Annotated in this window: 45 protein-coding genes and 2 tRNA genes (1 of these 47 running past the window's edge); 19 read left to right on the top strand and 28 right to left on the bottom strand. The window is 70.6% G+C overall.

Annotated elements, in window-relative coordinates; all coding sequences use genetic code 11:
- Both DN771_RS15890 and DN771_RS15885 read left to right on the top strand, forming a co-directional pair.
- Positions 1-1,012, top strand: partial view of an NAD-dependent epimerase/dehydratase family protein gene (locus DN771_RS15890; protein WP_162942015.1) — the 3' portion only. It extends 32 nt beyond the left edge of the window; 1,012 of the gene's 1,044 nt are visible here — the last part of the coding sequence; its start codon lies off the left edge, out of view; it ends in the stop codon at positions 1,010-1,012.
- A complete protein-coding gene (locus tag DN771_RS15885; RefSeq protein ID WP_116998527.1) occupies positions 1,009-5,301 on the top strand; it encodes an alpha-(1->3)-arabinofuranosyltransferase domain-containing protein in 4,293 nt (1,430 codons plus the stop codon). Before DN771_RS15890 ends, DN771_RS15885 begins: the two co-directional genes overlap by 4 nt.
- Here the strand turns inward: DN771_RS15885 and DN771_RS15880 are convergent.
- Both DN771_RS15880 and DN771_RS15875 read right to left on the bottom strand, forming a co-directional pair.
- Positions 5,225-6,145, bottom strand: a complete 921-nt coding sequence (locus DN771_RS15880) for a GNAT family N-acetyltransferase (RefSeq protein WP_162942014.1) — start codon at positions 6,143-6,145, stop codon at positions 5,225-5,227. The genes DN771_RS15885 and DN771_RS15880 overlap by 77 nt on opposite strands.
- Positions 6,146-6,233: 88 nt before the next feature.
- Entirely contained in the window at positions 6,234-6,854 is a 621-nt protein-coding gene (locus tag DN771_RS15875) for a TetR/AcrR family transcriptional regulator (protein ID WP_162942013.1), read from the bottom strand.
- A gap of 73 nt (positions 6,855-6,927) precedes the next feature.
- Here DN771_RS15875 and DN771_RS15870 point away from each other — a divergent pair, with 73 nt between their 5' ends.
- From DN771_RS15870 to DN771_RS15860, 3 genes are read left to right on the top strand one after another with little or no spacing between them, the layout of a single operon-like run.
- Entirely contained in the window at positions 6,928-7,788 is an 861-nt protein-coding gene (locus DN771_RS15870) for a metal-dependent hydrolase (protein WP_227462370.1), read from the top strand.
- Positions 7,785-9,302, top strand: a complete 1,518-nt coding sequence (locus DN771_RS15865; RefSeq protein WP_116998524.1) for a flavin-containing monooxygenase — start codon at positions 7,785-7,787, stop codon at positions 9,300-9,302. The genes DN771_RS15870 and DN771_RS15865 overlap by 4 nt, the downstream gene beginning before the upstream one ends.
- A 19-nt stretch (positions 9,303-9,321) precedes the next feature.
- Positions 9,322-10,155 carry an SDR family NAD(P)-dependent oxidoreductase gene (locus DN771_RS15860; RefSeq protein ID WP_116998523.1) on the top strand — a complete coding sequence of 278 codons (834 nt, stop codon included), beginning with the start codon at positions 9,322-9,324 and terminating at the stop codon, positions 10,153-10,155.
- A 51-nt stretch (positions 10,156-10,206) separates the two neighbouring features.
- Here the strand turns inward: DN771_RS15860 and DN771_RS15855 are convergent, their stop codons facing one another.
- Positions 10,207-11,262 (bottom strand): alpha/beta hydrolase, encoded by a 1,056-nt coding sequence (locus DN771_RS15855; protein ID WP_116998522.1) that lies wholly within the window; start codon positions 11,260-11,262, stop codon positions 10,207-10,209.
- Between the two features lie 94 nt (positions 11,263-11,356).
- Between DN771_RS15855 and DN771_RS15850 the strand changes: the two genes are divergently transcribed.
- Positions 11,357-12,532 carry a VOC family protein gene (locus DN771_RS15850; protein WP_116998605.1) on the top strand — a complete coding sequence of 392 codons (1,176 nt, stop codon included), beginning with the start codon at positions 11,357-11,359 and terminating at the stop codon, positions 12,530-12,532.
- 36 nt (positions 12,533-12,568) lie between these two features.
- Here the strand turns inward: DN771_RS15850 and DN771_RS15845 are convergent, their stop codons facing one another.
- Genes DN771_RS15845 through DN771_RS15835 form a run of 3 tightly spaced genes read right to left on the bottom strand, consistent with a single transcriptional unit; the run spans position 12,569 to position 16,051 of the window.
- Positions 12,569-14,014 (bottom strand): MFS transporter, encoded by a 1,446-nt coding sequence (locus DN771_RS15845; protein WP_116998521.1) that lies wholly within the window; start codon positions 14,012-14,014, stop codon positions 12,569-12,571.
- A 37-nt stretch (positions 14,015-14,051) separates the two neighbouring features.
- Positions 14,052-15,374, bottom strand: coding sequence for a sensor histidine kinase (locus DN771_RS15840; protein WP_116998520.1), 1,323 nt, complete (start codon positions 15,372-15,374; stop codon positions 14,052-14,054).
- Positions 15,371-16,051, bottom strand: coding sequence for a response regulator transcription factor (locus DN771_RS15835; RefSeq protein ID WP_116998519.1), 681 nt, complete (start codon positions 16,049-16,051; stop codon positions 15,371-15,373). The genes DN771_RS15840 and DN771_RS15835 overlap by 4 nt, the downstream gene beginning before the upstream one ends.
- Positions 16,052-16,170: 119 nt before the next feature.
- On the opposite strand from DN771_RS15835, the gene DN771_RS15830 reads away from it, so the two are divergent.
- The 5 genes from DN771_RS15830 (at position 16,171) to DN771_RS15810 (ending at position 24,304) form a co-directional block, all read left to right on the top strand.
- Positions 16,171-16,704 carry a hypothetical protein gene (locus DN771_RS15830; RefSeq protein WP_116998518.1) on the top strand — a complete coding sequence of 178 codons (534 nt, stop codon included), beginning with the start codon at positions 16,171-16,173 and terminating at the stop codon, positions 16,702-16,704.
- Positions 16,705-16,848: 144 nt separating this feature from the next.
- Positions 16,849-18,315, top strand: coding sequence for a wax ester/triacylglycerol synthase domain-containing protein (locus DN771_RS15825; protein ID WP_116998517.1), 1,467 nt, complete (start codon positions 16,849-16,851; stop codon positions 18,313-18,315).
- A gap of 3 nt (positions 18,316-18,318) precedes the next feature.
- On the top strand, positions 18,319-19,755 hold the full coding sequence (locus DN771_RS15820; protein ID WP_116998516.1) for a WS/DGAT/MGAT family O-acyltransferase: 1,437 nt from the start codon (positions 18,319-18,321) through the stop codon (positions 19,753-19,755).
- 59 nt (positions 19,756-19,814) lie between these two features.
- On the top strand, positions 19,815-22,694 hold the full coding sequence (locus DN771_RS15815) for an efflux RND transporter permease subunit (RefSeq protein WP_162942012.1): 2,880 nt from the start codon (positions 19,815-19,817) through the stop codon (positions 22,692-22,694).
- A 41-nt stretch (positions 22,695-22,735) separates the two neighbouring features.
- Complete coding sequence (locus DN771_RS15810; protein ID WP_116998514.1) at positions 22,736-24,304, top strand: AMP-binding protein; 1,569 nt, start codon at positions 22,736-22,738, stop codon at positions 24,302-24,304.
- A 12-nt stretch (positions 24,305-24,316) separates the two neighbouring features.
- On the opposite strand, the gene DN771_RS15805 is transcribed toward DN771_RS15810, so the two are convergent.
- A complete protein-coding gene (locus tag DN771_RS15805; protein WP_116998513.1) occupies positions 24,317-24,991 on the bottom strand; it encodes a hypothetical protein in 675 nt (224 codons plus the stop codon).
- Between the two features lie 136 nt (positions 24,992-25,127).
- Positions 25,128-26,954 carry a 6-pyruvoyl-tetrahydropterin synthase-related protein gene (locus DN771_RS15800; protein WP_116998512.1) on the bottom strand — a complete coding sequence of 609 codons (1,827 nt, stop codon included), beginning with the start codon at positions 26,952-26,954 and terminating at the stop codon, positions 25,128-25,130.
- Positions 26,955-27,025: 71 nt separating this feature from the next.
- Here DN771_RS15800 and DN771_RS15795 point away from each other — a divergent pair, with 71 nt between their 5' ends.
- Positions 27,026-28,798, top strand: a complete 1,773-nt coding sequence (locus DN771_RS15795; RefSeq protein WP_116998511.1) for a hypothetical protein — start codon at positions 27,026-27,028, stop codon at positions 28,796-28,798.
- Positions 28,799-28,857: 59 nt separating this feature from the next.
- Here the strand turns inward: DN771_RS15795 and DN771_RS15790 are convergent, their stop codons facing one another.
- The 6 genes from DN771_RS15790 to DN771_RS15765 all read right to left on the bottom strand — a co-directional run bounded on the left by DN771_RS15790 (position 28,858) and on the right by DN771_RS15765 (position 34,201).
- Positions 28,858-29,616, bottom strand: a complete 759-nt coding sequence (locus tag DN771_RS15790) for a decaprenylphospho-beta-D-erythro-pentofuranosid-2-ulose 2-reductase (protein ID WP_116998510.1) — start codon at positions 29,614-29,616, stop codon at positions 28,858-28,860.
- Positions 29,617-29,648: 32 nt separating this feature from the next.
- Positions 29,649-31,028 (bottom strand): decaprenylphosphoryl-beta-D-ribose oxidase, encoded by a 1,380-nt coding sequence (locus DN771_RS15785; protein ID WP_116998509.1) that lies wholly within the window; start codon positions 31,026-31,028, stop codon positions 29,649-29,651.
- Positions 31,028-31,738, bottom strand: coding sequence for a class I SAM-dependent methyltransferase (locus DN771_RS15780; protein WP_116998508.1), 711 nt, complete (start codon positions 31,736-31,738; stop codon positions 31,028-31,030). The genes DN771_RS15785 and DN771_RS15780 overlap by 1 nt, the downstream gene beginning before the upstream one ends.
- A complete protein-coding gene (locus tag DN771_RS15775) occupies positions 31,735-32,622 on the bottom strand; it encodes a decaprenyl-phosphate phosphoribosyltransferase (protein ID WP_162942011.1) in 888 nt (295 codons plus the stop codon). Before DN771_RS15775 ends, DN771_RS15780 begins: the two co-directional genes overlap by 4 nt.
- A 32-nt stretch (positions 32,623-32,654) precedes the next feature.
- The gene (locus DN771_RS15770; protein WP_162942010.1) at positions 32,655-33,296 is read right to left on the bottom strand and encodes an HAD-IB family hydrolase; all 642 of its coding nucleotides are present in this window, start codon (positions 33,294-33,296) and stop codon (positions 32,655-32,657) included.
- A 68-nt stretch (positions 33,297-33,364) separates the two neighbouring features.
- Complete coding sequence (locus tag DN771_RS15765; protein WP_162942009.1) at positions 33,365-34,201, bottom strand: mechanosensitive ion channel family protein; 837 nt, start codon at positions 34,199-34,201, stop codon at positions 33,365-33,367.
- 85 nt (positions 34,202-34,286) lie between these two features.
- Between DN771_RS15765 and DN771_RS15760 the strand changes: the two genes are divergently transcribed.
- A complete protein-coding gene (locus DN771_RS15760) occupies positions 34,287-35,069 on the top strand; it encodes an arylamine N-acetyltransferase family protein (protein ID WP_116998504.1) in 783 nt (260 codons plus the stop codon).
- Between the two features lie 55 nt (positions 35,070-35,124).
- Complete coding sequence (locus tag DN771_RS15755; protein ID WP_116998604.1) at positions 35,125-35,412, top strand: EthD family reductase; 288 nt, start codon at positions 35,125-35,127, stop codon at positions 35,410-35,412.
- Positions 35,413-35,436: 24 nt separating this feature from the next.
- On the opposite strand, the gene DN771_RS15750 is transcribed toward DN771_RS15755, so the two are convergent.
- From DN771_RS15750 to DN771_RS30085, 3 genes are all read right to left on the bottom strand, one after another.
- Complete coding sequence (locus tag DN771_RS15750; protein ID WP_116998503.1) at positions 35,437-36,108, bottom strand: RNA polymerase sigma factor; 672 nt, start codon at positions 36,106-36,108, stop codon at positions 35,437-35,439.
- A 57-nt stretch (positions 36,109-36,165) separates the two neighbouring features.
- Positions 36,166-39,717: an ATP-binding protein gene (locus DN771_RS15745; protein WP_116998502.1), complete on the bottom strand. Its 3,552-nt coding sequence runs from the start codon at positions 39,715-39,717 to the stop codon at positions 36,166-36,168.
- Positions 39,718-39,816: 99 nt separating this feature from the next.
- On the bottom strand, positions 39,817-41,145 hold the full coding sequence (locus tag DN771_RS30085; protein WP_193615375.1) for a hypothetical protein: 1,329 nt from the start codon (positions 41,143-41,145) through the stop codon (positions 39,817-39,819).
- Between the two features lie 179 nt (positions 41,146-41,324).
- On the opposite strand from DN771_RS30085, the gene DN771_RS15735 reads away from it, so the two are divergent.
- Both DN771_RS15735 and DN771_RS15730 read left to right on the top strand, forming a co-directional pair.
- The gene (locus tag DN771_RS15735; RefSeq protein ID WP_116998501.1) at positions 41,325-43,010 is read left to right on the top strand and encodes an AMP-binding protein; all 1,686 of its coding nucleotides are present in this window, start codon (positions 41,325-41,327) and stop codon (positions 43,008-43,010) included.
- Between the two features lie 114 nt (positions 43,011-43,124).
- On the top strand, positions 43,125-43,844 hold the full coding sequence (locus tag DN771_RS15730) for a hypothetical protein (RefSeq protein WP_116998500.1): 720 nt from the start codon (positions 43,125-43,127) through the stop codon (positions 43,842-43,844).
- Positions 43,845-43,910: 66 nt separating this feature from the next.
- On the opposite strand, the gene DN771_RS15725 is transcribed toward DN771_RS15730, so the two are convergent.
- Both DN771_RS15725 and DN771_RS15720 read right to left on the bottom strand, forming a co-directional pair.
- A tRNA-Ile gene (locus tag DN771_RS15725) sits at positions 43,911-43,983 on the bottom strand.
- Positions 43,984-44,159: 176 nt separating this feature from the next.
- A complete protein-coding gene (locus tag DN771_RS15720; RefSeq protein ID WP_162942008.1) occupies positions 44,160-44,597 on the bottom strand; it encodes a nuclear transport factor 2 family protein in 438 nt (145 codons plus the stop codon).
- Positions 44,598-44,665: 68 nt separating this feature from the next.
- Here DN771_RS15720 and DN771_RS15715 point away from each other — a divergent pair, with 68 nt between their 5' ends.
- Positions 44,666-45,016, top strand: a complete 351-nt coding sequence (locus tag DN771_RS15715) for a hypothetical protein (protein WP_205528616.1) — start codon at positions 44,666-44,668, stop codon at positions 45,014-45,016.
- A gap of 77 nt (positions 45,017-45,093) precedes the next feature.
- Here the strand turns inward: DN771_RS15715 and DN771_RS15710 are convergent.
- Positions 45,094-45,169 (bottom strand) — tRNA-Asn (locus DN771_RS15710).
- A complete protein-coding gene (locus DN771_RS15705) occupies positions 45,160-45,813 on the bottom strand; it encodes a helix-turn-helix domain-containing protein (protein ID WP_116998497.1) in 654 nt (217 codons plus the stop codon). The genes DN771_RS15710 and DN771_RS15705 overlap by 10 nt, the downstream gene beginning before the upstream one ends.
- An 89-nt stretch (positions 45,814-45,902) precedes the next feature.
- Between DN771_RS15705 and DN771_RS15700 the strand changes: the two genes are divergently transcribed.
- Complete coding sequence (locus tag DN771_RS15700) at positions 45,903-46,358, top strand: YdeI/OmpD-associated family protein (RefSeq protein WP_116998496.1); 456 nt, start codon at positions 45,903-45,905, stop codon at positions 46,356-46,358.
- A gap of 12 nt (positions 46,359-46,370) precedes the next feature.
- Here the strand turns inward: DN771_RS15700 and rpoD are convergent, their stop codons facing one another.
- From rpoD to def, 6 genes are all read right to left on the bottom strand, one after another.
- Complete coding sequence (rpoD, locus tag DN771_RS15695; protein WP_321196057.1) at positions 46,371-47,609, bottom strand: RNA polymerase sigma factor RpoD; 1,239 nt, start codon at positions 47,607-47,609, stop codon at positions 46,371-46,373.
- Between the two features lie 43 nt (positions 47,610-47,652).
- The gene (gene dnaG, locus DN771_RS15690; protein ID WP_116998495.1) at positions 47,653-49,416 is read right to left on the bottom strand and encodes a DNA primase; all 1,764 of its coding nucleotides are present in this window, start codon (positions 49,414-49,416) and stop codon (positions 47,653-47,655) included.
- Positions 49,417-49,497: 81 nt separating this feature from the next.
- Complete coding sequence (locus tag DN771_RS15685) at positions 49,498-50,607, bottom strand: TerC family protein (RefSeq protein WP_116998494.1); 1,110 nt, start codon at positions 50,605-50,607, stop codon at positions 49,498-49,500.
- Between the two features lie 39 nt (positions 50,608-50,646).
- Complete coding sequence (ppdK, locus tag DN771_RS15680; RefSeq protein ID WP_116998602.1) at positions 50,647-53,301, bottom strand: pyruvate, phosphate dikinase; 2,655 nt, start codon at positions 53,299-53,301, stop codon at positions 50,647-50,649.
- A 142-nt stretch (positions 53,302-53,443) separates the two neighbouring features.
- Positions 53,444-54,331 (bottom strand): methionyl-tRNA formyltransferase, encoded by an 888-nt coding sequence (locus DN771_RS15675; RefSeq protein ID WP_116998493.1) that lies wholly within the window; start codon positions 54,329-54,331, stop codon positions 53,444-53,446.
- A 7-nt stretch (positions 54,332-54,338) separates the two neighbouring features.
- A complete protein-coding gene (gene def / locus DN771_RS15670; RefSeq protein ID WP_116998492.1) occupies positions 54,339-54,869 on the bottom strand; it encodes a peptide deformylase in 531 nt (176 codons plus the stop codon).
- 84 nt (positions 54,870-54,953) lie between these two features.
- On the opposite strand from def, the gene DN771_RS15665 reads away from it, so the two are divergent.
- Entirely contained in the window at positions 54,954-55,544 is a 591-nt protein-coding gene (locus tag DN771_RS15665; RefSeq protein WP_116998491.1) for a class I SAM-dependent methyltransferase, read from the top strand.
- A gap of 73 nt (positions 55,545-55,617) precedes the next feature.
- Here DN771_RS15665 and DN771_RS15660 read toward each other — a convergent pair whose 3' ends face one another.
- Positions 55,618-57,330 carry a primosomal protein N' family DNA-binding protein gene (locus DN771_RS15660; RefSeq protein WP_162942007.1) on the bottom strand — a complete coding sequence of 571 codons (1,713 nt, stop codon included), beginning with the start codon at positions 57,328-57,330 and terminating at the stop codon, positions 55,618-55,620.
- Positions 57,331-57,671 lie beyond the last annotated feature (341 nt).

Below are 57,671 nucleotides of genomic sequence, written 5' to 3'. Positions count from 1 at the left end.
CTACTTCGGGTCGCTGCTCGTCCGTCACCTGCTCGAGCGCGGTGACTCGGTGCGCGTGTTCGACATCGACTCGACGGGGCATCAGCCCGCCAGTGTGGAGGTGATCGTCGGCGACATTCGCGACCGGTCGAGCATTCGTGAGGCCGTCGACGGCATCGACGTCGTGTACCACAACGTCGCTCAGGTCCCCCTCGCCCGCGATGATCGGCTGCTACGCAGCGTGAACGTCGACGGTACCGATCGCCTGCTCGAGGCAGCGGCCGACGCCGGCGTCGCCAAGGTCGTGCACACGTCGTCGAGCGCGGTGTTCGGCATCCCCGACGTCAACCCCGTCCTGCCCACCACGGTACCGAAACCGGAGGAGGCCTACGGTGCGGCGAAGCTCGCCGCCGAGTGGGCCTGCCTCCGGGCCACCGCCGAAGACAGGCTCGACGTGTCGATCGTGCGGCCGCGCACGATCCTCGGTCACGGCCGCCTCGGCATCTTCGGCATCCTCTTCGACTGGATCGCCGACGGGGCCGACCCCTTCGTGCTCGGCGACGGATCGAATCGCTACCAGTTCGTCCACGCCGACGACCTCGCCGCCCTCTGCGTCGCCGCCGCCGACTCACCAGGTCCCGCCGTGTTCAACGGTGGGACCGACCGCTTCGGCACGATGCGCGAGGCCGTCCAGCACGTCTGCGACCACGCCGGCACAGGAGCCCGGGTGCGGTCACTGCCCGCCCGCCCGGCCGCCGCCGCCATGCGGCTCACGGCCGCAGCAGGTCTCACGCCGTTCGCGCCGTACCACTGGTTGATGTACTCCCGCTCCATGTGGTTCGACATCTCTCACGCCACCGAGCGGCTCGGCTGGGTGCCGCGCTACTCCAACGACGAGATGTTCGCCGACAGCTACGACTGGTTCGTCCAGCACCGTGAGGCGGCCGCCGCTGGCGAGTCGGCGTCACACCACCGCCGGAGCGCGTCGTCACGGCTGCTGTCGGCGCTCAAGGCCGCCGTCAAGGCGCTATGAGCGCGGCGATCACCGTCGCCGCGAGGCCGGACCAGACCCGGTCGACCGCCCATCGCCTCACCGCGCGCCGCCCGCTCTGGCTGATCGGCGCCGCGGTGATGGCCCTGCTCGCCTACGTGCCGTCGCTGATGTCGTCGCCCGGCCGCATGCCGTCCGACACCAAGCTCTACCTGTACCTCGACCCCGGGCGGCTGCTGTCGGACTCGATCTGGAGCTTCGATGCCCGCCAGTTCGCCGGCTGGGTCCCCCACCAGATCATCGCCTACCTCTGGCCGACCGGCCCGTGGTACACGGTCGCCCAGGCTGTCGGGCTGCCCGACTGGGTCGCACATCGGCTCTGGATCGGCACGATCATGTTCGCCGCCGGCGCGGGCGTCGCCTGGGCGGCTCGGCGGCTCGGCCTCTCGCTCGTCGCCGCGGTGGCCGCCGGTCTGCTCTACCAGCTGTCGCCCTACCTCGTGCCGTACATCTCCCGGACGTCGTCGATGCTGCTCCCCTGGGCCGGCCTCGGCTGGATCATCGGCCTCACCGTCGGCGCCGCGACGCGATCGAAGTGGCGCGACGCCGCTCTGTGCGCCCTCGTGGTGGCCTCGGTCGGCTCGGTCAACGGAACGGCCGTGACGATGATCGCCCCGGCGCCGGTCCTGTGGCTGATCGTGTCGGCCGCCGAGCGCCGCATCGCTCCGCGAACCGCGGCGGTGACCGCCGCGAAGATCGGCGGCCTCAGCATCCTCACGTCGGCCTGGTGGCTGATGATGCAGAGCATCCAGAGCAAGGAGGGAGCCGACCTCCTGGCCTTCTCCGAGTCGCTCCAGGACGTCAGCCTCACCGCCACGTCGGTCGAGGTCTGGCGCTCGCTCGGCTACTGGCTGACGTACGTCAGCTCGGCGTTCGCACCCACCACCACGGCCGGACGCGACTACATGACCCACACGGCACCGCTCTATCTCGGATTCGCCCTGGTCATCGTCTCCGTCGCCGGCCTCGCCGTCACCCGCTTCGCCGCCCGCCGCTATGCCGTCGTGCTCACGTTCACCGGCCTCGTGCTGGCCGTCGGCGTCCACCGCTTCACCGACCCCTCGCCGCTCGCCGACTGGTTCCGGGGTGACGGCGAGTCGGGACTGGCGCTCGCCCTGCGCTCGAGCACACGCGCCCTGCCCGTGATGACGATCGGTCTCGCTCTCGGCGCCGGCGCCCTCGTCGACGCCATCGGCTGGCGACGCCCGTCGCTACGCCTCGGTGCCGCTGCCGTGTTGATCGTCGCCGCGCTCGGCAACCTCCCGGTCCTCGTCGGGCACCGGCTCGTCGACCCGGCGTTGGAGCGCGCCGAGTACCCGCCGGCGTCCTGGTACGACGCGGCTGCAGCTCTCGACGAGCTGCCCGGCGGCTATCGGGTGCTCCAGCTCCCTGGCGCCGAGTTCGGGGCGTATCGATGGGGCTACACCGTCGATCCCCCACTGCCCGCACTCACCGACCGCCCCCTCGTCACCCGCGACCTGTTGCCGCTCGGCTCGGCCGCGACGATGGACCTGTTGTACGCGCTCGACGACCGCTTCCAGCAGGGACGGCCGGAGGCCGCCGCCATCGCGCCGATCGCCCGGCTCCTCGGTGCCGACGTGATCTGGCTCACCGGCGACGTCGCGTTCGAACGCTTCCGCACTCCCCGCCCGGAACTGACGTCCGACTTCTTCGCCGTCGCGGCGAGCGACGACGCCAACGATCTCGGCGGGCCCGAGCCGTACGGCGAACCCGTCGTCAACGTCCCCGCGATGCCGGTCGTCGACGAACAGTCGCTGTCGGAACCGGTGATCGGTGACGCCATCGCGCCGGTCGAGCTGGTCTCCGTGATCGACCCCGTCCCGATCATTCGCGCCAGCAGCGACATCGTCGTCGTGTCGGGAAGCGGCGACGGTCTCGTCGACGCCGCGGCGGCCGGGCTCATCGACGGGTCCGAGGCGATCCTCTACAGCGCGTCGCTCGACACCGACGAGCTGCTCGAAGCTGCGGCCCACGCGGGCTTCGTGATCATCACCGACTCCAATCGCATCCGGGCTCGCAACTGGCGCGGCTCCCAGGAGACGACCGGCTACACCGAGACCGGCACCGGCTCGGCCGTGGTGTGGCCCGACTCGGGCGACGCCCGGCTCGACGTCTTCGCCGACGACGGTCCCTCCGAGTCGACGACGGCGAGGTCCGACGGCCCCACTCGTGCCATCGCCACCGCCTACGGCGCCCGGTTCGTGTACGAGCCCGAGTCACGTCCGGCGATGGCCATCGACGGCGATCCCAACACGGCGTGGACGGTGCTCGATCCGGCCAACCAGTTCATCGAGGTGCAGACCGACGCCGGGGTCGACCACGTCACGCTGCTCCAGCCCAACGGCCTCGCCGACGTCCGCCACCTGCGGGACGTGCGCATCAGCGTCAACGGCGGCGAACGGTTCTCCGTGACGCTCGACGACCGTTCGCTCGTCGCCGGTCAACCGGTGGAGTTCCCGGCCACCGACGGGCCGACGACCATCCGCATCTCCCTCGGATCGATGACCGGCCGCCGTCACGCCGTCGGACCGGACCGGGCCGGCGTCGGCTTCGCCGAGATCGACACCGGGCTCGGTCCCAGCCCAGAGGTGGTCAGTGTTCCCACCGACCTGACGACGGCGCTGCGTGACGGTGAGTTGGACGTGCCCGTCGTGTACGTCCTCACCCGCGAACGCGTGCGTCCCACCGATCGCCTGCGCACCGATCCGGAGTGGCGCATCGTGCGACGCATCGACGTCCCCTTCGCGCAGGAGGTGGAGGTCGCCGGCGACGTGCGACTCGATCGGCGGGCGAGCGACGTGGTGCTCGCCTCCCTGCTGGGTATCGACGGCCCGACGGCGTCGAGCCGTCTCACCGGGGCACCGGTGGCCGGCGGCTGGGCGGCGGCCGACGGCGACGAATCCACGGCGTGGATCACGCCCTTCGGACAGGTCTACGGATCGACGCTCACCGTCGATCTCGTCGACCCCGGCCGGCCGCTGCGGATCCGCCAGCCCGTCGGGAACTACTCGCGCATCACCCGCGTCGTCCTCGGCCAGGGCGCCCAGTCGGTCGAGGTCGACGTCCCCACGCCCGCCAGCGACGGCTGGTCCGAGCTCACTGTGCCGGAGGGCTTCTCCTCCGGGACGACGACGATGCGGATCGTCGGGCTCGTCGAGCAGACCACCCGCGACGCTCGATATGCCGACACCGTGTTGATGCCCGCCGCGGTGTCGGAGGTGGAGAACGTCGCCCCATCGACCGTGCCCGAGCACTTCGAGACCGAGTGCCGTGACGATCTCGTGGCCGTGGACGGCACGCCCGTGCCCGTGCGGGTGGAGGGTGAGGTTGCCGACGCGATGCACGGCGCGGCGTTGACCGCCACGGTGTGCGAGGCGTCGCCGGTGATGCTGGCAGCCGGTGAGCATCTCGTCACCGGTCAGGACTCCCGCCGCATCGGGCTCACCGTCGACCGCATCGTGCTCGGCGGCGTCAGGGCTCCAGGCATCTCGGCAGGCCCCGGGGCGGGCGCGGCCACAGCGACCGTGGTCGACGAGTCCCGGACGGGCCGCACGGTCGAGGTGGACGGCTGCGACGACGGCTGCTGGCTGATCCAGGGCGAGGGATACCACCGCGGATGGAAGGCGACCATCGACGGCGAGTCGCTCGGCGAGCCACGGCTGATCGCCGGTGGATTCAACGGCTGGTGGATCCCGTCGCTGGAGGAACGCGGCGACGATGCCGGACCCGTCACCGTCGAGATCGCCTGGACCGTGCAACGCCGACTCGACATCGCCCTGACGATCAGCGGGCTGGCCGCCATCGCGTCGGTCGTCCTCGTCATCCGCGAGCGACGGCTCCCGCCCTCACCCCCTGTCGAACCCGCCCGCTTCCGGTTCCTCGGCCCCTCCGACGGCCTCGGCCGGAGCCTCGTCGCGGCGGCGGTCTACACGGCAGCCGCCGCGCTGTTCGTGCAGCCGGGTTACGCGTGGTGGGGCCTCGCCGGCGGCGCCGTCATCGTGGCGACACGGCGTGTCCGTGTCGCGGCCTACGTGACCATCGCCGGACTCGTCAAGATCGCCCACGACGTGATCACGTACGTGCGCCGCGAGCATCCGCAGCCGACGCCCAGCTTCCCGGGCCACTTCGAGCACCTCCACTGGCTCGGGCTGTTCCTCGCCGTCTCGCTCGGGGTCAGCGCCCTGGCCCGCAACCGCCCGGCGAGGACGCCGGATCCAGCGTCGGGCCCGACAGCGTCACGGTCTCCTTGACCGGTCGGAACCCCACGCTGAGATAGAGGTGCTTGGACGCCGGGTTGGCCGCTTCGAAGCAGATCTTGATGCGCTTGGCCCCGGCCGCCGCCAGACGTTCGAGGCCTTGGATGAGCACGTGGCGGGCGAGGCCCTGCCGCTGATGGGCATCCTCGGTCCGCATCGGTTCGACGAGGCCGGTCGCTGTCGCCGGGTCCATCCAGAACAACGCGTACGCCGCATCGTCGTCGTTCCGGTCGACCACCACCAGGTCGAGGTCCGGGCGATACAGCGACGTCTCGTTCAGGCGCCGCTCGGTGTCCGGTCCGTTCCTACTCACCATGTGGTGCGGGCAGCCGGCCCGCTCGAGGCGGGTGAACAGCCGGTACCCGTCCGCAAGTGGGCTGACCGCCGGCCGGGAGTCGGCGTCCATCCAGGTCTCGACCATCTGCTCGTTCTCGTCGATCGAGAAGCCGCGCTCGACGAACGCCGCGATCAGCGTCTCGTCGGATCGGTCGGCCTCCAGCTGGACGGTCCCGAATCCGGAAGCCCCGGCGTGAGCGAGACCACGCTCGACGACCTGATCGGTCCACTCGGCGGTCGCGTCGGGCAGGAGAATCGGATCGAGGGCGGTCCGGTCGCGCCACGCCGTGACGATCACGGCGGCCGTCGGACGTCCGTCCTCGTCGAACCAGAAGAGTTGGGGAATCTCGTCGGTCGGACGCGGCGCTCGCCACCACCACTGCAGGTCGGCGGCCTCGAACAGGCCCTTCGTCGGGTGGGCGCGGCGGACCAGCCGCAAGAGCGTCGTCACGTCGTCCAGGTACGCACGCCCGGTCCGAAGGCCCTCGGAGTCCACTCGCACACGGACGACCGTAGGCCCCGGGGTGCGGGCCAGCGCTCTGGGTTACCCGCGCCGCTCCGAGTACGAGCCGACGGGAGCGTCGGCGACGTCAGCGCGGAATGTCGATGGCGGCGGAGAAGACAGCCGTGATGTCGGTGGCGTACGGAGCCGTCGCCTCGAGGCCGAGCTGCACCGTCGAACGCAGCAGCGAGAGGATGACCATCACCATGCCGTTGGCGATCTGCGCCGGATCGATGTCACGCCGCACCGATCCACCCAGCTGCTCGGCGCGCAGGCGCTCGGTGCATGCCTTGCGCAACTCGGCGAGGGCCGGGATCTCGAGCACTCGCTGGGTGACGTCGGGCTCGAGGCCGGCGAGCAGGCGCCGGGCCAGCGGGTGATCGTCGAGCGAGCCGACGAGTGTCGACATGACCCGGGCGAACCAGTCGACGCGCTGCGGGTCGTCGAACACGATCGAGAGGCCTTTGGCCACCAGTTCGGCGGCGTCCTCGTCGGCGGCGGCCAGGAAGAGGGCTTCCTTGTTGGGGAAGTAGGCATAGGCCACGGTGCCACCGACGCCTGCGTCACGGGCCACGTCGGCCACCGAGGTGGCGCGGTAGCCGTCGCGACCGAAGCGGACGATCGCCGCATCGAGGATGGACCGGCGGGTGCGCGCGCCCTTCGAGGTCAGTGGCGTGTCCGGATCACGCGTCGGGTCGTCGGTCGTCACGCCCCTAACGTACCAATCCGGGATGCAAAATTGAGGGGTTGAGCACTTCTCTCAATTCGTCTAGAGTCCGGGTATGACGCCGCGCAACGTGCTCACCCGTCGCATCTCCTTCGAGGCGTCGCTCGCCACCGTTCCCAAGCACTTCGCCGCCGACGGCGACCTGATCAGCAGCCACCTCACCGCCTGCCTGTCGGCGGTCTTTCCGGACGGCGAGGACTTCTTCGTCCGCTCGGTGCGCCACTTCCGCGACGACATCACCGATCCGGCGCTCAAGCGACAGGTGGCCGGCTTCATCGGCCAGGAGGCGATGCACGGCCGTGAGCACCGGGCCCTGAACGACCGCCTCGGAGAGCTGGGCTACCCGGTCAAGCGGATCGAGCGCATCACCCGCCGCGCCGTGACGTTTCGCGAGCGACTCGCTCCCCCGAAGGCCAACCTCGCCATGACGGCCGCCCTCGAACACTGGACGGCGACCCTCGCCGAGCTCGTGCTGTCGAACGAGGAGACGCGGCGTCTCTTCGGCCACGAGGCGATTCGCGACGTCTTCGTGTGGCACGCCCTGGAGGAGAGCGAACACAAGGCGGTGGCGTTCGACGTCTACAAGGCCGTCGGGGGCACCGAGCGCATGCGAGTGTGGACCATGAACATGATCCGTATCGGGTTCGTGGTGGCCATGACGCTGTTCACCACCGCTTCGCTCCTCGGCGACCGCGAGACGTACCGCAAGGGCAAGCTGCGCGCGAGCTGGCGGCGCTTCCGCCGTTCGCCCCTCGCGCAGCCCGCCCTGTGGGCCCAGCTCAAGGACTACAACCGATCCGACTTCCACCCCGACGACAGTGACACCGACGCTCTCCTCGAGGAGTGGTGCGAGCGCCTGTTCGGACCGAACGGTACGCACAACGACAAGCTCGTGGGCGCCGGACGGGTCGCGTGACGATCCCCGAGCACCTCGACGTCCTCGTCGTCGGCGCCGGACTGTCGGGGATCGGGGCCGGTCACTACCTGCAGGAGAAGTGCCCCTGGGTGAGCTACGCGATCTTCGAGTCGCGTGACGCCATCGGCGGGACCTGGGATCTGTTCCGGTACCCCGGCATCCGTTCCGACTCGGACATGTACACGCTCGGCTACTCGTTCCGGCCGTGGCCCGGCGCGAAGACGATCGCCGACGGCCCGTCGATCCTCCGCTACATCAGGGAGACGGCGGCCGAGTCCGGCGTCGACCGGCAGATCCGCTTCCACCACCGCATCGTGAACGCGGACTGGTCCACCGAAGACGCGTGTTGGCACGTGACCGCCGAACGGACCGACACCGGTGAGACCGTCCGGCTGACCGCCGGCTTCATCTTCTCCTGCACCGGCTACTACCGCTACGACCATGGCTACGAGCCGGACTTCCCCGGACTCGACCGGTTCGCCGGCACCGTGGTGCACCCGCAGCACTGGCCCCAGGACCTCGACTACGACGGCAAGCGCATCGTCGTGATCGGCAGCGGCGCCACCGCCGTCACCCTCGTGCCGTCACTCGCCGAGCGGGCGGCCCACGTCACGATGCTCCAACGTTCTCCCACGTACGTCGCGAACGTGCCGCAGCAGAACCTCATCGCCAACCTGCTCAAGCGAGTGCTACCGGACCGCGTCGCCGGACGGACGATTCGCTGGATGCTGGCCCTCAGCACGCAAGGCTTCTTCCAGCTCAGCCAGCGCCGCCCCGAGTTCGTCAAGCGCCTGCTGCGCCGCGGCGCCGTCCGTCAGCTCCCCGAGGGCTACCCCGTCGACACGCACTTCAACCCCCGCTACAACCCGTGGGACCAGCGCCTCTGTGCCGTGCCCGACGGCGACCTGTTCAAGGCGATCTCGGCCGGCACCGCGTCGGTGGTCACCGATCACATCGCCACGTTCGACGAGACCGGCATCGAGCTGGTCTCGGGCGATCACCTCGATGCCGACATCGTCGTCAGCGCGACCGGGCTCGAGCTGCTCTTCATCGGCGGTATCGAGCTCGCCGTCGACGGCGAGCCCGTCGACGTCCCCAGCCGTCTGACCTACAAGGGCATGATGCTCGAGGGCTTGCCCAACCTCGCGTTGGCCGTCGGCTACACGAATGCCTCGTGGACGCTGAAGTGTGACCTCACGTGCGACTACGTCACACGGCTGCTCAATCACCTCCGCGACAACGGCCTGCGGCAATGCACGCCCCGCAACTCGGACACGTCGGTGTCTGCTCAGCCATTGCTCGGGCTCTCGTCGGGCTACATCCAGCGCGCCGCCGATCGATTCCCGAAGCAGGGTTCGAAGTTCCCGTGGCGGGTCAAGCAGAGCTACCTCGCCGACTACCGGGCGCTCAAGCTCCGCGGCATCACCGACGAGGCGATGGAGTTCTCCAATCCGGTCCCAGCGGTCTCGCCGGCGACAGCCGGCCCCGATCTCCTCGCCGCGGCCGGGTCGTGACGCGGCGCTCGGATCGACCATGAAGAAGCTCGACGGCCGGGTCGCGGCGATCACGGGTGCCGGATCGGGAATCGGCCGCGCCCTCGCGATCGAGCTGGCGGGACGCGGCATGCACCTCGCCCTCTCCGACATCGACGAGTCCGGCCTCGCCGACACGGTCGCCCGCTGCGAGGGCCGCGGCGTGAAGGTCACGTCGCAACGCGTCGACGTCGCTGATCGCCATGCCGTGTACGCCTGGGCCGACGAGGTGGTCTCCGAGCACGGCAAGGTCAACCTCGTCGTCAACAACGCCGGCGTCGCCGTCGCCTCCACCATCGAGTCGGTGTCGTACGAGGACTTCGAGTGGTTGATGAACATCAACTTCTGGGGCGTGGTGCACGGCACCAAGGCCTTCCTGCCCCATCTGATGCAGTCCGGGGCCGGTCACATCGTCAACCTGTCCAGCGTGTTCGGGCTGATCAGCGTGCCGTCGCAGGGCACGTACAACGCCAGCAAATTCGCCGTGCGCGGCTTCACCGACTGTCTCCGCATGGAGCTCGACGCAGCCAGGTGCGGCGTGTCGGCCACCACCGTGCATCCCGGAGGCATCACGACCAACATCGCCCGCAACGCCCGGATGGACGAGAGCGTCACGGTGCTCGCCGGCTCACGCGACCAGGCGGTCGCCGACTTCGACAAGATCGCCATCACGTCGCCGGAGAGGGCCGCCAAGGCCATCGTCAAGGCCGTGCGGCGCAACCGGCGACGCGTGCTCGTCGGCCCCGACGCCACCGTGATCGACGGCCTCGCGCGCCTGCCGGCCGCGCTGAGCCAACGCCTCATCAGCGCCGGCGCCCGCCGACGCCCGAGGTGAACGCCATCGCTCTCCTCGACATCGAGACGCAGGCGTACCGGCGTCGATCCTTCAGGTACGGGCGAAGAGCGCGATGCTGGCGGCCGTCTGGGCGGCGACGTCGGGGAGCGCAGCGGCGAAGATGTCCATGCCGTGCGAGGTGCCCATCACGACACGGCACTGCGCGCTGACTCCGGCCTGCAGCAGCAGGCGGTAGAACTCGATGCCCTCGTCGCGCAGCGGGTCGGCTTCGTTGACGCTGATGAACGTCGGCGCCAGTCCACGAACGTCGTCCTCAGTGGCGAAGGCTGGCCAGGCCAGGGGATTTCCCGCCTCGAGCTGCTCGATGCCATAGGCGACGGCTCCGCGGTTGTGGTGGAGGTTGAGGAGGATGCCTTCGTTCTCGATCGACGACGGGAATCGCTCCTGTGGCCACTGTCCGGCGATGTAGGGACACAGGGCGTACAGGCCGTGGACGAGCCCCATGTCGCCATCGCGCAGTAGCTGCAAGCCCGTCGCCAGGGTCAGGTTCCCGCCCCCGCTCTCCCCCGCCACGATCACACGCGCCGGATCGATCCCCAGCTCGTCGGCGTTGTCCGCGGTCCACCGAACCCCGGCCGCGCAGTCGTTCAGGCCGGCGGGGAACGGCTCGATCTCGGGCGCCGACGACGGCGTGAGACAGTTGCGGAAGTCGATCATCGACACGGCGAGACCCTGGTGGGCCAGCACGCGGCCCCACATCCGATAGATGGCGTTGAAACACGAACCGGTCTGCATCCCGCCGCCGTGGAGATAGACGACGCCCGGGAGGACGTCGTCGGTGTCGGGCCGGATGAACAGCACCTTGACGGCGTTGCCGTCGGGAGACGACACGAACTCGCGAGTCTCGATCCGCAATCCGTCGAACGGCGCGACGTCGGCGGTGTCGAAGCGGGCGTAGAGATCCTCGAGCTTGGCGGCCATGGCCAAGGCCGATTCGGAGTTCGAGATCTCGACCAGGCGATCACGGCTGTCGATGTCGTCGAGGGGGCGCGACGGGACGTTGCGCAGGGCTCGTTTGACGCGTGGATCGAGACGACGATCGTTCTGGACGTCCGGCCCGGATGCGGCCTCCACAGTGGATGACATCGCCACAGTCTTGCCTGCACGCTTGGGCCGTCTCGGACCGGAGGGACGGTTCGATCCGGCGCATCGCCTGATGAAATCGGCGTACGGTGCGGGCATGACGGGGAACGGATCAGAGTGGTGGCTGGTCGACGGAGTGGCCACGGCGTGGTTCGCCGCCGCATCCCTCAACCAGGGCGCCGCCCTCGCCGGACACATCGTCGGGCTACCGGTCGCCGCCGATGTGGACGTACGCCCGACCGGCGTCCGGGTGCGCCTCGACTCGGACGAGCACGCCGCGCTGCTGTCGGCCGCCGCCCGCAGGCTCGGACTGACGCCGGACCCCGCCGTCCTGCAACAGCTGCGCGTCGTGATCGAATCGTCCGAGCCGACGGGCGTGAGGCAGTTCTGGCAGCGCACCCTCGCTTACGAGCCCGGGCCCGACGGCAGGCTGACGGATCCGCAGCGTCGCGATCCCCCGCTTCGGATCAGCGAGTCCACCGAGTTGCGGCCGTTGCGGAACCGCATCCACCTCGACATCGTGCGACCGGCCACGTCCGTCGCGCAGGTGGGGCTGGGTGACGGCTCCGGTCCCTACGGGGTGCGTCACTCCGACCCGGACGGCAACGAGGCCGACGTCGTGCCGGCCGGCGCGCTGGGTGATCGCGACGAGATCGCCGACTGGCAGGCCGTGTTCAGCGCGATGGCGTGCTACCGCACGTCGTCGCCTGCGCAACAGCGCGACCTCGTGGCTGCGGCAGCCGACCTGGCTGACGATGCTGGCTTCCCCCTGCTCGTCGATCTGCGTCCCGGACTCGTGATCCTCGACTCGGGCAAGGACCTGTGGGAACGAGACGCGCACGGCCTCGACATCGGGTTCGACGACCTCGCCGCAGCGGTCCAAGCCGCGGCCCGGAGCGTCGGGGCCGTCGCCGACGCCGAGCTGCCTCGCTTCACCCAACTCTTCCTCGACGCCGCCGATGTCGCGGCCGTCCGCGCGTTCTGGACGGGTGCGCTCGGCTACGTCCCCGACCGCCGGTCCGGGGTCACCGACCTCATCGATCCACGCCGGCTGAACCCGGTGCTGGTGTTCCAACCGCTCGACGTGTCGGACACGGAGCGGCGCCGACAGCGCAACCGCATCCATGTGGAGCTCGCCGTACCCGAGGACGTCGGTGCCGCCCGCCTCGAGACGATCGTCGATGCCGGCGGAACACTCCTCGACGGGATGGACGGCCGTTGGCAGCTGGCCGACCCCGAAGGCAACGAGTTGGTGCTCATCGCCGGATCCTGAGAAGCCCGGGCGACGGGAGCGCCCCGACCAGGACGATCAGACGGAGACTTGGTGGACCCTGGCGCCGTGGTCTCGCGTCGACGCGCGCCCTCCGTCGAGGCGACGAGCGACGAAGACGCCGGTCCCGGCGACCGCGGCCGACAGGAGGACGGCGAGGGCCACGGCGTCACCGGCTGCCCACCCGGAGGTGTCCCCGTACGAGACCACCACCCCGACCGCTCCGGTGCCGAGGGCGATGCCGAGATTGTCGAACAGCTGCAATGACGCCGTCGCCGCTCCGTCACCCCCCGTCGGTGCGAGCCGCAGCACTTGCTGCGAGTGGGCGGCGTAGGCCAGACCCATCCCGAGTCCGCCGAGCGTCCACCCGACGTGGATGCCCCAGAACGGCACCACGTCGGGCATCGCCGAGAGGGCGACGATGAGCACCCCGACCGTGATCACGCAGAAGCCGGCGCGGACGAAGAAGCGCTCGCCGGTCCGCGTGATGTAGCGCTCTTGGCTCCACGTGCCGATCGTCCACGTCAGCGTCGCAGTCGTGACGACCACGCTGCCGGAGAATGTCGAGTGTCCCCGACCGTCGGTGATGGCGTAGGGCACGAACGTGTCGGTGCCGAAGAAGGCGAAGGTCAGCAGGCCGCGCGAGAGCACCGCAGCGGGGAGACCCCGTGCCGCGTGGAGCGTGCCGGCCGGTGCCAGGCGACGGAGCGAGCCGATCCCGACGAGCACACCGGCGGCGATCCCCGGGACGAGCACCCATCCGCGCTCCTCGAGCGCGGCGACGATCAGCGCCGCGCCCGCGGCGACCCGGACCGCCTCGACCATGCGCCGCCGCAGGAACGGTGTCGATTCACCGTCGCCGCCGGAAGGGGCGGCGGCGCTCGGGCCCAGCGTGCGGATCGCCGGCACGACGAACGACCCGGCCACGGCGACGAGCGGGATGAGGGCGAGGAACACCCAGCGCCAACCCACCGCAGCGGCGACCCGCTCGGCGATGACCGGACCGACGACGCCCGGAACCACCCATGCCGTCGAGAGCAGAGCGAACATCCGTGGCCGCTCCTCGGGCGAGAAGGCGCGACCGATGGCGATGTAGCCGATGGCCGGCACGACGCCGGCGCCGAAGCCCTGCACGAGTCGGCCGGCGACGAGCACGGGCATCGACGGCGCCAATCCACCGATCACCAGCCCGGCGGCGAACAGGACGAGACCGATCACGTACGGACGCCCGGCCCCGCGGCGATCGGCCTGCTCGCCGGCGGCGACGATGCCGAGCATGGTGCCGAGGAAGAACGCAGTGGTGACCCAGCCGTACCACTCCACGCCACCGAGGTCGTCCTCGATCTCGGGCAGCACCGTGATGACGGCGAGGGACTCGAACGCCACCAGCGTGACGACGGCGACGAGACCGATCCGGAGCGTCTTGCGCGACGCGGTCGGGGCGCTGGTTTGTGCCGGATCCGGCTCGTGGGGCGTGTCAGTCATGGCCGGCCGAACGGTAGGGCATCAAGTGCGCTTGAAGTCAAGCGCGCCCGGAGGCGAGCGCGTCCGTGGTGGGGATCTCGACGATGAAGCGGGCGCCGCCGCCCTGGGCCTCGTCCACGGTGACCGTGCCACCGTGGCGGGCCACCAGGTCACGCACGATCGCCAACCCGAGCCCGGTGCCGCCCGTCGAGGCGGTGCGCGACGCGTCGAGGCGGGTGAAGCGTTGGAACACGTCGCTGCGCCGCTCGACGGGAATCCCCGGCCCGTCGTCGGCCACCACGAGCACCGTCGATGCGTCGGCGCGGTGCAGCGTGATCGTCACCGTCGATCGGGCGTACCGAACGGCGTTGTCCAACAGGTTGGCGACAACCCGGCGCAGCTCGCTCTCCACACCGTCCACTCTGGCGTCGCCGACCCCGTCTGTCCCGATCACGATGCCGCCATCGGTCGGCGCCCGTCGCGCCGCCTCGTCGAGCACCACGTCGCCCAGGTCCACCGGGGAGGTGCGCCGCACCGCGCCGGCGTCGCTCCGCGCGAGCACCAAGAGGTCGTCGACCAGCCGCTGCAGCGTGGCGATCTCCTCGAGCTGGCTGTGGCGGGTCGCCGCGGGATCGGCGCGGTCCGGGGCGCTCTCGTCGACCTCGAGCTCGGCACGCATCCGGGCCAGCGGCGTACGCAGCTCGTGCGACGCATCGGCGACGAAGCGCCCCTGCGCCTCGGCCGCCGCCTGCAGCCGGTCGAGCATGGCGTTCATGGTCGTCGCCAACCGGGCGATCTCGTCCCTCCCGGGCGGCTGCGGGACTCGCCGGTCCAGCTCGGTGAGCCCGATCTGATCGACCTCGGCCCGCATCCGCTCGACCGGCCGCAGCGTCCGTCCCACGACCAGCCAGACCAGCGCTCCAAGCAGGACGACGGCAAGGGGGATGATCCACAGCAGCAGGCGTGTCAGCTCGCTCACGCTCTCGTCGACGTCGTCACGGTCACCGGCGACCACTGCGGTCGCGTCGTCGTGTCGCTCGACCACGTAGCGCACGGCGTCGCCGTCGACGTCGGACGTCCCGTGGTCGCCGGCGCCGGCGAGGGTGGCCAGCTCGGCCAGCTCGTCCTCGTCGGCGTTGGTTGCCACGACGGCACCGCTCGCGTCGAGCACGACGAACAGGTCGTCGCCGCCGTCGGATCCGGCGGTCGCGGGGGACTCGGCGAGCAGCTCGGCCCGAGCCGCGATCCGGTCGTCGAGCGAGTCGATCTGCGCGTTGCGATGCAGGACGACGAGCGCTGCCGAGGCCACGGCGAGCACCGCCGCCACGGCCACGATCGCCACGGTCGTGACCTTCAGCTGCAACGAGGCTCGCCGGATCATGGTGACGACTCCATCCGGTACCCGGCGCCACGCAGCGTGACGATGCGGTTGGTGCCGTACGGCTCGTCCAGCTTGCGGCGTAGGCGGGCGACGTAGACCTCGACGATGTTCGGGTTGCCGTCGAAGTCGAACTCCCAGACTCCGTCGAGGATCGCATCCTTGGACACGGTCGTCCCCGCCCGCCGGGCGAGGAACTCGAGGACGTCGAACTCACGCCGCGTCAGGTCGATCTCGTCGTCACCCACCAGCACGCGGCGGCTCGCCGAGTCGACGATGACGTCGCCGACCACGGTCGTGTCGCCGAGGCCACGCCCCCGCTGGGCGCGGCGCATCAGCGACCGGATGCGGGCGACGAGCACGGGGAACGAGAACGGCTTGGTGAGGTAGTCGTCGGCGCCCGTTTCCAGACCTTCCGCCTCGTCGAGGTCACCGGCCTTGGCCGTCAGCATCAGGATCGGCGTCCAGTCGCCCGCCGCTCGCAGGTCGCGGCAGATCACGAACCCGTTGCGGCCCGGCAGCATCAGGTCGAGAACGATCAGGTCGTAGACGCCCTCGGTCGCCATCCACCAGCCGTCGTCGCCGTCGTGGGCGACGTCCACGGTGAAACCCTCGGCCTCGAGCCCCCGTCGCACGGCGGCAGCGATCTTGCGGTCGTCCTCGACGACGAGCAACTTCACGTGGACATCATCGCCGGGCCGGACACCCTCGGATGATGTCCGTGCACGGCTGAACAGACGCTGAACCCTTGCGACGCACCGTCAGGTTCCTGTCAGGTTGCGGTCCGCAGAGTGATGGCATGAACACCTCCCGACTGCTTGCCACTGCCGGCCTCGCCACATCCGCCGCCGTTCTCGTCGGTGGCCTCGCCGCCGCAACGACCACTCCACCCGAACCAACCAGCGCCGAGCCGACGACCGATCTGGGCCGGGCCTCGGAGGCGGCCCTCGCCGAGACGGGCGACGGGACCGTCGTCGCCTACTCGGTCGAACGCAACGGCTACGAGGTCGAAGTCGCCCTGACCGACGGCACCGTGATCGAGGTCCGCCTCGACGACGAGTTCGTCGTCACCGGCACGACCGACGAGAGCCGCGACGACGATGACGACGACACGCTCACGTCGGCCCAGATCGCCGCCCTGGCCGATGTCGACCTCGCCGGCGCCCACGATGCGGCGCTGACGGAGGCCGGCGACGACGGCGTGGTCGTCGAAGTCGACCACGACGAGGACGACGGGGGCTACGACGCCGACGTCGAGCTCGCCGACGGCACGACCGTCGAGGTCGAGCTGGCCGACGACCTCACCGTCGTCGCCACCGAGACCGACGACTGAGGGGGCGGCCAGCCCCGTTGCGCTTGGCGTTCGGCACCAAACCGCAACGGTCGGCTCGGCAGGGCGGCTCAGGACGTTCGCCTCTACCGGCTCCAGGCGGTGCCTGCGTACGGTCGATGCAGGCCACTCCTCGGAGGGAGTCACATGCCAGTCCGACCCGCATCCGCAAGCGTCCCCTCCCCGGGTCTGACCGCCGACCGCTTCAGGAAACGGCTCAACGAGTCCGACACACTGCTCTGGAACATCGAGCGCGATCCGACGCTGCGGACCACCATCGTGGCCGTCGCCGTCTTCGACCGAGTTCCCGACTGGGATCGGTTGCGCGACCGCCTGCTCGACGTCTCGGCCGCGATCCCGCGCCTTCGGCAGCGCGTCGTCGCGGCCCCGATGCGTCTGGCGAATCCGCACTGGATCGACGACGACCGATTCGACGTGGACTACCACCTCCGTCGCGCTGTCGTGCCACCGCCGGGTGACCTCGACGCCGTGCTCGCCATGGCCGCCCCGATGGCGATGGCCGCGTTCGACAAGGAACGCCCGCTCTGGGAGTTCACGCTCGTCGAAGGGCTCACCGGGGGCCGGGCGGCACTGATCGAGAAGATGCACCACAGCGTCACCGATGGGGTGGGAGGAATGCTGCTCGCCCGGGCGATCGTCGACGACGTCCGCAACCCGCGCCGGCGTGCGGCGTCACGGCGCGAGGGTGCCGTTGTTCCCGTCCCCTCCACCTCGTCATCACGGGGCCCGAGCCCCTACCTGACGTCGATCGCCGACGCCATGGTGGAGAACGCCCGGGTCGCCCTCTCGAGCGCTCGCCTCGGGGCCGCCATCCCGAGGTGGACGGCGTCGGCCCTCCGGGATCCGGTGCACACCGCGGCCGCTGCCGTCCGCGGGGTTCGCTCCGTCGGCCGGATGCTGCGCCCGGCTGGTGCGCCGTTGTCGCCGGCGATGCGGGGGCGGGGGATGTCACGTCGTCTCGAAGCGTTCGACGTGTCCCTGCCCGAGATGCTCGCCGCGGCGCACGCCGCCGGGGCGACGCTCAACGACGCGTTCCTCGCCGCCGTCGCCGAGGGCATGCGGCGGTACCACGTCCGTCACGGCGTGACCGCCGAATCCCTACGAGTGACGATGCCCGTCAACCTGCGGCGGGACGACGACCCCGTCGGCAACAACCGATTCACCCCCGTGCGCTTCGCCCTGCCGATCACCGACGAGGCTCCCGTCGATCAGATGCACCGCCTCGGCGAGATCGCCAGGCGCTGGCGGCGGGAACCAGCAGTCCCCCTCAGCGACATCATCGCCGGCGCGCTCAACCGCCTGCCGGTGGTCGCGACCACGTCGCTCTTCGGCACGATGCTCAAGGGCGTCGACCTGGTGGCCACCAACGTGCCGGGGCTCACGGGCCGCGCGTACCTGGCAGGTGCCGAAGCGATCGCCCACTACGCGTTCCCGCCGCCGTCGGGTGCCGCCTGCGGCATCGCGTTCCTGTCGCATCGCGACCGCGGGTGTGTCGGGATCACCATCGACACCGCGGCTGTCCACGATCCCGACGTGCTGCGGGACTGCGTGCACGACGGGTTCCGAGCGGTGCTGGCGGCGGGGAGCCAGTGAGCCATGGAACGACTCGGTCCGCTCGACGCTCTGTTCGTCAACGCCGAGGACGGCGTGTCCCACATGCACATCGGCTCGTGCGCCATCTTCGCCGGGCCTCCGCCGTTGTTCGCCGAGGTCGTCGGCCTCATCGCCGGCAAGCTCGATCTTCTGCCGCGCTACCGGCAGCGCCTCCGCAGGGTGCCAGGCGGCCTCACGCATCCCGTCTGGGTCGACGACGCGAACTTCCAGCTCGACTACCACGTTCGTCACTCGGCCCTTCCGCCACCCGGCGGCGAGACCGAACTGGAGAACCTCATGGGGCGGTTGATGTCCCAGGAGCTCGACCGCGACCGGCCGCTGTGGGAGGCGTGGGTCGTCGACGGCCTGTCCGACGACCGGTGGGCCCTCATCTCCAAGGTGCACCACTGCATGGTCGACGGCGTGGCGGGCACGGACATGATGGCCGTCCTGCTCGATCCGGCCCGCGACGCCGCCGTCCCGACGCCCGCCTCGTGGTCACCGGCGCGCGAGCCGAGTGACGCCGAGCTGGCACTGGGCGCGGCGTGGGAGCTCGCCGGGCTGCCGATCCGTCAACTCCGCGCATTCGCCGGCAATGTGCGGCGACCTCGGGCTGCACTTCGCCAGGTTGCCGACGTCGTGGCGGGCGCGCGTTCACTGGCCAACTACGCCCGGCCGGCCCCGCCGGTGTCGATCGAGGGGTCGATCGGACCGCATCGCCGGTACGCGGCGGCGCGCTGCACGCTCGACGACGCCAAGGCGATCCGTGCCGCACTCGGAGGATCCGTGAACGATGTGGTGTTGGCCGTGATCGCCGGCGCCTTCCGTGACGTGCTGTCCACGCGCGGTGAGGCGGTGGACGACACGACGCTACGCACGCTCGTACCCGTCTCCACACGTGCGCCCGGCGACGCGTCGCGGAACAACCAGGTGTCGCTGATGATCGCCGAGCTGCCCATCGCCGTCTCCGATCCGCGCGAGCGCCTCACCGCGGTCCACGCCGAACTCGCCCGTCTCAAGGCCGCTCATCAGGTCGAGGCCGGGGCGGCGGCGACGGCGATCGCCTCGTTCTCACCGCCCGTGCTGCAAGCGCTCGCCGTGCGAGCACTCACCGCGACGTTGCGACGGATGCCGCAGCACAACATCAACACGGTGACCACCAACGTGGCCGGACCGCAGTACCCGCTGTACGCGCTCGGTCGAGGAATGCTCGAGTACCTGCCCTTCGTGCCGCTCAGCTCGGGCGTCCGCATCGGTGTCGCCGTGCTGTCGTACAACGGCCATCTCACGTTCGGGATCACCGGCGACTACGACGCCGCGCCCGACGTGCACTTCATGGCCGAGCGCATCGAAGCGCAGATGACGACGCTACGCGAGCACGCCGACCTGGCCGCCCCGAGGCGACGGGCCCGGAAAGCGACCTCGGGGCGATCCCGATGAGCACGTGGTCGCGGGTCGGTGAGGCGTTGAGCCGGCGCACCGGGCGAACACTCTTGGTCGTGGCCGTCGTCACCGCATTGCTCGGCTTCGGCCTCACCCGTCTCGAGTTCGCCACCGGCCAGGACAGCTACATCGACCCCGACTCCCAGGTGGCCGACGACAACGCCCGCTACCAGTCGCTCTTCGGTGGCGAGAACATGGTCGTGCTGTTCACGATGCCGCCGGGCCGGACCGTCGTCGACCTGTTCACGCCGGAGAACATCGACAAGCTCGACGCGATCGAGGCCGAGATCGCGGCGGACCCGGCGATCGAGTCGGTGATCTCGCCGGTCGCCCTGCTGACGTGGACTCAGGACATGGTGGCCACCGGGGTGGCGACGGACATCCTCGCCCGCACCTCGGCCCGCGAGCCCGATGCCGCGGCGGTGGCGCGACGCCAGGAGGATCTCACCATCACCGCGCTGCGCCTCACCGCCGCCGGTGAGCAGGATCTCGCCAACCCCGACTGGCGAGCGTTCCTCATCTTCGGCAACGACGGCTTCGCTCTCGACGCCGAGGGCGCGCTCGTCGCTCCTCCTGCAGACGACCTCGTCGTGAGGCGGCCGCTGCAGGCGTTCATCCGTGACTCCCACCACGCCGTGTTCGCTGCGGTGCTCGTCGGGAACGCCGCCCTCGACGAGTTGTCGAACGGGTCCGGCGCCGTGGAGACGGCGTTCTCGCGGCACGCCTTCGAGGACGTGGCGATCACGATCACCGGCACGCCGACGTTCCTCACCGACATCAACGACTACCTCCAGGGCGGGATGATGACACTGGGTGCCGTCGCCGTGGTGGTGATGGCGGTCATCCTGCTCGTCGGCTTCGCGGTGCGCTGGCGGCTGTTGCCCATGCTGGGCATGGCCGTCGGCGTCCTGTGGGGCTTCGCCGTGTTCGGCTACACCGGCACCAGCCTGTCACTCGTCACCATCGCCGGCCTGCCGATTCTCATCGGTCTCGGCATCGAGTTCGCCATCCAGATCCAGAACCGCATCGAGGAGGAGCGAACCCTCGACCGCACACCCGGCCCGTACGGCGAGACGCTGCGGCGCATGGGCCCACCGATGCTGGGGGCGACGGCGACCGCCGTGATCGCCTTCTTGACCGTGCGGATCTCGAGAGTGCCCATGGTCCAGGACTTCGGGCTGCTCCTCTCGGTCGGCATCATCGCTCTGCTCGCCGCCGGCATCGTGCTGCCGACGACGATCATCGGGGCACGCGAGCGCCGCTGGCCGACGCGCAAGCCTCCCCGCGTGGGGTGGGTCGAACGCACCGTCCGCTGGCTCGGGAGCTTGCCTCGAGCGACGGTCGTCCCGCTCGTGGTCCTCGCCGTCGTGCTGCCGGTGGCCGGGCTCCTGCTCGAGAGCGGGACGCGGATCGAGAGCGATCCGATCAACTGGGCCGACCCGTCGAGCCAGACCATCGTGGACGCCCGGCATCTCGAGGACGAGACCGGCCTGGCGACGACGCTCGGCGTGTTCGTCGAGACCGACGGGCCGTCCACCGGGAACGGCGTGTTCACCGATCAGATGGGCGCCTTCGTCGTCGACCTGGTGGACCGGACCGGCGAGGAGAACGCCGAGGTGGTCGGCGCGTCGAGCCTGGCCACAACGGTCGGTTGGCTGACCGATGTGGACGGCGCGCCGTCGATCCCGCCGAGTGGGCTGGACATGCTGCAGGCCTACGAGGTCGCGCCGCCGGCGCTCCAGCGCACGCTCGTCGCCGCCGACGGCAACGCCGCGCAGGTGCTGTTCCAGCTCGGGCCGTCGGGCCTCGAGGAACGGTCAGTCGTCCTCGACCGGATCGGCGAGGCGATCGCCGACCCCGGCGACGCCGCGCTGCTGCCGGCGAACGCCACGGCGACCACCGGCGGCCTCGCCGTGGTGGGCGTCGGGTTGCTCGAGAACATCACCGCGAACCGCTCGGCGCTCACGATCGTCGCGCTGCTGCTGGTCGGGGCGTTCGTGGTGCTGGCCCACCGGGACGTGGCGCGCGGGCTGCTCACGATGGTGCCGGTGCTCCTGGCGGTCGGGACCTCGGCCCTGCTGATCCGGCTCCTGGACGTCACGCTCAGCCCGTTGACCACCGTGGGCGGACCCCTGGTCGTGGCGACGTGCGCCGAGTTCTCGATCCTGCTGGTCGCGCGCTACGCCGAGGAGCGCGAGCGCGGCCTGGACCCCCACGAGAGCACGCGCGTCGCCGCCGAGCGCACAGGACGAGCCTTCTTCACGTCGGCGCTGACGACGCTCGGCGGTTTCGCCGTACTGATGCTCTCCCCGTTGCCGCTGCTGGCGGACTTCGGTCTCGTGGTCACCATCAACATCGGCGTCGCAGTGCTGTCAGCTCTGGTCGTGATCCCGCCGCTCGTCATGGAGGCGGACCGCCGCGGGCTGCTCACGATCGGCGGGCACGAGGCGGAGCGCCGGACACCCGCGCGCTGGCGGGCTCCCGTCGGCTGGGCGAGTGGACTCGCGCTCGCGATCGCTGGTGCCGCGCTGGTCGTCGCCACGACGGGCGGCGGTGACGAGACCGCCGCTGCGCCGCGCCGCACCGAGTCGGCCGAGGTCCCCGCACAGGACCAGACGTCCGCGACGTCGTCGCCGGCGGACGTCGTGGCCGCCTCTGTCCCGAACGACGGCGACATCCTTGCCCCCGGGCCGGCCGAGCGGCCGAGCGGTCTCGTGGCCGGCCTGTTCTGGGACGCCCTCACGGGAGCCGGCGTGGAGCCCGGCACGGCGCGCTGCGCCGCCGACGACCTCATCGCCACCACCGCCGAGGCCGACCTGTTGGCCATGGGGATCGCGGCCGACCCGCGGCCGGCCGCGGTCGACGAGCTCCTCGCCGCCGCCGCGACGCGGTGCGGCGTCACATCCGAGCAGCTCGCTGCCGCGGCCGAGAGCTGACACCACCACGACCACCACCATCACCCACGAGGACACACCCGATGAAAGAACTGATCTTCCCCCGCCTCTTCCGGCCGGCGATGGAGCGGTGGGCCGACAAGCTGGGATTCCACGACGGCGCCTACCGCGCCACGTTCGGTCAGCACTCCGATCGAGTGCTCCGACTCGCCGACGCCATACGCAACGAGCTCGGCCTCGAGCGCGGCGACCGCTTCGCCGTGATGGCCTGCAACGGCCACGAGTTCCTCGAGCTGTACCACGCGGGCATGCTGGGCGCCGGCCTGATCAACCCGCTCAACCTTCGCCTGGCCGGCCGGGAGTTGCAGGACATCCTGTTGGATTCCGGCGCCACGGTCGTGTTCGTCGATTCCGTCTTCGCCGAGCACTTCGCCCGGAACATCGCGCCGGTCCGTGACGAGCTCTCCCTGCGGAAGGTGGTGCTGATCGGTGACGGCGACGTACCGCACGATGTGCGCTACGAGGACCTCATCGACGCCGCCCGGCCCGTGGCCCCCGCCGAGCCGGACGAGACCGACCCGGCCGTCCTGATGTACACGGGTGGAACCACCGGCCGCGCCCGGGGCGCTGTGCTGGAACAGCGGGCCGAGATCCTCAACCTGTACCACATCGGGATCGCCGTCGAGATGAGCGACCGACGGGTGTACCTGCACCAGACGCCCATGTTCCACGCGGCGTCGATGGGCGGAGTGATCGGCATCCCGGCGATCGGCGGCACCTCGGTCTTCGTGCCACTGTTCGAGCCCTCGCAGGTCATGGAGGTGATCGAACGTCACAGTGTCGACTGGACGATGATGGTGCCGACCATGATCGCCATGGTCCTCAACCACCCCGACTTCCTCCCGTCGCGGTTGGCGTCGTTGCGCGACCTCGTCTACGGGGCGTCGCCGATGCCTGCGGCTCTCCTCGACCGGATCTTCGAGCTCCTCCCCGAGGTCGATCTCTGGCAGGGCTACGGGATGACGGAGTGCTCGTCGGTGCTGACGTTCCTCACCCCGGACGATCACCGACGCCGGGGACGCGTGCTGCGCTCCGCCGGCCGCCCTGTGCTCGGCGTCGAGATCAGCGTGCGCGACGAGTCGGGCCGCCCGGTCGATAGCGGCGACAACGGAGAGGTGTGGGCGCGTGGCGGCAACTTCATGCGCGAGTACTGGCGTCGCCCCGACGAGACGGCCGCCGTGATGACGGACGGGTGGTACCGCACCGGTGACGAGGGCCACGTGGACGACGAGGGGTACGTGTACCTCGTCGACCGGGTGAAGGACATGATCGTGTCCGGCGGCGAGAACGTGTACTCCATCGAGGTGGAGAACGCGATCTCCACGCTCCCCGGAGTCGCCCAGGTCGCGGTGATCGGTGTCCCGCACGACGTGCTCGGTGAGCAGGTCCACGCGATCGTCGTCCTCGAGCCCGGGTCGGACATCACCGCCGACGACATCATCGCCCACGCACGGGAGCGGATCGCCGGCTACAAGGTGCCCAAGTCCATCGAGCTGCGAACGGAAGCGCTCCCGTTGTCGGGAGCGCTCAAGCCACTCAAGCGTGAGCTGCGCGAGGACTACCGGCAGCGCGCGGCGGTGCCGGCTCCCTGACCGCGCCAGCTCCTACTTCGTCGGCGGGACCGTGACCGATGGCCCGGCGGCGACCACCACAGGGACCGCGGCAAACGTGCCCGGATCGCTGCCCAGCCCGGTGTCACCGCGCACCAGGATCACCACGACCTCACCTGCTGCGGCCCCGGACAGATCGAGGTCGACGCTGAAGGGCTCGAGCTCCTCGAACGCTCCTCCGGCACCGATCTGCCGGTCGAACGTGCCGGTGGCGTCGCCGGGCGGGAATGCCGCCACGGCCAGGGTCCCCTCGAATCCCCGGCCCACACCCGAGACGGTGAGGGCGCCGGCGGGGACGCGCTGCGACGCCGATGGGCTGTCGATCACCGCGCCGTCGCTCGTCGCGCCGATCACGTACCAGCCGTCGGTCGGCCCGATCTGACGCATGAGCAGCACGCCCGACTGGCGCGGCGGGTCGAGGTCGCCGGTCTCACCGGCGAACAACACCGCGATCTCCCCGCTGCGGGCGTCGCCCTGCTGGAACTCACCGAGCACCGGGTCTCCCTCCGAGATGAGCACCTCGGAGACGAAGTCCGCGGCCGCCTCCTCGGGCGTGGCGAACACCACATCGGCCGCCGGCCAGATCGCCGGCTGATCGAGCTCGGTCGCCGCACCCGCAGGCGACTGCGCGAGCATCGACGGGGCAACGAGCGCAACGCTCGCGCCCACCAGACCCCGAATGCTTGCGAACCGGCTCCGTCGTCTCTCGCCCATGGCGGATCTCCCTTCGGTGCAACTCCATGGTCGCGCCATCCGTTCGAGTTGTACATCGATCTCCGCGGAGACGGAGACGTGCGGCGCCCGGTCAGACGAAGCCGCAGGGGCCACCGGGGGGCGGATCGGCGTCGCCCGGCGCGATGAACACGGCCATCGGCTGGCCCAACTCGAGGAGGAGCTCGATGTCGGCGAGGTCGGCCGACGAGAGCGCCGTGCTCAGCGACGTCAGGAACAGGTTGCAGTCGACATTGCCGATCAGCTCCGGCGACCGTCCCTCAGCCCGCATCCGATCGATGACGCGCTGCCTCGTCTCGGCGTACAGCACCTGCTCCTGCCGGTCCCGCGGCTCGTAGGACGCCACGAGCACGGCGCCAGGGACTGCCGCCCACGTGTCGATCCAGGCCCCGGTCGCCAGATGGATCTGGGCGATGTCGGCCGAGCGGTCCCGCCATCGGTAGGCGGTGAGTGGGACGTCGAAGAACTCGTCGCCGGCCACGTCGAGCCCGCGGCGCTCGAGCTCGTTGAGCAACCCGAAACCCGGGCTGCCGATGTCGGCGACGTCGCTCCATCGCACCTGGTACGGCACGCCGGTCCCGTCGGCGACCCCCAGCCCGGCGACGACGGCATCGTACGTGGGTCCCGACAGCGCCGCCACCGCCTCGCTCAGACGCTCCTCAGGCACCTCGGCGTCGGCGAAGGCGACCGCCGACGAGACCGAGACCAGCACAGCCAGCGCGGCGGCCGCCCCGGCGACCGCAGGCCGAGCCGATCCCGCATGGCGAGGCCGGAGATTGCGAACGAGGCTCAACCCGGTCCACACGATCGCCGCGACGGCAATCGTGGTGGTCCCCCACGCCCACAGCGTCAGGTAGTACCACGCGAGGCCGAAGATCCGGACCATCGAGAACAACCCCAGGACCAGTGCCGCGGCGACCGTGACGTGCAGGCACTTCAGCGTCCGCGAGCCGATCCGCCACGCGACGGCGACGGACACCGCCCACACCACCAACGTCGCCACCCCACGCCACGGTGACGACGGTGACACGAACTGTCCGCTGCCGCCGAGATCGCCGACGAACCCGGCCCACACGTCGAGGTGGCGCAGGGCCAGGCGGACACCGTCGCCGAAGCCGATCACCGGCTCGCTCGGCGTCGAGAAGTGGTCGAGCAGCTTGCGCACGTTTCCCGGGTCGTGCACCAGCTGATCGAGCATCGGTGGCAGCCACAGGAGGACCCCCACACCGGCGGCGATCGCGGCATGACGGCGGCTGGTGCCGGGTCGCGACGCCGCGTACACCAGCGCACCGATCGTCAGCACCGCGCACGAGACGAGGTAGGGCACGTGGGTCTGCGCGCACAGGGACGCCGCCACGACGAGGGGCACGAGCATGAGGGAGTCACCGGCGAGCACCGACCACACGGCGAGCAGCACGACGATCCAGGCCAACAGCGGGAGGTAGGGATTCCACGGCTGCGTGAGGAGCAGCTGGCCGTACCCGCGGATGACGACCGCGAGGAGCGCGGCCACGGCCGCCACACCGGCGAGTCCTCCGCGCCGGCGGCCGATCCACAAGGCGGTGACGACGGCCGCCACGTGCACGACCACCGCCGACACCTGGAGCGCCCACGACGACGAGCCGAGCAGCCGGTAGGTCGGCGCGAGCAGGTAGAAGCTGAGGGGACCGGGGTGACTCCCCTGGTTCGGATACTCGCCGATACGGCCGGGGAGGCCGATGATCGGCGTGTGTGAGCTGAACACGTCGCGCACCCGGAACTCCGTCATCGCCAGATCGAGCACGGGATACCAGTGATCGGCGCGGAGGGCGATGGCGGCGATGACGAGCGGGAGGGCAACGACGGCGACCGCTCCGGCGAGCGCGCTGGGGCGCGGCAGCGATCGAGGGGCGCCGGTCACAAGCAGGCGAGGCTAGTGCGGCCCCTCTGGTCACCAGGGGGACGGTCCAGTACCGGTAGTTTGCAGGGCTTGTGACCGATCACGACCAGGCGTTGGAGCCACTCGCCGCGCCGGTCGCCACGCCGTCCCCCTCGCCACGAACGGCATCGGACGACGGCACCGCCTTCGTGCTCGGCGGGTCGGGCGGGTTGCGCCGCCGCGACCGCGGCGCCGTCGGCACCTGGCTCGGCCTGGTGCTCATCGCCGCCATCGTGGCCCTGCCGCTGAAGGGCCTCTACCACTTCACCGGCGGCACGATGGAAGAGGGCTTCATGCTCTACTTCCCCGAGCGCATCTGGAAGGGCGACGTGCCCAACGTCGACTTCCTACACCTCTACGGGCCGGGCGCCCTGCACGTGCTGATGTTCTGGTACCGGCTGTTCGGCGACACGCTCGCCGCCGAGCGAACGTTCGGACTGATCCAGCACGTCGGGATCATCCTCGCCCTGTTCACGCTGGCCCGCCCGTGGGGGCGGGCGGCAGCGACCGCCGTCGGCACGCTCGCCATCTTCTACATCCTCACGCCGATCGGGCTGTCGGCCATGGCGTGGAACGGCGGGCTCGCCCTGACGCTGTGGTGCGGCGTGTTCGCCGTCCGCTCGACCTACGTCTCGGGCCGCAGCCAGCGGGCGGCCTGGGCGGTCGCCGGGTTCCTCGGGGCGCTCGCCCTCACCTATCGCCCCGACCTCGTCATCGCCGTCGGCGCCGTGCTGGGTTGGGTGCTGTGGCGCCACCGCCGCGCCGCAGAGGCTCGGGCATCTCGGTTGACGGTGCTCGCTGGAGCGGTGGTCGGCATGGTGCCGATGTGGGTCCATCTCGCCATGGCCGGGCCGGCGGCGATCTGGCGGGGCATGTTCCTCGACCCCGTGTTCCACCTCCGGGCCGGGCGTGAGCTCCCGCGGCCGCCGTCGTGGGGCCGGCTCGACGGTGCGCTGCAGCGGATCGCCGAGACCGTGCCGCCGTGGTGGCCGTTCCCCCACGTCGCGGCGTCGAACGCCCTGTTCCTGTGGTTCTTCGCGATGTTCCTCATCGCCTTCGCCATGCTGGGCTTCGCCATCTGGCAGCGCCGCCGCGGCGAGCGGGACGGCCGCTCGACGGCGCTGCTCGTCACCGCCATCGTGTCGGTCGGCATCCTGCCGCAGGCGTGGCAACGCCCCGATTCCACCCATCTCACGTGGGTGACGTGCGTGTCGTGGCCGTTCTTCGTGGTGTTCGTGGCCGATCTGGTGCGCCGCTGGCACCCTCGTCGCCCACGACGCCTCGGCGTCGCGGTCGGCATGGCTGCGGCCGTGGTGCTCGCGTTCACGCTGACGTCCCTGTTCACGTTCCGCTACTACCTCTTCCAGTCACGGGTGAGCCTCGGCCGGGTGCCCGAGGCGATCGAGGTCAAGCGCGGGCCGCGCAGCTTCTACTTCGGCGCCGTCGACGCGGCCTTCGCCTCGCAGGAGGTGATCGACGTCCTCGACCAGTGGTCCACGCCGGGCGAGCTGCTGTTCGTCGGACCGATGGACCTCAGCCGCACGTGGTACAGCGACTCGATGTTCTACTGGATGTTCCCGGAGCTCGAGCCGGCGACGTACTACATCGAGATGGATCCGGGCCTGGCGAACAAGGCGGGGTCGCGGCTCGCCGACGACCTCCGGTCCGCAGACTGGGCGATCCTCACGGCGTTCTGGGCCGGCTGGGACGAGCCCAACTCGTCGATGGACTTCGGCTCACCGGAACCGAACCAGGTGATCAAGGACGACTTCTGCCTCTTCGGCGAGTACCAGGGCGGCCTCGTCCGGCTCTACAACCGCTGCTGAGCGCGACCTGACGGTTGGTGCCTGGTCCCAACCGTCAGTCGGCGGCTCGTCGGTCGCGCTCAGACCTTCAGGCGGCGCCAGACGGACCCGGGCAGGTGGCGGAAGACGCTGAACACCACGCGCAGGGCCGCCGGTGCCCAGACCGTTCGCTTCCCCGACCGCAAGGCCTTCACGGTGGCGTCGGCCACCGCCTCGGGAGTCGTCGACAGCGGTGCCGGCTTCAGCCCGGCGGTCATCTTCGACGTCACGAAGCCGGGACGCACGACGAGGACGGACGCGCCCGTGCCCGCCAGGGAATCGCCGAGTCCCTGGGCGAACCCGTCGAGACCGGCCTTCGACGACCCGTACACGTAGTTGGCCTTGCGCACCCGCTCCCCCGCCACGCTGGAGAGCACCACCAGTCGACCGTGACCCTGGCGCCGGAACTGGGCGGCGACGGCCGTGGCCACGCTGACGGACCCCGTGAAGTTGACGTGCACCAGGGCGGCCGCGGCCGCCGCGTCGGCGGCCAGCACGTGGGGATCGCCGAGCTGTCCGAACGCCTCGATCACCACGTCGAGGTCGCCGTGACGGGCGACCAGATCGTCGACGAGGCCCTGGTGAGTGTCCGTGTCGGCGGCGTCGAACGCCACGACGTCGACGGTGAGACCGGGACGCTCGAGGGAGGTCCCGGCGATCGACACGGACTCGGGATCACGAACGGCGAGCACCACCGTCGTCGTCGCCGGGGTGAGCAGGCGGTCGACGATGGCCCGGCCGATCTCGCTCGTGCCACCGAAGAGCACGATCGTCTGCACTTCACCGAGGGCGTTCTCCATGGACGTCATTCTCCTTTGCGGGCCGTGGGCTCTCACGCGGTGAGCCGCAGGCGGCGGCTCTGGTCGCTGACCCAGCGGCCGATGGGGTCGGCCGCATCGCGGATGGTGCGCCACTCGCCGAGCCGCGGGTAGCCGCGGCGAATGGCCTCCGGCGTCGTGGCGCTGTCCTTGGCGAGGTAGTGCCGCCCGCCGGCATCGAGGACGAGCCGGTCGAGCTCCGTGAGCAGTTCGGCGAGTCCGGACGTGGCCGCCGGGACGTCGACGGCCAGCGTCCAGCCCGGTCGGGGGAAGCTGAGCGGCGCCGGGTTGGCAGCACCGAAGCGCTTGAGCACGGCGAGGAAGCTCGGCGCGCGGGCGTCGGCGAGCCGTTCGATCACGTTGCGCAGGGCCGTCTCCTCACCGAACGGCACGACGAACTGGTACTGCACGAAGCCACGCCGGCCGTAGAGCCGGTTCCAGTGCCCGACCGCGTCGAGCGGGTGGAAGAACTGCGGGATCGACATGATCTGACCGACGCGCCGCCGCGGCGCCTTGCGGTACCACATCTCGTTGAACGCGCTGATCGTCGCGTGGTTCATCACGCCGGGCCCGGGCACCACGGGTGGGATCGTGGCAAGGTGTCCCGGCCGGTACTCGAGGGCGCCGGCGACCTGCCTGGGCGGGAGCTCGTCGACGCGCGCGTGATCGCCGCGGGTGAGGATGCTGCGGCCGAGCGAGCGGCCACTCGCCATCGGATCGATCCACGCCACCGAATAGCGGAATGCGTCGTCGTCGGCGTCCATGTGGGCGAGCAGGCTGTCGAGGTCGGCGACCCGCTCGGTGTCCACCGTGCACCGACTGGTCTCGATCGGAAGCATGGCGACGGTCGCTTCGAGGATGATGCCGGTGAGGCCCATCCCCCCGACCGTCGCCCAGAACAGGTCCGGCCGCTGGTCGGGGCTGAGTTCGACGACGTCGCCGTCGGCGAGCAGCAGGCGCAGTGAGCGGACGTGACGCCCGAACGTGCCGTCGACGTGGTGGTTCTTGCCGTGGATGTCGCTGGCGATCGCGCCGCCGACGGTCACGAACCGGGTGCCCGGCGTGACCGGCACGAACAGGCCGGCGGGGACGCTGGCGCGCAGCAGGTCGTCGATGCTCACGCCGGCTCCGACCGTGGCGGTCGCCGTCCGAGCATCGATGTTGATCGTCTCGGGCCCCTGCTCCAACTCGACGGCCAGTCCGCCGCCGTTCTGGGCGCTGTCGCCGTAGCTGCGGCCGAGCCCACGGGCGATGACGCCGCGGCGAGACGCCGAACGGACGACGCCGAGCAGTCCCGCGAGGTCGCCGCCGCTGGCGCGTACGACCTCGGTCGCCGATGCGGCCGTGCCGCCCCAGCCCGTGAGTAGCCGGCGTCCGCTGGTGCCCGCCGGCATCAGTACGGCCAGTCCGGGATCGGGAGGCGCAGCAGGCGCAGGAGCGGGCGTCCGCCCGCCGTCAGGAACACCTTGAGTGCCACGTTGCGCACGAACCAGCCGCCCTGCAGGAGCTGCCGGCCGGCGTTGGCCAACCGGGCTCGGGTACCGGCGCCGGAGAGATCGGCACGGTACTCGGCGAGCGATCGCGACCGCCCCACGTAGCGGAACCGCCCCCCGACGACCAGCTCCCGCCCGATCGCCAGCGTGACGCCGATCGACGAGAACGAGTCGTGGATCAACATCGTGCCCCCGTCGGTGACCCGCCCGCCCCAGTCGCGGATGTCCGCCCGGGCCGGGCCGTAGCGGTGGGCTCCGTCGATGAAGAGCACGTCGATCTCACCGTGGACGTCGGAGTGCGCATCGGCAGAGAACCGGGCGACGTGCCTGACCCTGTGGCGGACCCCGGCGTCGACGAGGTTGCGCTCGAACGCGGCACGGTCTGACGCCGCCTCGGCCGCGTACCCGTCGATCTCCTGAGGGCCGCGGTCGTTGCCGGCGTGCGGGTCGATGGCGACCACGGCGACGCCCTCGGGGGCGTGCGTCGCCAGGACGATGGTCGACTTCCCGCGGAAGCTGCCGATCTCGACGATCTCGCCGTCGGGCGGGCAGCGCTCGGCCGCGGCGGCGAGCATCACTGCCTGTTCGTCGGTGAGCCAGCCCTCGATCATCGGACGTAGACGGCCAGTCCGAACAGGACCACCCAGCAGAGCCCGAGGAGCTGGAGGACACGATCGTTGGCGAAGACCTCCTCGGGAGCGGCTCCCTTGCCGTTCTCCAGCACCAGCGCGTACCGCAGCAGCGCGGTGAGCATGGGCACGATCGACAGCTCGTAGAACGGCCGGTCGCTCCCCACCATCTCCTTGCGCTCGAACGCCCACTGGCAGTACGTGAGCAGGGCGCCGCCACACGCCACGGTCAACACGATGCGGAGGTAGCCGGGCGTGTACGAGCCGAGCGTGCGGCGGATCTCCGCCGCGCCGTCGCCGATCTCGCGGAGCTCGGCGTAGCGCTTGCCGGTCACGATGAACAACGAGCCGAAGACGGTGCAGAGGACGAACCAGCTCGACATGCCGACGTCCACGGCCACGGCGCCTGCCGCGGCGCGCAGGACGAATCCCGACGCGACCACGACGAGGTCGACGACCGCGACGTGCTTGAGCGAGAGCGTGTACGCCATCGTGCTGACCACGTAGACCCCGACGATCGCCACGGTCTGCCAGCGGCCGGTCGCTCCGGCGAGGGCGAGGCCGGCCACGATGAGTCCGGTGCCGATGACCATCGCCATCGTGATCCCGAGCTGCCCGGCTGGAATCGGCCGGTGGCGCTTCGCCGGATGCCGCCGGTCGGACTCCACGTCCAACGCGTCGTTCCAGAAGTAGAGGCCGCTCGAGGCCAAGCAGCAGGCGACGAAGGTGATCACCGCCTTGCCCATGTCCGACGGATCGTCGAGCACGCCGGCCGCCCCGGGCGCGGCGAAGACGAGGAGGTTCTTCAGCCACTGCAGCGGCCTCGCCGTCTGCCACAGGGCGCGAGCGAGCGGCGGACGACTCACGGTTGCGGCCCCGTCCAGACCGTCGTCGACGATCACGCCGCGGCGGCCGCTCCGGCGACCCACACCCCGTGATCGGCATCGGCGAGCAGTTCCCGGTCCCCCGACGAATCCCCGTACGCCCACAACTCCACTCGGGCCCGGGACGAGTCGCGCTCGTCGAGCCAGCGATGCAGGCGCACCACCTTCTCGTGAGCCCGGCAGTTGGGTCCCTCGAGCGCGCCGGTGTACCGCGCACCCGATTGGTCGGTCTCGAGCTCGGTGGCCACGACGTGGTCCACCCCGAGGAGCCGGGCCAGAGGATGGAGATAGACGGCGAACGACGCCGACACGAGCACCACCGTGTGCCCGTCGGCCTGGTGCCGCCGCAGCGTGGCGACGGTGTCGGGGCGCAGCCGGTCGCGATGGACGGCCTGGGCGAACTCCGTCGCCTCGGCGGCGACCGCGGCGACCGAACGGCCCCGGAACACCACGTCGGCGGACAACGCCTTCAGCGCGTCCCGGTCGCGGCGAACGAGGGCAGGGACAAGCCGGTGCGGCCGCGCGGCCAGGCCGGCGGCGAGCCGCGCCGTGCCCGCCACGCGCCGGAGAAAGGGCACGACGCAGTCGTGGGTCGTCAGGGTGCCGTCGACGTCGAACGCGGCGACGACGTCACGGGACACTCCTGCTGGCGACACGGCCGCCATGCTGCCACACCGGACGGCACCGCCTCCGGCCACGTCACGCTGACGTCGCGGCGGGACCGTCAGTGGGCGCGGAGGGAGCGTTCGGCGCGGCGGACAAGGGTTTCACGCTCGCGGGTGGCGAGCGGACGGGCGGTACGCACGGCGACGTCGATGTCGCCGTCGCCACGGCGGGCGGCGGCGATGTCGCCCACGAAGATGACGTCGGTGAGATGCTCCTGGCCGGCCATGCGGCGCACGGCGTCGGCGGCGGTGTGCTCATCGACACCGGCGTCGGATTCCTCGGGCACGTGGAGCCGCAGTGTCTCGATGTGGGCGCTCTGGCTCAAGTTGCGCACGAGCACGAGACCGGCGTTGGGCACGTGCAGCGTGCTCTCCTGGTCGCGGAGACGGGTGGTGAACAGCCCGACGTGCTCGACGACGCCCTGGATCGGGTCCCGCCCGGACAACTCGACGACGATCGTGTCGCCGACGCCGTAGCGGTCCTCGAACAGGACCGACAGGCCGGTCAGGTAGTCGTTGACCTTGTGCTGGCCGCCGATCGCCACACCGGCGCCGATGAACCCGGCACTCGACAGGAAGAACGCGGCGTCGACGTCGAGCACATGGAAGACGGCGATCGTGACGCCGATCCACACGACGATGGCGACGACGTGGTTGAGCATGCGGGACGCCGAATCGACCCGCTGGCGCCGGCGGCGCTCGCCCCCGTCCACCACGTCGAGGACGCCGCGCGACGTCCCGGCGCGCCACCAGCGCGTGACACTGCCGGCCACCGCGCTGCGCTCGGCGACCCGTCGCACGACGCGTCGGAGCACGACGCCGGAAAGACGGGTGAGGATCACCGCACCGACAACCAGGGCGGCGACCACGACGACGGAGACGGGCACTGCGGACACGTACCCAGTATGGGACACTGCGTGCCATTGTTACAGTCACGTGACGAAGCTCACGGCCGCTCATCCCTCGCTACCGTCAGCGGCGATGAACGAGCAGCAGGTGGATGAGTATCTCGCCCGGATCGGGGCCTCCCGCGACACCCCGCTCGCCGACCTCCAGCGCCTCCACCTCCACCACGTCCCGTTCGAGAACCTCGACATCCATCTCGGCAAGGCGATCACGATCGATCCCGATGCCCTCTTCGACAAGGTCGTCCACCGGCGGCGCGGCGGGTTCTGCTACGAGCTCAACGGTCTCTTCGCCGACCTGCTCGACGCCCTCGGGGCCGACGTGCAGCGGCTCGGCTCGCGCGTGTGGGGCGGGGGCCGCTTCGGCCCGCCCCTCGACCACATGCAGCTCGTGGCCACGTGGCCGGACGCCGACGAGCCGCACCTCGTCGACGTCGGGTTCGGGCGGTTCGCCACCGAGCCGTTGCGTTGGACCGACCGCGTCGACCAGACCGACCCGACCGGTGTCTATCGACTGGCCGACACCGGCGACGGTCTCGTCGACGTGTCGTGGAACGGCGCACCGGTCTGCCGCACCGATCCACGTCCCCTCGAGCTCGCCGACTTCGCCGCCATGTGCTGGTTCCAGCAGACATCGCCCGACAGCCATTTCACGCAAGGTCCGACGTGCTCGCGGCTCGACGCCGGAGGCCGGGTCACGCTCGCCGGCCACCTCCTCATCCGCACGAGCGCCGAGGGCACCCGCACCGAGACCACGCTCGGCAGCGACGAGGAGGTCCTCACCGCCTACCGGGACCACTTCGGCATCGAACTCGACCGCCTGCCGACCGAACCCGCTCCCCCGGGCTCTCGGTCCTGACAGCCGACGGGAGCTCGTGGCGAGCGGCCCGCTCACGGTCGGTTACGTTCGCGCCATGATCCGCATGAGCGTCTTCTACCCGGCCAGCGACGGTGCCACCTTCGACCACGACTACTACCGGGACCACCACGTGCCGCTGTGCCAGACCACCTGGAATCCCGTGTCGGCGACCATCGACAAGGGCGTCGACGGCCCGAACGTCGCCGCGGTCCACATCACGTTCGAGTCGGCGGAGGCGATGCAGGCCGCACTCGCGCACGAGGGCTCGGCCGCGATCATGGCCGACGTCGCCAACTACACGACCATCACGCCGGTCATCCAGGTCAGCGAAGTCGTCGCGTAGCGCCATCTGACCGCCGACCAGCCGTCAGGCGATCTCGGCGAGCAGGCGACGACGGGCCCGGTGCAGCACCACCTTGGCGGCTCCCGGCGACACGCCGAGGGCGACCGCCAGCTCGGCCGGACCACACCCGTACCGGGCGGCGAGGACGAGCGCTCGACGATCCCGCGTCGCCAGCCGCGTCATCGCCGAATCCATCCGGGCCACGAGCTGGCGAACCTCGACGAGTTCGGCCGGATCGTCGCGAACGGCCGGAACGGCGTCGTCGTCAAGCACGTCCGTCGGCCGGGCCCGCAGCTGCCGGCGTAGCTCGTCGACACTGGCGTTGCGGGCGATCTGCAAGACCCAGGACCGGAAGTTGGCTGCGTCGCGCAGGAGCTCGAGCCGGAGGAAGGCCCTCAGGAACGTGTCCTGTACCACGTCCTCGACGCGATGACGATCCCGTACTCGGCAGGCGACGGCGGCGCGCACGGCGCCGCGGTGGCGTGAGAACAAGATGCCGAACGCCCGGTGGTCACCGGCGCGAGCATCTCCGACCAGCGTCGCGTCGTCCTGATCCGCTGTGTTCGATCCCAGACCGCGGGTGCGGGCCGCCGGTCGGGGCGGCAGACCGACGCCACATCGAGCGATGGACCGTTCCAGGCGCACCACGTCGATCGGGGCGACGGCCGGTTCCGGGGAGGGGTTGAAGATCGACATGCGACCACCATCGGCGCCGCCTCTCGCGCCGATCTCGTCGTGTGCTCGTCGATCGACTCACACTGTGACAGGCGTTGGAGGTCCGGCGCCGCCGCGCAACGCGGCGCGGTCGCGCAGGACCGTTCGGCGGCTCACGCCGAGCGCCGCCGCGAGATCATCATCGGTCGGGACGCCGCCTTGCGCCGCCGCTTCGGCGAGCAGGCGGGCGAGCACCGCTCGGCGCCCCTCGGTGGTCGCCAACTCGCGGTCGCCCGGGCACCGAAGGGTCCACGTGATGCGCACCCGGTCGCCGGCCGCCCCGCCCCGCCGAGCCCCGGCGTGCGCGGCGAGGGTCACCTCGACGGTCGTCGCCGCTGCGGCGACGGCGGCCAAGGTGTTCCGGTGGTGCGGCAACGAGTCGATGATGCGCTGGCGGTCGCCGGGTGAGTGCCCGGCCAGCGCCTGCTCCATCGCCGCGACCGCCCGCCCGAGTTGGTCCCACGCAGCCTCGTCGATGCCGGCCGCGTCGTGGACCGCGGCGACGGTGAGGTGGACGATCTGGCGCAGTTCGGGCCGGTCGTCGGACCGCTGACGGGCGATGAGCTCGTCGGCCGCGGCGAGCGCACCGGGGCGGTCGCCAAGGGCCAGACGGGCACGGGCGACACCGGTGAGCGTCTCTTGGTGATTGGCATGGTCGTCGACGGCCGCATGACCGGCGGCGACCATCTCGAGCACGCACAACGCCTCGTCTGGGCGGTCGAGGTCGAGCAGCGCCATCGCGTGGCCTTGCCGGGTCGTGAGATCGTTGCGCACCACCCCGGCCCGTTCGTTCACCTCGAGCGACCGAAGATACTGATCGATGGCCCGCTCGGGTTCGCCGAGCGCGCGATACGTGTCGCCCAGATTGGACAGGCTGATCGAGATGCCCCACGGGTCGTCGATGTCGAGACGGATGGCCAGAGCCTCGCGGTATCGGACGATGGCCGTGGAGAGCTCGCCGAGCATGAATGCCACCCCACCCAGGTTGTCGAGGTTGTCCCCCTCGCTCAGCCGGTCGCCGAGCGCCCGGCACAGCTCGAGCGCCACTTCGTGCGCCTCGCCGGCCGCGCGGTAGTCGCCCCGGCCCCACAGCGCCGACCCGAGGTTGTTCAACGATCTGGCCCGGTGGCTCGGCGCGCCGAGCTCGGCGAAACGTTCGGCGGCTTCGCCGTGGAGGGCGATCGCCGACGTGTAGTCGCTGCGCGCCCAGGCGATGCCCCCGAGCACGTCCGACGCCGTCGCCTCGCCGAGCGCTGCGCCCGCCGCGCTGAAGGCCCGCCGTGCGGCCTCGGCCGCCGCCGCCGCCTCATCGTTGCGACCCAGCGCTCGCAGCGCGGCCGCCCGGTCGATGAGGAACGACGCTCGGAGCTCGACGTCGTCAGACGATTCGTCGAGCAGAGCGAGTGCGCGGCCCACGGTGTCGAGCGCGTCGATGAAGCGACTGGTGGCGAGTTGCCAACGGGACCGTTGGCGGGCGACCGCTGCCCTCCGGTGTGCGTCCTCGCCGGCCGCGGAGATCGCTTCGAGCTGTGTCAGCACGACGTCCTCCTCGTCGCGCTCGGCGAGGACGTGCAGCGCCCGGGCGAGGCCTCCCAGCGCCACTCGCCGAGCATCGTCGTCGCTCGCCACCTCGAGCGCCCGGCGGAAGTGCTCGGCAGCGAGCCGGAAGTTCGAGGCACCCAGCGCGTTGACCCCCGTCTCCAGCGCATAGCGCGTGATCTCGGCGGGAAGCCCCGCGCCTTCGGCGTGAGCAAGCAGCTCGACGAGCCGGTGGGGCTCGCGTCGAGCGAGGGAGTCGAGCGCCCGATGGTGCATGGCGCGCGTTCGGCGTGCGGGCAGCCTCGTCGCGATCGCCGCCCGGACCGCCCCGTTCGAGAAGCGGTAGCCACGGCCAGCCGGCACGATAAGACCCGTGCGCTCGAGCGTCGCGACCCGGTCGGCGAGCCCCGGGTCGGCGGCCACCTCGCGCCACAGCCCGTAGTCGAAGCGGTCGCCGAGCACGCTCGCGGTTTCGAGGGCGGCCACGTCATCGACCGCCATCGCCGCCAGTTGCCGCCCGACCACCTCGGCGATCGACACGGCGCCGGAGTGGGGAGCAGCCGTCAACCCGCACATGGCGATCGCGACGAGTGGGTTGCCTCCCGCCGCCTCGACCACGTCATCGACGGCAACCCCTGTGTCGGCGTCGGACCGGTCGAGCAGCGACCGCGCCAGCGTGGCGACATCGGCGTCGGCGAGGGGCTCGAGCGGCACCAGCGGCACCCCGGCCGCGTCCCACCTCGACACCGCGGCACGGGCCGGCGGACTGGACGCCAGCCCTTCGCGGCGAACTGCGGCGACGACGAGGACCGGCAGGTCGGCCACGGCCGGCAGGAGCTCGTCGAGCAGGTCCCAGGTCCAGTCAGGAGACCAGTGCAGGTCATCGAGCAGCCACACCTGCGGCGCCACCCTGGCCAGTCCGGCGAGCACCTGCCGCAGGAGTGCGGCGACCTCCACGGTGATCCCCTCGGTGGCGGGATCGGCGGGGGTCATCACGGCATCCAGCTGGTGGAGCCAGACACGGTCGACGAGGTCGTTCAGCACCTGGCGCCGCGACGGCGTGACCGCCTGCTGCAGGGCGTCGACCACTGGTCCGTACGGCGACAGCCGGTCGCGCTCGTCGGCGCCGGCCCGGGTGACCTGAGCCCCGCGCCAACCGGCCGCAGTCTCGAGCTCGTCGAGCAGTCGTGTCTTGCCCAACCCGGCATCACCGATGACGACCGCCAAGCCGCCGCGCCCGGCGACACACGCGTCGACGAGCCCGACGAGACGACCCCGTTCGCGCACCCGCCCGACCAGGGCGGGCGGCGCCGGTGCGGCGACGGTCCTGGCCGCGGCCTCGAGCTCGGCGTCGAGCTGGCCGATCAACTCGACGGTCTCTGGCGACGGTCCGACGCCCAGTTCGTCAGCCAACCGCTCGGCGAACCGTTGGCCGTGGCTCGAGGCGGCTGCCACGTCGCCCGCCGTGGCGAGCGAGCGCATCAGCGCCCGGTGTGCCGATTCGTCGTAGGGATCGGTGGCGATCCAACGACGAGCGATGTCGATCGCGCCGGACCGATCGCCGACGCGGCGACGGTCGTCCCAGACCGTGGCGAGGAGGCCGCTCAGCTCCCGCTGATGGGCATGCCGGGCGTCGTCGGCCCAGGACTGGTCGATCCCGCTGAGCAGTTCACCGCGGACCAGGTCGAGCGCCGAGGCCCGTTCGGCGGGATGCGGCGATGAGCAGCCGGCCCGGAACGACGCGAGATCGACGGTGACGAGCGGGCCGAGGCCGACAGCGCTGCTGCTCAGGGCGAGCAGCTCGTCGACGAGTGGGCCGGCGGCCCCGCCGAGTCGATAGATCGTGTCACTCAGCGCGCGGCGCGCCTTGCGCTCGGTGCGGTCGGGCCAGAGCCCGAACGCGACCTGGTCACGGCTGAGGAACCGCCCCTCGGTCGCGGCGAGCGCGAGGAAGCCGACGAGCGACGCCGGCGCCGACCGCAGGGTCAAGCGGGGCCCCGTACGGGTGCCCACGTCGACCGTGCCGAGCACCCGGACATGCACCCCTCCCACGGCGCAAGAACGTACCCGCGGGTGTCGGGAGGGCGCGGCTGTTTGCGCGCCGACCTGACGGATGGCCCGGGGGCACCCGTCAGGTCGGCTGCGCCGCGGTCAGCAGCTCGCGCTCAACGTGGTGTTGATCGTCTGTGTCTGGCCGCCGACGGAGCGGGCCGTGATCCGCAAACCGTCGCCCATGTTCTGGTTCTGCCCCACCACTTGACCCGCGGTCGACCACTCGTCGTGGTCGGCGGTGTCCTCGCCGATCCAGGAGAGATTCCACGGGGACGTGTAGGCCCCTTCGTTGTTCTGTCGCGACACGCTGACCGACTGGACGTTGCGCCGATAGCCGGTCCCGGCGCTGGCGTCGACCCGAATGTTCAGTGTCTGACCACCCGAGCAGCTGACGAGTTGCACGGACAAGGGTCCCTCACCCGCCTGGGTGGTGGCCGGCGGCTGGGTGGTGGCGGGAGGCTGCGTGGTCGGAGGTGATGTCGCGGGAGCCGTCGTCGCAGCACCGCCGCCGACGGTGGTGGGCGTCGAGTTCGACGGGGTCGAGTTGCCCGGCGTCGAATTGCCCGGCGTCGAATTGCCCGGCGTCGAGTTGCCCGGCGTCGAGGCCCCCGGGGTCGAGCCCCCGGGTGTCGGGTTGCCGGGCGTCGGGTTGCCGGGCGTCGGGTTGCCTGGTGTCGCAGCAGGAGATGCCCCAGCCGCAGGTGTGGCCGGAGCCACGGTCGACGGGAGCGCTCCGGCCGTCGACGGGCTGGCGATCGGAGCCAGCGTCGCGACGAACACCACGGACTGACCGCCGCTGTTGTTGGTCAGCACCGACGATCCGACGAACGGCAGGTTGTAGCCGGCCGGCAGTACCGACCCGTCCGGCAGCGAGACGCTCCCTCCGACGACGACGATCAAGCCGGCCTGGACCCCCGCGATGGTCAAGGCCTCCCCGGACGCCAGGACGTCGCGGACGAGCTCGAAGTCGTAGAGACCCTCGGTCAACGGGAACGTGCCGAGGCCGGTTCCTCCTGCCAGCCCCAACTCGAGCACGTCGGCGGCCACGGCCGCACTCAACTGATGGCCGCGTCCAGACGGCACATAGTGACCTTCGCCGTTCTCGACAGAGGTGCCGAGCCCGGCGCCACCCTCGCCCAACACTCGAACGGTCGACGAGGTCGGGATGACGAACGTCGGGCCCGCCGCCGGCACGTCGACCGGCGCGGTCACTGCGGGGAAGGCCTGCAGCACCCAGTGATGGTCGGCGGTCCCGACGTCGATCACGCCTTGGGCGAGCGTCGCCGCGTGGGCCGATTCGATGGCCGTCGGCGTGGCAGTGGCCCCGGTCGGGGTGGCGCCGGCACAGAACCCGGCGATCGTGAGTGCTCCGACGGCGAGGTACCGGAGGCGGCGGGAGGGAGGGTTCGGCTGCTCTGTCGGCAACATGGGGATCTCGTTCTTTCGTGAGTGGGGTCGATGGCGCGTCAACGCTGAGTAACTCCCCACACGACGGCCCCCGGGGGCCACCGGTTACACGAACCGTTCCGACCACCTCGCCAGCTCGCCAGAGAACAACGACCGCTTCGGTGACGAACGCCGCTTCGGGTCCTGCTACCAACGCGTGCATGCCAGCGCCGATGCAGTCACCGATCTCGATCCCCGCCACCGGCCACCGGACCGACGTGTGGTCCCTGCTCGAACTGTGGGTCGCCCGGCGGCCCGACGCAGCGTTCCTCGAATGGCACCCGTACGACGGCGTCGGACGCACGTGGACGTATGCCGCGATCGCCGCCGACGCCTCGGCCGCGGCGGCCGGCCTCGCCGCTCGGGGCGTCGTTCCCGGCGATCGCGTGCTCATCCACCTCGACAACAGCCCGGAGTTCGTCACCTCGTGGCTCGCCTGCGCGGCCCTCGGCGTCACCGCTGTCACCACCAACACGCGGTCGGCCCGTGATGAGCTCGCCTACTTCGCCGACGACAGCGCCGTCATCGGGGCGATCACCCAACCGCTCTACGCCGATCTCGTGGCGGCGAGCGCTCCTGGCCTGTCGTGGATGACGGTGACCGACCACGACGCCGGGACGGAGAGCGACGTCACGGGCGGCGGTGACCCGTTCCGGTCCCTGCTCGCCGCCGGCCGCTCCGCTGGGTCGCTTCCGGCCCGCGACGCCGAGCCTGCCCGCATGATGAGCGTGCAATACACGTCGGGGACGACCTCACGACCCAAAGGCGTCGTGTGGACCCACGCCAACGCCCTCTGGGGGGCTCGGATCAACGCCGTTCACGAAGGGCTGCGGGCCGACGACTGCCATCTCGTCTACCTGCCGCTGTTCCACGCCAACGCCCTCTCGTACTCGATGCTGGCGGCGCTCTGGGTCGGGGCGCGCATGGTGCTGGTGCCCAAGTGGTCCACGAGTCGTTTCTGGGACGTCTCGATGGAGCATGGCTGCACGTTTCTTTCCACGATCGGACTCTCGTTGCGCTCGCTGCTCACCGGCGCCACCGGAGAAGTTCCCGCCGGCCACTCCTACCGATTGCTCGGCGGTCCGATCTGCGACACGCCGGTCGACTCGGTCCTCGGCACGAAGTCGATCGGCTGGTGGGGCATGACCGAGACGATCTCCCACGGCATCGTCGGCAGCCCCACCACGCCCGACCGGCCGGGGGCGATCGGCCGACCGGCGCCCGAATACGGCATCGCCGTGGTCCGCGACGACGGCGTGACCCCCGTCGAGGCCGAGGAGACGGGTGACCTGCTGTTCCGCGGCGAACCGGGCGTCTCGATGTTCGCCGAGTACCTCAATCAACCGCAGGCCACCGCCGACAGCTTCGACGATCACGGCTGGTTCCGCACCGGCGACCGCGTCATCGTGCACGCCGACGGCTACATCACCTTTGCCGACCGTTCCAAGGACATGCTCAAGGTCGGCGCCGAGAACGTCGCGGCGTCCGAGATCGAACGGGTCATCATGACCAGCGGCGCCGTCCGCGAGGCCGCCGTCGTCGGTCGTCGCGACGCCAAGCTCGACGAGGTCCCGGTCGCCTTCGTCACCGTCGCCGGGGACATCGATGGTGACACGGAACAACGGGTTGCCGAGCAGGTCATCGCCGCGTGCGCCAACGACCTCGCCGACTTCAAGGTGCCCCGTGAGGTGTACGTCGTGCGCGAACTGCCTCGTTCCACACTCGCCAAGGTCAACAAGGTCAAGTTGCGGGCCGTCGCCGAGCCGGGCGCCGACCGCGCCGCAGCTGCCGCCGAGTGGCTGGAGTCGGCACGCGTCGATCCCTCGGGCGATTCCACAGAGGGCTGAACGACCTCCGCTGGAGCGGTGCAAGCGATCCGCAAGCACCGTACAAGGCGGCCGGTGGACAGTGGGCTCATCAGATCGACGACCCACGTCGTACCTCACCAGGAGGCATGTCCAATGTTCCAGACCCCGGCACCCCAGATCGACGCGACCGACCGCCGCAGCGGCAAGACGGGCGCCAGCCCCCGGCGTCGCCGCACCGCGACGGCCGCGGCCCTGTTCGCCCTCGCCGGCGCAACCCTCCTCACCGCCTGCGGCGACGACGAGCACTCCGCCGACGCCGCCACCGGCACGATCGCCGAGCAGGCTGCCGCCACCGAACCGGCGGTGTCAGCGCCCGGCTCGGAGACGTCCGGACACGGCCCCTCCAACCACGACGGCGACGCGTCGGTCCCGCGCGGCGACAGCATCACCGTGCTGCTCGGCGACTACCACTTCGGCGGCCTTCCTGAGGAGATCGAGGCCGGCACCGAGATCACCGTCGAGAACTCGTCGGAGACCGAGGTCCACGAGCTCGTCGCCATGCGCCTGCCCGAAGGCGACGAGCGCAGCGCCGACGAGATCCTCGACGGTGGCATGGAGGAGCTGATGACCCTCGGCCCGCCCGCCCTGGTGATCGTCGCCGCCCCCGAAGGTGGCGAGCCGGTCGTCGCCGTGGGCAACGGGCGTCTCGACGATCCCGGCCGCTACCTCGTCCTCTGCTCCATCCCGACGGGCGCCGATCCGGCCGAGTTCATGGCCGCCATGCAGGAGGAGTCGTCGACGCCGCCCGAGGTGGACGGCGGGGCCCCGCACTTCATGAACGGCATGGTCGACATCGTCGTCGTCACCGGCTGAGGTTCGACGACGCTCGGTGAGATGCCTCCGCGTGGAGCTGTGCGGGGGGTGGGGATCGAACCGGCGTGGGGCGGGTGGGGATCGAACCCACGACCAAGGGATTATGAGTCCCGCGCTCTGACCACTGAGCTACCGCCCCGGAACGGGCAACGCTAGTGGTCTGTCGTCGAGTTGGTGGGGTGCGATCGCGCCGCTGGGCTCGTCGCTGGCAAGGCGCGAGGACGAAGGAATACACCCAGTCTTTCGAGGACGAGCAACGCAGCCAGCGGCGAGATCCAGCAAGCGAGACACCCTTACCAATCCGGCGACAGACCACTAGGCGGTTCCCCGTCTGGAGCGGACAGTCGTCTCGTGCACGCTGAGCCACGTGTTGCCGTCCACCAGCGCCGTCACCCTGCGCAACTCGCTCTTCGAGCCTCGCGTGTGGCGCTCGAGGAAGCGGACGGCCCCCGCCGTCGGCGACGAGATCTCGCTGATGTCGATCTCGAGATCGGGCTGGCTGCCGCCCACCTCTCGCAGGGCGGCCACCATTTGGTCGCGGGTCAGCACGGCCCCGTCGCTCCTGACCAGCGTGAAGTCCTCGCCGTGAGCGCCCACGAACTCCTCGAGAGCAGCCTGGTCACCGCCGGCGAGCCAGTGCTGGAGGCGGAGGTGGTGGCGGCGCACGCCTTCCCCGTTCAACGTGAGACATCCGGACGTTCGAGTGGCATCACCCATGCCACGGTAGGCGACGGCAGGGGTGATCGATGTCACGCAATGACCTGAGGTGATACGGCGTTGTACTGAAGGCGTGGGCAGCCGCCCACGAGATCCAGACAGAAGTGAGAGACACCGTGAACGTCATCGCCGTCGCCAACTCGATCGGGCTCGCCGCCAACGACCGCGGCGAGATCACCGGCACGATCGACGAGGAGATCGTGCTCGGCGCCCTCTCGACGCTTGCCACCAGCCATCCGGGCCATGACGAGCTCTTCACCGAGGCCGCGCTCCGCGTCGAGCTGGCCCGCTCGGCCGGCGTCGAACAGCGCGATGCCAACAGCGTGTTCAATCGCTCCGGCACGCCCCGCACGGTGCAGCTGCGGTACCGCTCGGAGATGGCCGAGGTCTTCACCGACTTGGCGATCGACATCGGCCTGCGCAACGCCGAGACCCTGGCCGACACGACGGCCTGACCACGGCGCTCGAGCCTGCCGATCCCTGAGAACGGAGACGGGGTCCGCCGCATTTGCGGCGGACCCCGTGGTCCTTCTGGCTCCGGGGGTGGGGCTCGAACCCACGACAATCGGCTTAACAGGCCGGTGCTCTGCCAGCTGAGCTACCCCGGAAAGGCGACTTCGGACGTTATCGCCTCAACAAGGCCCATTGCACGCCGGAACTGTGAACTCGACGAGTATGTGACGGCTGGGCACCCATTGACATGCTTGCTTCGCCGGCGACTCGCATCGGCGACCGCTCGATACGGCTTGAGAAACTGCTGACGTGGAATCTCGAGCAGTTGCGACCAGAACTCCACGGCGGAGCCGAGGTCGAGTCCGTCGTGGAGATACAGCCGGACGCGGAGCCGGCACTCGTCGATGTCGAAGAATCGGCGTAGCCACGCGACGAACGCGAGCAAGATGGCGGGGTTCGTGTTGGCCATACCAAGGCTGGCTCCGGTCTTGAAGCCTTCGCCTGCGTACAGCGCCGCACCGACGAGGAGGAACTCCCGGTCGGTCATTCGCCCGACGACTGCTGCTCCCTCGTTCAAGTAGCGCTCGATCTCCCGCTCCTTGGCGATCTGCAAGGGATGCGGATTGTCCTTGGTGAAGTTGTGGCGGCGGGGGTTGGGCGTGAAGTCGACGTCTCGCACCCACTTCGACACCGACGACTTCGACACGCCGAGTTCGGCGGCGATGTCGGGCAGCGTCCACGCCTGCGCTCTCAACTCCCGTGCTCGCTGCTGCTCGGCGAGCTTGCCGCGGTATCCCATGACGCCATCTTGACGAGGGGTTGTGACGGAGTTCCCGCCCTACGGGGCCGTCGGCGATGAGTCCGGACGAGACGTACCGTCGTTGGAGCATGGCTGAGACATCGCAGACTTTCCAGACGACGCTGTGGGCCGCCGGCGGCAACAACGTCGGCATCGTCGTGCCCGACGACGTCGTGGCGGCGTTCGGGCGCGGCAAGCGGGTGCCGGTCGTCGTGACCATCGACGGCGGCTACCGGTACCGGAACACCATCGCGTCGATGGGCGGGCAGTTCCTGCTCTCATTCAACGCCCAGACGCGTGCCGCCACAGGCCGCGGCGCCGGGGACATCGTCGAGGTGCGGCTCGACGTCGACGACGCACCGCGCACGGTCGAGGTGCCGCCGCGGTTGGCCGCCGAGTTGGAGCGTGACGACGACGCGAGGCGGATCTGGGAGGCGCTGAGCTACAGCAAGCAGCGGGCCCACGCCGAGTCGATCACCGGCGCCAAGACCGACGCCACGCGGGACAGCCGGGTCGCCAAGGTGCTCGCAGCCTTGCGCGGCTGACCGCGGCGACGGTTACTCGGTCTCGAGGAACTCGCGGAGGCGCTGCGAACGCTGCGGGTGGCGCAGCTTGGCGAGCGTCTTGGCCTCGATCTGGCGGATGCGCTCGCGGGTGACCCCGAACTCCCGGCCCACCTCTTCGAGCGTCTTGGCCTGGCCACCGTCGAGTCCGAACCGCAACCGGACGATCTCCTGCTCACGCTCGGACAGCTCGTTGAGCACGTCGCCGACCGCTTCCGACAACATCAGCCTGGTGGCGATGTCGGCGGGCCCGTCGGCCGTGGCGTCCTCGATGAAGTCGCCGAGGTTGGACTCGTCCTCCTCGCCGACCGGCGAGTCGAGCGACAGGGGGTCCATCGAGATGCGCAGCAGGTCGCGGACGCGCTCGGGCTCGAGCTGCACGTTGGCGGCGATCTCGTCGACCGTCGGCTCGCGCTCGAGCTCCTGGTGGAGCTGACGCTTGGCCCGGATGACCCGGTTCATGTGCTCGACCATGTGCACCGGGATGCGGATGGTGCGCGCCTGGTCGGCGATCGAGCGGGTGATCGCCTGGCGGATCCACCACGTGGCGTAGGTGGAGAACTTGAAGCCCTTCGTGTGGTCGAACTTGTCGACCGCCCGCATGAGGCCGAGGTTGCCCTCCTGGATGAGATCGAGGAGCTGCATGCCGCGATTCGAGTAGCGCTTGGCGATGGAGACGACGAGCCGCAGGTTGGCCTGCGTGAGCTCGCTCTTGGCCCGCTCGCCGGTGCGGATCTGGCGCAGGAGCTGCCGCCGCTCGGCCTCGTCGATGCCACCCGCGTCGATGCGGGCCGCGGCGCGGTGGCCGACCTCGATGAGCTGGGCCAGCCGGCGCTCGTCCTCGGTGGTGAGCAGGTCGACCTGACCGATCTCGCGCAGGTACATGCGCACACCGTCCGCCGTCGACGTGTCGCCGCGGGGCGCCTGGCGGGTGGCCCGGCTGCGCCGCCGCCGGCTGAGCAGGCGCTCGTCGGCACCCTCGTCGTAGGCGGGGAACGACGGTGTGTGAACCGCCTCGACGGCCTGGCCATCGGCGGGCGTCTCGTCCTCGTCGTCGGCGTCGACCTCCTCGTCGACGGCGATCCCGACGTCGAGCAGCGCCCGTCTCGTGGTGGCGAGGACCTCGCCCGAGAGCTCGACGTCGCGCAGTACCAGGGCGACCTCCTCGGCGTGGACGGTTCCCCCGTTCGAGTGCCCGCGCTGCGTCAGCTCGGCCCACTCGAGCGCGTCCACGCCCGGGATGCCGAGATCCCTTCGAGGAGGTTCCGCCGTGGTGTCAGCGTCCCCCGGATAGTCGTTGCCCAGTTCGACGATGGAGCCAACCTAGCAACCACTCGGCGGCCTCTGCCCCTTTGATCTGACTCCCCAGCTCTTCCACCTGCAAGCGGGCCTCGCGGTCCTCGCGGATCCGGTCCGGATCGAGGCCTGCCATGGGTGCGGCGAGCACCCGGCGCGCCGCCGCGGCGATCAGGTTGCGAGCCTCGACGTCGGGATCGACGTCGAAGTCGGCGACGGCGGCCCGCTCCAGCACCTCCCTGGCGTCCGGATCGGCATCCTCGATCGCCGCGTCGAGATCGCCGTCGGCCTCGGCCAGGGCCAGAAACGACCGGCGCAGGACGTCGTCGGCGAAGAGCTCCTCGATCAGCCAGCTGGCGATCGAGTTCCAATCCTGCGCGAGCAGGGCGATCGCCACGAACTCGGCGTTCTCGCGCACCACCGACGCCCGTGGACGGCGGATCTCGACGGAGGGATCTCGCTGGCGGCGCTGGGCGATCGACACCAGGTCGGACGCCGCGATGCCGGTCTGCGCCGCCACCTCGCCGGCGTAGAGCTTGCGGACCTCTGCGTTGGGGTGCTCGTTGACCACGGCCATCGCCCGCTCGGCGAGGCGAACCCGCTCCTCGGGCGTCCGGGCGACCGCCCGGTCGATCACCCGGCCGAGCCGGAAGCCGAGGAACGGCACGGCCTCGGCGACGGCTGCGGCGAGCAGCGCCCGCCCTTCGTCGGTCTGAGCGAGCTCGCCCGGGTCCTTGCCGTCGGGCAGCCGGGCCACGGACACCTGCACCTGGTACTGCTGCTCCCACTCGTAGAAGCGCTCGGCCGCACCCTGGCCGGCGTTGTCGGCGTCGAATGCGAGCACCACGCGGCTCGCGTAGCGCTTGAGGAGGCGCACGTGCTCCTCGGTGAAGGCCGTCCCGCACGTGGCGACCGCCCGGGCGACGCCGGCCCGGTGGAAGCCGATCACGTCGGTGTACCCCTCACACACCACCGCCTGATCGGAGGCGGCGATGCCGGCCTTCGCCCAGTTGAGGCCGTACAGCGTCTTGGACTTGGCGTAGATCGGCGTTTCCGGCGAGTTCTTGTACTTGGCCGGATCGGTGGAGCCGGGCAGGATGCGGCCGCCGACGGCGATCGCTTCACCGGAGTCGCTGAAGATCGGGAACACGATCCGGCCGCGCAGGGCGTCCTGCATTCGCCCGACGCGATTCGTGAAGCCGAGCCCGACCGTGCGCAGCAGCTCGGCGTCGAGGCCCGAGCCCTTGGACAGGGCGTCCCAGTCGTCGGGGGCCCAGCCGATCCTGAACTGACGCACGATGTCGCCCGTCAACCCTCTGCTGCGCAGATAGCCGCGGGCCGGACCGGCGTCGCTGCCGGTCAGCAGGCGCTGGTGGTACCACTCGACCGCGCCCTCCATCGCCTCCACGAGACGCTTGCGGCGGGCCCGCTGCGCCGACTGCGCCGAGTCGGTGTAGCTGATCTGCATGCCCACCTTGGCGGCGAGGTACTCGACGGCACCGACGAAGTCGACGTGCTTGGTCTCCTGCACGAACGTGAAGGCATCGCCCGACTTGTCGCAGCCGAAGCAGCGATAGCGGCCCGTCTCCTCGCGAACGTTGAACGACGGGGTCTTCTCGGCATGGAACGGGCAGAGGCCGACGTGGTTGCGGCCGACCTTGCGCAGCTGGACGATCTCGGCGACCACATCGACGATCGAGACGGTCGCCTTGAGCCGCTCGATGTCGTCGTCGACGATCGCCATGACGACACATTGTGCCCGCAGCGCACGCCGACCCGGCGCACGCTGGCGGGATGACCCGGGCCGATCGCCCGGCGTGACGGATCAGGCGTGGTCGCCGGTGACCGTGGGGTCGGTGGCCGGGTCGTCGTCGGTGGCGTCCCCGACGGCCTCGGCCACCGCGCCGTCGGTACGGGCGTCGTCGGCGGGACCGGCCTCGTCGTGGATCTGGTGCGGGAAGTGGTCGTCGGGATCAGGCGTCGCCTTCAGCGACACGATGATCGACACGGCGAGGATGAGGCCGATCACCGGCAGTGAGATCCACGTCGGCATGTGGTAGTGCAGCGGCGCCTGCGAGAGGATCATCTTCACGCCGACGAACGCCAGGATGATCGCCAGGCCGGTCTGCAGGTACTTGAACCGGTTGTGCAGGTCGGCGAGCAGGAAGTACAGGGCCCGCAGGCCGAGGATGGCGAAGGCGTTCGACGAGAACACGAGGAACTGCTCGTGGCTCACGGCGAGTACGGCGGGCACGCTGTCGACGGCGAAGACGACGTCGGTGGCCTCGACGAGCAGCAGCACGGCGAACAGCGGCGTGGCCAGCCGCTTGCCGTTGACCTTGGTGAACAGGTGCGGGCCGTCGAGCTTGTCCGTGCTCGGCACGATCCGGTTGACGAGCTTGAGCACCTTGCTGTTGCCCGGATCGACCTCGTCGTCGCCCGAGACCAGCATGCGGCCCGCCGTGAACAGCAAGAAGGCGCCGAAGATGTACAGGACCCATTCGAAGCGCTCGATGATCGCCACCCCGGCGAAGATGAAGATCGCCCGCATGACCAGGGCGCCGAAGATGCCCCAGAACAGCACGCGGTGCTGGTACTTCTGCGGCACCTTGAAGTAGCTCATCAGCAACGCCCACACGAAGACGTTGTCGATGCTCAGGCTCTTCTCGATCAGATAGCCCGAGACGTACTCACCCGTCGCCGCCCCGCCGAACCACCACAGCACCACCAGCGAGAAGGCCACGCCGACGGAGATCCAGGCGGCGGACTCGATGGCCGCTTCCTTGGTGTTGATCTCGTGGGCCTCCCGGTGGAACACCAGGAGGTCGACGAGGAGGAGGGCCACGATGAGCCCGAGCAGGACCAACCACTGCCACGCGTGAACGTTGATGTCGACGAAGTTCGAACTCCGGTCGCTGGACGCAATCAGGAACATCGGTGGTGGGTCCTACTCGGGCCTTCGTGGGTCGTGGTGCTACTTGGTGGTACTGGTGCTCGCACCGACCACGGCCTGCGCCGCGGCGAGGCGAGCGATCGGCACGCGGAAGGGCGAGCAGCTCACGTAGTCGAGACCGGCCTCGTAGAACAGGGCGATCGACTCGGGGTCACCACCGTGCTCGCCGCAGACGCCGAGCTTGAGCTTCTTGTCCGTCGCCCGGCCGCGCTCGGCGCCGAGCTTCACGAGCTCGCCGACACCGCTCTGGTCGATGGTCTCGAACGGGTTGCGCTTGAGCAGACCCTGTTCGAGGTAGGCGGGCATCATGCGGCTCTCGACGTCGTCGCGGGAGAAGCCGAACGTCATCTGCGTGAGGTCGTTGGTGCCGAACGAGAAGAAGTCCGAGACCTCGGCGATCTCGTCCGCGCGGACGGCCGCGCGCGGCGTTTCGATCATCGTGCCGATCGTGACGTTCGGCGGGTTCTTCACGCCCTTGTTTGCCCGGTCGATCTCCTCCTGCACCCAGCCGCGGGCCAGGGCGAGCTCCTCACGGGTCACCGTGAGGGGGATCATCACCTCGACGATCGGGTTCTTGCCCTGCTTGCGGAGGTTCTTCGCGGCCTCGAGCAGGGCCCGCACCTGCATCCCGTACAGCTTGGGCTTGATCACGCCGAGGCGAACGCCGCGCGTGCCGATCATCGGGTTGTGCTCGGCCCACGTCTCGGCGGCGGCGAGGAGCTTCTGCTCCTCGCTGGACAGGCCGCTCGTGGCCTGCTTGATGTGCAGTTCCTCGATGGAGGGGAGGAACTCGTGGAGCGGCGGGTCGAGGAGACGCACGGTGACGGGCAGCCCGTCCATCGCGCTGAGCACCTCGGTGAAGTCGGCGCGCTGCACGTCGAGCAGTTCGGCGAGCGCCTCGTTCTCCTCGTCGGGCGTGGAGGCGAGGATCATCTTGCGCACGACCGGCAGGCGGTCGGGGGCGAGGAACATGTGCTCGGTGCGGCACAGTCCGATGCCCTCGGCGCCGAGCTCGCGGGCCACCGTGGCGTCCTCGCCGGTGTCGGCGTTGGCGCGAACCCCGAGCTTGCCCCTGCGGATCTGGTCGGCCCAGCCGAGGATCGTATTGAACTCGGCCGGCGGTTCGGCGTTCTTCAACTCGACGGCACCGACGATGACCTCGCCCGAAGAACCGTCGATCGAGATGACGTCACCCTCCTTGACGGTGGCGTTGCCGGCGGTGAACTGCTTGCCGGAGATCTTCACCGACTCGGCGCCGACGACGGCCGGGGTGCCCCAACCGCGGGCGACGACGGCGGCGTGGCTGACGAGACCGCCGCGCGACGTGAGGATGCCCTTGGAGACCATCATGCCGTGAACGTCCTCGGGGCTCGTCTCGTTGCGGACGAGGATGACGTCTTCACCGCGCGCCGCGGCGGCCTCGGCCTCGTCGGCGGTGAAGTACACCTTGCCGACCGCGGCGCCCGGCGACGCCGCGAGGCCCTTGGCGATCGCCGTGAAGTCACCGGTGAGCTGCGGGTGCAGCACCTGGTCGAGGTGGTCGGCCGTGACGCGGCCGAGCGCCTCGGCCTTGGAGATCTTCCACCTCTTGTCGCCCTTGCCCGACCCCTTCGTCATGTCGACGGCCATCCTCAGAGCGGCGGCCCCGGTGCGCTTGCCGATACGCGTCTGGAGCATCCAGAGCTTGCCCTGCTCGATGGTGAACTCGGTGTCGCACATGTCCTGGTAGTGACGCTCGAGGCGGGCGAAGATGTCGAGCAGCTCGCCGTGGATCGCCGGGAAGTGCTTCTTGAGGGCGTCGAGATCCTCGGTGTTGCGGATGCCGGCCACCACGTCCTCGCCCTGGGCGTTGACGAGGAAGTCACCGTACGGCTTGTTCTCGCCCGTGGCCGCGTTGCGGGTGAAGCCCACGCCGGTGCCGGAGTTGTCGTCTCGGTTGCCGAAGACCATGGCCTGGACGTTGACGGCGGTGCCGAGGTCGTGGCTGATGCGCTCACGGACGCGGTAGGCGATGGCCCGAGCGCCGTTCCAGCTGGAGAACACGGCCTCGACCGCACCGCGCAGCTGCTTGATCGGATCCTGCGGGAAGGCCTTGCCGGTGGCCGACTTGACGACCGCCTTGTACTCCGTGCAGAGCGCCTTCAGCGCGGACGCCGTGAGCTCGGCGTCGTTGGAGACACCGGCCGACTTCTTGGCCTCCTCGAAGGGGTGCTCGAAGAGCGCGCCGTCGATGTCGAGCACGATTCGGCCGTACATCGAGATGAAGCGGCGGTACGAGTCGTAGGCGAAGCGCTCGTCGCCGGTGGACGCGGCGAGACCCTTGACGCTCTTGTCGTTGAGACCGAGGTTCAAGACGGTGTCCATCATGCCCGGCATGGAGAACTTGGCGCCCGAGCGCACGCTGACGAGCAGCGGGTCGTCCGGGTCCCCGAGCTTGCGGCCCATCTGGTCCTCGAGCTTGGCAACCTGGGCGGCGATCTCGTCGTCGAGGCCGGCGGGCCAGCCGCCAGCGAGGTAGGCGCGGCAGGCGTCGGTGGAGATCGTGAAGCCGCCGGGTACCGGAAGCTTGAGCACGCTCGTCATCTCGGCGAGGTTGGCTCCCTTACCGCCGAGCAGATCCTTGTACTCCATCGGAGGACGGCGATGCTTGTGGTCGAATGCGTAGACGTACGGCACGACGATCGAGTCTACGAGGGAGATCGCTGGCGGATGGTGAAGCTCGGACGCCCAAACGAATTCGTCGAGATCGCGACGATGCTGGGACGCCACTGACGGGATGTGCCTGGCACGCCCCGTCAGGTGCCCGCCGGGCGGCGGGTCAGTCGCCGAAGCGCTCGCCCGGCGCCGGCCGGGCCCCGTTGGCGAAGGCCGCCCACGCCATCGGCCCCTTGCCCTCTGGCTGCACGGTGACCGGCCGGACAGCGCCCCCAGCCGCCACGATCACGCCGTCCTGCAACGTTCCGGCGCCGCCGACGGACGGCGAGGTCGTGAGCTCGGCGGAGAGGATCCGCAGGCGCTTGCCGCGGAACGTCGTCCAGGCGTGGCCGGCGCGCACCCAGCGATGGACCGTCTCGGCCGGCTGCGTCCAGTCGATGCGCCACTCCCCCGGGTCGATCTTGGCGGCGTACGTCGGCTCACCGAGCTGGGGTACCGGCACCGGAAGGGGATCGGCGGCCAGCACGTCGACGAGCAGGCGTGTGCCCACGGTGACGAGCTCTGTCCGCAACTGCTCCGCAGTCGTGTCGGCTCCGATCGCCACCGTCTCGCTGGCGTACACGGCACCGGTGTCCAGCGTCTCCTCGACGTCCATGATGCAGACGCCGGTCTCGGTGTCGCCGGCGAGCAGGGCGCGCTCCACGGGGGCGGCGCCGCGCCAGCGCGGCAACAGGCTGAAGTGCACGTTCACCATCGGGACCGCGTCGAGGACGTGGGCCTTGATCAATCGCCCGAAGGCGACCACCACGCCGAGGTCGACCGGCGCGTCCGCGGCGAGGTCGACGATGTCGTCGACGCGGTCGGTGACCGGGAGGCCGAGCTCGAGGGCCGCGGCCTTCACCGGGCTCGGCGAGGTCGCGCCACCGCGTCCGCGCCGGCGATCGGGCTGGCTGACGACGAGGGCGATCTCGTGACCAGCGGCATGCAACGCTCGAAGCGGCGGAACCGCCATCTCCGGGGTGCCGAGAAAGACGATCCGGCGTGACGCCATCTGGTGGCTAGCGCAGGCGGAGGCGGCGACGCGGGCCGTTGCCGTTGTCGCCGTCCTCGGTGAGTCGGCGGTATTCGGCCATCGCTTCCTTGCGCTGCTCGGGCGTCATGCGGTCGAACATCAAGACGCCGTTGAGGTGGTCGATCTCGTGCTGGAACATCCGGGCCTCGAGCTCGTCGACCTCGCGCTGCACATGCTCGCCGTTGACGTCGATGCCGGTGACCAGCACCGTCTTCGGGCGGGCGATCTCGACGTACAGACCGGGGATGGACAGGCAGCCTTCCTCGTAGAGCCACTCACCGTCGGACTCGGTGACCTCGGGGTTGAAGATCGCCTGAGGATCATCACCGAGGTCCCACACCACGACCTGCTTCTGCACACCGATCTGCGGGGCGGCCAGGGCCAGCCCGTTGCCGCTCGTGAACAGCGTCTTGAACATCTCGTCGACGAGACGGATGGCCTTGCCGTCGACATCGTCGACGGGAGACGCCTTCGTCTTCAGGACGGGGTCGCCGAACGTGCGGATCTTCTGGGCCACGCTGCCAGGATACGAGCTGATCGGCCGGACAGGGTGGCCTGCCCGCAGACCCGGCGTGCGTGGCCGGGAACGAAGAGGACGTCTATGCAGTACTTCGAAGAGCAACCCGTGGTGCCGTCGGCCGAGCGCGAGGTCGTCGTGCGCGGCCTCGGCGGGCCGGTGCGCCTCACGACCGATCGGGGCGTCTTCAGCCACGGCGCGCTCGACGCCGGAACCGCCCTCTTGCTCAAGCAGGCGCCGCTCCCGCCGGCCCAGGGCACGTTCCTCGATCTCGGGTGCGGAACCGGCGCCATCGCCCTGATGCTCGCCCGCCGCGCCCCGGCGGCGCGTGTGATCGCCGTCGACGTCAACGAACGGGCGCGCGAGCTGTGCGCGCGCAACGCCGCCGCCAACGCCATCGACAACGTGGAGGTGCTGGCGCCCGACGCCGTCGACGCGGCCATCCGCTTCGACCTCATCTGGTCGAACCCACCGATCCGGATCGGCAAGCCGGCGCTGCACGACCTGCTCCGTCGCTGGTTCGGGCTGCTCACCCCGGACGGGCAGGCCGTGCTCGTCGTGCAGAAGCACCTCGGATCGGACTCGTTGCAGCGCTGGCTCACCGAGCAGGGCTGGCCCACCGAGCGCATCGCCGCGGCGAAGGGCTACCGCCTGCTGCTCAGCCGGACGTCGTGAGCACGACGACCGCCGCGTCGGCGATGTGTGCGCTGCGAAGGCAGGGTTCCGCGTGCTCCGCTCACGGTTCGCGCTAGACGCGTGGCGGGTCGACGACGATGCGGGCCTTCGATCCCGACTCGCGCTTGGCGGCGATGAGCGCCTCACCCAGGGTCGTCCAGTCGGGTGAGCGCACGAGGTAGTCCTCGCCGGACGTGCCCACGTCGGCTCGTCCCCCGGCCCGGAGGGCGTCAGCCAACGCGTCGCGGCCCGTGCCGCTGACCGCGGCCAGGGCGGTCGACGGTGGAAGGGAAAGCAGGCGGCGGTGTTCGCGCTCCGGGTCGAGCAACCGGGCCGGATCGGCCAGCACGGCGGCGCGGAGCACCGCGTGGTCGGGAAGGAACGTCTGCAGCAGGAGCCGCCCTCCGCGCTGGCGGGGACCGAGCAGCCGCGCCGCCTTGGCGATCAGCGCCATCGTCAGCTCGCTGGCCCGGTACCGCGGGGCCAGCAGTTCGCGGTCGATGTCGAGGAACGCGACCACGTCGGCGCGGGGCACCCGGTGTAGCACGGCCTCGGTCCCCACGTACACGCCCGACGCCTCGGGCGGACCGTCGTCACGGCCGGTGACGGCCACGACGGGACGGCCGGCGGCGGCCTCGAGCTCCTCGCGCAGGCGGGTCACACCGGGTCGGAGGTTGGCGAACGACGACCCGCCGCACGACAGGCAGACCCGGTTGCGGACCGCCGCGCAGCGGGGGCACACCAAGGTCGCATCGTCGGCGAGACTCACCGCGGCGTCGCACCGCTCGCAACGGGCCAGGCTCTTGCAGGCCCGGCAGGCGAGGATCCGGGCCCGGCCGGTGGCGTTGAGCACGCACACCACGGTGTGGTCGGCGTCGCGCAGGTGACGGATCAGCGCCGACGTGACGAGCGACGTCTTCCACGGTTCCTCGTCGCTGCGGTCGATCACGTCGATGATCGGCCAGCCCGATCGGGAGGTCGCGGCGTCGACGTGGCCCATGCGTCCGGCGAGGGCATCGACCCCGGCGACCGTCGGGCTGGGCGAGGTGAGCAGGACCACGGCCCCGGCCCGCCTCGCTCGTTCCACGAGCACGTCTCGGGCATGCCACGTCGGGGCCCGCTCCTCCTGCTGCCCCTCGTCGTGCTCGTCGATGACCACGACCGCGGACAGCCCGGGGCAGGGCGCCCACGCGGCCGCCCGGGCTCCGATGACGACATCCACCCCGGCGGCGGCGTTGGCCCACTGCTTCGGCACGACCGCGACCGACAGGCCCCGGCGGCGCAGCGCCGCTGCCATCGCGCCGGCCCGCACGACCGATGGGACCACCACCAGCGCCGGGCCGCGGGCGGCGGCCGCGGCGATCGCCTCGACCGGCGACACGGCCGGTGGCAGCACGAGCGTGCCACCGCCCGAGTCCATCAGATCCCCCGCGGCCCGTCCGACAGGGCCCGGCCCGACGAGTTGGCGAGCGCTTCGGTTCGCCGCGGGCAGCGATCGCACGCGCACGGACGGGCTGGCGGTCACGAGGAACGGACGCAGCCGTCCCGCGGCCCAGCGGATCGACGCCCACTCGGCGAGCTCGATGATGTGCGGCGCCGGGCCGGCCGACACGACAGCGACGAGCGGCTGCAGCTTGGACGGATCGACCGCCTCGTCGTCCGGATCGAGATCGACCACCCAGCCCGTCACGCGGCGGCCGTGCAGCGGTACCCGGACGACGTCGCCGATCGAGACGGCCATCCCGTCCGGAACGAGATAGTCGAACCGCTTGTCCAACCCCGTCACGTCCGGCAACACCCGAACCCGACACGGTGAAGTGGCCGTCACGCTCCCATCATCGCCGCGCAACACGTCACCAGCAGGCTTCTCATCAATGGCCCATGCGAGCAGGGCCAGGCGGCATGAGATCCGGGCGGCCCCCGATCAACGATCCGACTCCGTCGGGGGTGCTGGAGGGGGCGGTAGCCCCCTCGCCTCGGCGGACCTGGCAAGCGGACCCACGCGGACTGAGATCCGGTCGGCCCCCGATCAACGATCCGACTCCGTCGGGGGTGCGGGAGGGGGCGGTAGCCCCCTCGCCTCGGCGGACCTGGCAAGCAGACCCACGCGGACTGAGATCCGGTCGC

Origin of the sequence: Desertimonas flava (assembly GCF_003426815.1) — a bacterium.
GTDB lineage: Bacteria > Actinomycetota > Acidimicrobiia > Acidimicrobiales > Ilumatobacteraceae > Desertimonas > Desertimonas flava.
The sequence above is the reverse complement of the archived record's forward strand: the minus strand, read 5'-3'. Positions and strand labels throughout refer to the sequence as shown.

Coding starts and splice junctions, on each gene's coding strand:
- DN771_RS15885 (WP_116998527.1), top strand. CDS start 1,009: ATGAGCGCGGCGATCACCGTCGCCGCGAGGCCGGACCAGACCCGGTCG.
- DN771_RS15870 (WP_227462370.1), top strand. CDS start 6,928: ATGACGCCGCGCAACGTGCTCACCCGTCGCATCTCCTTCGAGGCGTCG.
- DN771_RS15860 (WP_116998523.1), top strand. CDS start 9,322: ATGAAGAAGCTCGACGGCCGGGTCGCGGCGATCACGGGTGCCGGATCG.
- DN771_RS15855 (WP_116998522.1), bottom strand. CDS start 11,262: ATGTCATCCACTGTGGAGGCCGCATCCGGGCCGGACGTCCAGAACGAT.
- DN771_RS15850 (WP_116998605.1), top strand. CDS start 11,357: ATGACGGGGAACGGATCAGAGTGGTGGCTGGTCGACGGAGTGGCCACG.
- DN771_RS15845 (WP_116998521.1), bottom strand. CDS start 14,014: ATGACTGACACGCCCCACGAGCCGGATCCGGCACAAACCAGCGCCCCG.
- DN771_RS15840 (WP_116998520.1), bottom strand. CDS start 15,374: ATGATCCGGCGAGCCTCGTTGCAGCTGAAGGTCACGACCGTGGCGATC.
- DN771_RS15830 (WP_116998518.1), top strand. CDS start 16,171: ATGAACACCTCCCGACTGCTTGCCACTGCCGGCCTCGCCACATCCGCC.
- DN771_RS15825 (WP_116998517.1), top strand. CDS start 16,849: ATGCCAGTCCGACCCGCATCCGCAAGCGTCCCCTCCCCGGGTCTGACC.
- DN771_RS15820 (WP_116998516.1), top strand. CDS start 18,319: ATGGAACGACTCGGTCCGCTCGACGCTCTGTTCGTCAACGCCGAGGAC.
- DN771_RS15810 (WP_116998514.1), top strand. CDS start 22,736: ATGAAAGAACTGATCTTCCCCCGCCTCTTCCGGCCGGCGATGGAGCGG.
- DN771_RS15790 (WP_116998510.1), bottom strand. CDS start 29,616: ATGGAGAACGCCCTCGGTGAAGTGCAGACGATCGTGCTCTTCGGTGGC.
- DN771_RS15785 (WP_116998509.1), bottom strand. CDS start 31,028: ATGCCGGCGGGCACCAGCGGACGCCGGCTACTCACGGGCTGGGGCGGC.
- DN771_RS15780 (WP_116998508.1), bottom strand. CDS start 31,738: ATGATCGAGGGCTGGCTCACCGACGAACAGGCAGTGATGCTCGCCGCC.
- DN771_RS15760 (WP_116998504.1), top strand. CDS start 34,287: ATGAACGAGCAGCAGGTGGATGAGTATCTCGCCCGGATCGGGGCCTCC.
- DN771_RS15755 (WP_116998604.1), top strand. CDS start 35,125: ATGATCCGCATGAGCGTCTTCTACCCGGCCAGCGACGGTGCCACCTTC.
- DN771_RS15750 (WP_116998503.1), bottom strand. CDS start 36,108: ATGTCGATCTTCAACCCCTCCCCGGAACCGGCCGTCGCCCCGATCGAC.
- DN771_RS30085 (WP_193615375.1), bottom strand. CDS start 41,145: ATGTTGCCGACAGAGCAGCCGAACCCTCCCTCCCGCCGCCTCCGGTAC.
- DN771_RS15735 (WP_116998501.1), top strand. CDS start 41,325: ATGCCAGCGCCGATGCAGTCACCGATCTCGATCCCCGCCACCGGCCAC.
- DN771_RS15730 (WP_116998500.1), top strand. CDS start 43,125: ATGTTCCAGACCCCGGCACCCCAGATCGACGCGACCGACCGCCGCAGC.
- DN771_RS15705 (WP_116998497.1), bottom strand. CDS start 45,813: ATGGGATACCGCGGCAAGCTCGCCGAGCAGCAGCGAGCACGGGAGTTG.
- DN771_RS15700 (WP_116998496.1), top strand. CDS start 45,903: ATGGCTGAGACATCGCAGACTTTCCAGACGACGCTGTGGGCCGCCGGC.
- dnaG (WP_116998495.1), bottom strand. CDS start 49,416: ATGGCGATCGTCGACGACGACATCGAGCGGCTCAAGGCGACCGTCTCG.
- DN771_RS15685 (WP_116998494.1), bottom strand. CDS start 50,607: ATGTTCCTGATTGCGTCCAGCGACCGGAGTTCGAACTTCGTCGACATC.
- DN771_RS15675 (WP_116998493.1), bottom strand. CDS start 54,331: ATGGCGTCACGCCGGATCGTCTTTCTCGGCACCCCGGAGATGGCGGTT.
- DN771_RS15665 (WP_116998491.1), top strand. CDS start 54,954: ATGCAGTACTTCGAAGAGCAACCCGTGGTGCCGTCGGCCGAGCGCGAG.